Origin of the sequence: Pseudomonas sp. SZ57, from assembly GCF_009495975.1 — a bacterium.
Lineage (GTDB): Bacteria > Pseudomonadota > Gammaproteobacteria > Pseudomonadales > Pseudomonadaceae > Aquipseudomonas > Aquipseudomonas syringae.
In genome coordinates, this window is record NZ_WIBD01000014.1 from 1 (window position 1) to 57,170 (window position 57,170).

52 protein-coding genes and 4 pseudogenes (1 of these 56 running past the window's edge) are annotated in these 57,170 nt (G+C 57.3%); 21 read left to right on the forward strand and 35 right to left on the reverse strand.

Annotation, left to right across the window (positions count from 1 at the left end):
* Both GE543_RS13900 and GE543_RS13905 read right to left on the reverse strand, forming a co-directional pair.
* Nucleotides 1-131: transposase (locus GE543_RS13900; protein ID WP_153221667.1), on the reverse strand; the 131-nt coding region annotated here is incomplete at its 3' end.
* A gap of 115 nt (nucleotides 132-246) precedes the next feature.
* Complete coding sequence (locus tag GE543_RS13905; RefSeq protein WP_153221668.1) at nucleotides 247-1,023, reverse strand: ferredoxin--NADP reductase; 777 nt, start codon at nucleotides 1,021-1,023, stop codon at nucleotides 247-249.
* 336 nt (nucleotides 1,024-1,359) lie between these two features.
* Here GE543_RS13905 and GE543_RS13910 point away from each other — a divergent pair, with 336 nt between their 5' ends.
* Both GE543_RS13910 and GE543_RS13915 read left to right on the forward strand, forming a co-directional pair.
* A complete protein-coding gene (locus GE543_RS13910) occupies nucleotides 1,360-1,593 on the forward strand; it encodes a helix-turn-helix transcriptional regulator (RefSeq protein WP_003419096.1) in 234 nt (77 codons plus the stop codon).
* Nucleotides 1,594-1,723: 130 nt separating this feature from the next.
* Complete coding sequence (locus GE543_RS13915; protein WP_024649106.1) at nucleotides 1,724-2,848, forward strand: methyltransferase; 1,125 nt, start codon at nucleotides 1,724-1,726, stop codon at nucleotides 2,846-2,848.
* A 92-nt stretch (nucleotides 2,849-2,940) separates the two neighbouring features.
* On the opposite strand, the gene GE543_RS13920 is transcribed toward GE543_RS13915, so the two are convergent.
* The 6 genes from GE543_RS13920 to GE543_RS13945 form a co-directional block, all read right to left on the reverse strand.
* Nucleotides 2,941-3,108 (reverse strand): DUF2474 domain-containing protein, encoded by a 168-nt coding sequence (locus GE543_RS13920; protein WP_002555239.1) that lies wholly within the window; start codon nucleotides 3,106-3,108, stop codon nucleotides 2,941-2,943.
* Nucleotides 3,109-3,129: 21 nt separating this feature from the next.
* On the reverse strand, nucleotides 3,130-4,137 hold the full coding sequence (gene cydB, locus GE543_RS13925; RefSeq protein ID WP_003419100.1) for a cytochrome d ubiquinol oxidase subunit II: 1,008 nt from the start codon (nucleotides 4,135-4,137) through the stop codon (nucleotides 3,130-3,132).
* A gap of 3 nt (nucleotides 4,138-4,140) precedes the next feature.
* Entirely contained in the window at nucleotides 4,141-5,580 is a 1,440-nt protein-coding gene (locus GE543_RS13930) for a cytochrome ubiquinol oxidase subunit I (protein WP_003419102.1), read from the reverse strand.
* A gap of 406 nt (nucleotides 5,581-5,986) precedes the next feature.
* Complete coding sequence (locus tag GE543_RS13935) at nucleotides 5,987-8,188, reverse strand: xanthine dehydrogenase family protein molybdopterin-binding subunit (RefSeq protein ID WP_153221669.1); 2,202 nt, start codon at nucleotides 8,186-8,188, stop codon at nucleotides 5,987-5,989.
* Nucleotides 8,185-9,174, reverse strand: coding sequence for a xanthine dehydrogenase family protein subunit M (locus tag GE543_RS13940; RefSeq protein ID WP_153221670.1), 990 nt, complete (start codon nucleotides 9,172-9,174; stop codon nucleotides 8,185-8,187). The genes GE543_RS13935 and GE543_RS13940 overlap by 4 nt, the downstream gene beginning before the upstream one ends.
* Entirely contained in the window at nucleotides 9,171-9,701 is a 531-nt protein-coding gene (locus GE543_RS13945) for a (2Fe-2S)-binding protein (RefSeq protein ID WP_003368718.1), read from the reverse strand. The genes GE543_RS13940 and GE543_RS13945 overlap by 4 nt, the downstream gene beginning before the upstream one ends.
* A gap of 265 nt (nucleotides 9,702-9,966) precedes the next feature.
* On the opposite strand from GE543_RS13945, the gene GE543_RS13950 reads away from it, so the two are divergent.
* From GE543_RS13950 to GE543_RS13970, 5 genes are all read left to right on the forward strand, one after another.
* Nucleotides 9,967-11,262, forward strand: coding sequence for an NCS2 family permease (locus GE543_RS13950; RefSeq protein ID WP_003396212.1), 1,296 nt, complete (start codon nucleotides 9,967-9,969; stop codon nucleotides 11,260-11,262).
* Nucleotides 11,259-12,344, forward strand: a complete 1,086-nt coding sequence (trmA, locus tag GE543_RS13955; protein WP_003399943.1) for a tRNA (uridine(54)-C5)-methyltransferase TrmA — start codon at nucleotides 11,259-11,261, stop codon at nucleotides 12,342-12,344. The genes GE543_RS13950 and trmA overlap by 4 nt, the downstream gene beginning before the upstream one ends.
* Before the next feature lie 231 nt (nucleotides 12,345-12,575).
* Entirely contained in the window at nucleotides 12,576-13,862 is a 1,287-nt protein-coding gene (locus tag GE543_RS13960) for an MFS transporter (protein ID WP_024649113.1), read from the forward strand.
* A gap of 170 nt (nucleotides 13,863-14,032) precedes the next feature.
* A complete protein-coding gene (locus GE543_RS13965; RefSeq protein WP_003313827.1) occupies nucleotides 14,033-14,926 on the forward strand; it encodes a neutral zinc metallopeptidase in 894 nt (297 codons plus the stop codon).
* A gap of 4 nt (nucleotides 14,927-14,930) precedes the next feature.
* Complete coding sequence (locus tag GE543_RS13970) at nucleotides 14,931-15,920, forward strand: alpha/beta hydrolase (RefSeq protein ID WP_153221671.1); 990 nt, start codon at nucleotides 14,931-14,933, stop codon at nucleotides 15,918-15,920.
* A 122-nt stretch (nucleotides 15,921-16,042) separates the two neighbouring features.
* On the opposite strand, the gene GE543_RS13975 is transcribed toward GE543_RS13970, so the two are convergent.
* The 3 genes from GE543_RS13975 to GE543_RS13985 form a co-directional block, all read right to left on the reverse strand.
* The gene (locus GE543_RS13975; protein WP_046269600.1) at nucleotides 16,043-16,633 is read right to left on the reverse strand and encodes an HAD family hydrolase; all 591 of its coding nucleotides are present in this window, start codon (nucleotides 16,631-16,633) and stop codon (nucleotides 16,043-16,045) included.
* Nucleotides 16,630-17,499: an acyl-CoA thioesterase II gene (gene tesB / locus GE543_RS13980; RefSeq protein ID WP_003424653.1), complete on the reverse strand. Its 870-nt coding sequence runs from the start codon at nucleotides 17,497-17,499 to the stop codon at nucleotides 16,630-16,632. Before tesB ends, GE543_RS13975 begins: the two co-directional genes overlap by 4 nt.
* A 139-nt stretch (nucleotides 17,500-17,638) precedes the next feature.
* Nucleotides 17,639-18,208 carry a GNAT family N-acetyltransferase gene (locus GE543_RS13985; protein WP_003313831.1) on the reverse strand — a complete coding sequence of 190 codons (570 nt, stop codon included), beginning with the start codon at nucleotides 18,206-18,208 and terminating at the stop codon, nucleotides 17,639-17,641.
* 120 nt (nucleotides 18,209-18,328) lie between these two features.
* Between GE543_RS13985 and GE543_RS13990 the strand changes: the two genes are divergently transcribed.
* Nucleotides 18,329-19,246, forward strand: coding sequence for a histone deacetylase (locus GE543_RS13990; protein ID WP_153221672.1), 918 nt, complete (start codon nucleotides 18,329-18,331; stop codon nucleotides 19,244-19,246).
* A gap of 105 nt (nucleotides 19,247-19,351) precedes the next feature.
* Nucleotides 19,352-20,590 (forward strand): TIGR03862 family flavoprotein, encoded by a 1,239-nt coding sequence (locus GE543_RS13995; protein ID WP_153221673.1) that lies wholly within the window; start codon nucleotides 19,352-19,354, stop codon nucleotides 20,588-20,590.
* Between the two features lie 248 nt (nucleotides 20,591-20,838).
* On the opposite strand, the gene GE543_RS14000 is transcribed toward GE543_RS13995, so the two are convergent.
* Together GE543_RS14000 and yedA are read right to left on the reverse strand one after the other, a co-directional pair.
* Nucleotides 20,839-22,167, reverse strand: a complete 1,329-nt coding sequence (locus GE543_RS14000) for a DEAD/DEAH box helicase (protein WP_153221674.1) — start codon at nucleotides 22,165-22,167, stop codon at nucleotides 20,839-20,841.
* Between the two features lie 62 nt (nucleotides 22,168-22,229).
* Entirely contained in the window at nucleotides 22,230-23,144 is a 915-nt protein-coding gene (gene yedA / locus GE543_RS14005) for a drug/metabolite exporter YedA (RefSeq protein ID WP_003313834.1), read from the reverse strand.
* A gap of 167 nt (nucleotides 23,145-23,311) precedes the next feature.
* On the opposite strand from yedA, the gene GE543_RS14010 reads away from it, so the two are divergent.
* Entirely contained in the window at nucleotides 23,312-23,779 is a 468-nt protein-coding gene (locus tag GE543_RS14010; protein WP_004411882.1) for an Lrp/AsnC family transcriptional regulator, read from the forward strand.
* A 10-nt stretch (nucleotides 23,780-23,789) separates the two neighbouring features.
* On the opposite strand, the gene GE543_RS14015 is transcribed toward GE543_RS14010, so the two are convergent.
* The 3 genes from GE543_RS14015 to GE543_RS14025 form a co-directional block, all read right to left on the reverse strand.
* Complete coding sequence (locus tag GE543_RS14015; protein ID WP_153221717.1) at nucleotides 23,790-24,401, reverse strand: PolC-type DNA polymerase III; 612 nt, start codon at nucleotides 24,399-24,401, stop codon at nucleotides 23,790-23,792.
* A gap of 21 nt (nucleotides 24,402-24,422) precedes the next feature.
* Nucleotides 24,423-24,899: an NYN domain-containing protein gene (locus GE543_RS14020; RefSeq protein ID WP_002555259.1), complete on the reverse strand. Its 477-nt coding sequence runs from the start codon at nucleotides 24,897-24,899 to the stop codon at nucleotides 24,423-24,425.
* A 397-nt stretch (nucleotides 24,900-25,296) separates the two neighbouring features.
* Nucleotides 25,297-26,001: a DUF2076 domain-containing protein gene (locus tag GE543_RS14025; RefSeq protein ID WP_046271017.1), complete on the reverse strand. Its 705-nt coding sequence runs from the start codon at nucleotides 25,999-26,001 to the stop codon at nucleotides 25,297-25,299.
* A gap of 197 nt (nucleotides 26,002-26,198) precedes the next feature.
* On the opposite strand from GE543_RS14025, the gene GE543_RS14030 reads away from it, so the two are divergent.
* Both GE543_RS14030 and GE543_RS14035 read left to right on the forward strand, forming a co-directional pair.
* A complete protein-coding gene (locus GE543_RS14030) occupies nucleotides 26,199-26,861 on the forward strand; it encodes a YciC family protein (RefSeq protein WP_003368738.1) in 663 nt (220 codons plus the stop codon).
* Between the two features lie 33 nt (nucleotides 26,862-26,894).
* A complete protein-coding gene (locus GE543_RS14035) occupies nucleotides 26,895-28,037 on the forward strand; it encodes an endonuclease/exonuclease/phosphatase family protein (RefSeq protein ID WP_153221675.1) in 1,143 nt (380 codons plus the stop codon).
* A gap of 65 nt (nucleotides 28,038-28,102) precedes the next feature.
* Here GE543_RS14035 and GE543_RS14040 read toward each other — a convergent pair.
* Nucleotides 28,103-28,540: pseudogene (locus GE543_RS14040) on the reverse strand (hypothetical protein); the annotation flags it as partial.
* Between the two features lie 306 nt (nucleotides 28,541-28,846).
* Between GE543_RS14040 and GE543_RS14045 the strand changes: the two are divergent.
* A complete protein-coding gene (locus GE543_RS14045; RefSeq protein ID WP_032699752.1) occupies nucleotides 28,847-29,095 on the forward strand; it encodes a hypothetical protein in 249 nt (82 codons plus the stop codon).
* A 170-nt stretch (nucleotides 29,096-29,265) separates the two neighbouring features.
* Here GE543_RS14045 and GE543_RS14050 read toward each other — a convergent pair whose 3' ends face one another.
* Together GE543_RS14050 and GE543_RS14055 are read right to left on the reverse strand one after the other, a co-directional pair.
* The gene (locus GE543_RS14050) at nucleotides 29,266-29,493 is read right to left on the reverse strand and encodes a hypothetical protein (protein ID WP_050554485.1); all 228 of its coding nucleotides are present in this window, start codon (nucleotides 29,491-29,493) and stop codon (nucleotides 29,266-29,268) included.
* A 60-nt stretch (nucleotides 29,494-29,553) separates the two neighbouring features.
* A complete protein-coding gene (locus GE543_RS14055; RefSeq protein WP_004411893.1) occupies nucleotides 29,554-30,009 on the reverse strand; it encodes a helix-turn-helix domain-containing protein in 456 nt (151 codons plus the stop codon).
* 185 nt (nucleotides 30,010-30,194) lie between these two features.
* Between GE543_RS14055 and GE543_RS14060 the strand changes: the two genes are divergently transcribed.
* Both GE543_RS14060 and GE543_RS14065 read left to right on the forward strand, forming a co-directional pair.
* A complete protein-coding gene (locus GE543_RS14060) occupies nucleotides 30,195-31,436 on the forward strand; it encodes an MFS transporter (RefSeq protein WP_371927168.1) in 1,242 nt (413 codons plus the stop codon).
* A complete protein-coding gene (locus GE543_RS14065; RefSeq protein WP_153221677.1) occupies nucleotides 31,433-32,329 on the forward strand; it encodes an EamA family transporter in 897 nt (298 codons plus the stop codon). Before GE543_RS14060 ends, GE543_RS14065 begins: the two co-directional genes overlap by 4 nt.
* Nucleotides 32,330-32,526: 197 nt before the next feature.
* Here GE543_RS14065 and hrpB read toward each other — a convergent pair whose 3' ends face one another.
* The 5 genes from hrpB to GE543_RS14090 all read right to left on the reverse strand — a co-directional run bounded on the left by hrpB (nucleotide 32,527) and on the right by GE543_RS14090 (nucleotide 40,909).
* A complete protein-coding gene (hrpB, locus tag GE543_RS14070; RefSeq protein ID WP_153221678.1) occupies nucleotides 32,527-35,064 on the reverse strand; it encodes an ATP-dependent helicase HrpB in 2,538 nt (845 codons plus the stop codon).
* Between the two features lie 297 nt (nucleotides 35,065-35,361).
* Complete coding sequence (locus GE543_RS14075; RefSeq protein WP_153221679.1) at nucleotides 35,362-36,372, reverse strand: hypothetical protein; 1,011 nt, start codon at nucleotides 36,370-36,372, stop codon at nucleotides 35,362-35,364.
* Nucleotides 36,373-36,433: 61 nt separating this feature from the next.
* Nucleotides 36,434-37,633 carry a PIN domain-containing protein gene (locus GE543_RS14080; RefSeq protein WP_153221680.1) on the reverse strand — a complete coding sequence of 400 codons (1,200 nt, stop codon included), beginning with the start codon at nucleotides 37,631-37,633 and terminating at the stop codon, nucleotides 36,434-36,436.
* Nucleotides 37,634-37,815: 182 nt separating this feature from the next.
* Entirely contained in the window at nucleotides 37,816-39,036 is a 1,221-nt protein-coding gene (locus GE543_RS14085) for a UvrD-helicase domain-containing protein (RefSeq protein WP_371927169.1), read from the reverse strand.
* Nucleotides 39,037-39,190: 154 nt separating this feature from the next.
* Nucleotides 39,191-40,909, reverse strand: coding sequence for an ATP-dependent endonuclease (locus tag GE543_RS14090; RefSeq protein ID WP_153221682.1), 1,719 nt, complete (start codon nucleotides 40,907-40,909; stop codon nucleotides 39,191-39,193).
* Between the two features lie 859 nt (nucleotides 40,910-41,768).
* Here GE543_RS14090 and GE543_RS14100 point away from each other — a divergent pair.
* The gene (locus GE543_RS14100) at nucleotides 41,769-42,209 is read left to right on the forward strand and encodes a hypothetical protein (RefSeq protein WP_153221684.1); all 441 of its coding nucleotides are present in this window, start codon (nucleotides 41,769-41,771) and stop codon (nucleotides 42,207-42,209) included.
* Nucleotides 42,200-42,913: a hypothetical protein gene (locus tag GE543_RS14105; protein WP_153221685.1), complete on the forward strand. Its 714-nt coding sequence runs from the start codon at nucleotides 42,200-42,202 to the stop codon at nucleotides 42,911-42,913. The genes GE543_RS14100 and GE543_RS14105 overlap by 10 nt, the downstream gene beginning before the upstream one ends.
* A gap of 40 nt (nucleotides 42,914-42,953) precedes the next feature.
* On the opposite strand, the gene GE543_RS14110 is transcribed toward GE543_RS14105, so the two are convergent.
* The 5 genes and pseudogenes from GE543_RS14110 to GE543_RS27880 form a co-directional block, all read right to left on the reverse strand.
* Complete coding sequence (locus GE543_RS14110; RefSeq protein WP_153221686.1) at nucleotides 42,954-43,586, reverse strand: HAD family hydrolase; 633 nt, start codon at nucleotides 43,584-43,586, stop codon at nucleotides 42,954-42,956.
* 41 nt (nucleotides 43,587-43,627) lie between these two features.
* Complete coding sequence (locus GE543_RS14115) at nucleotides 43,628-43,984, reverse strand: hypothetical protein (protein ID WP_153221687.1); 357 nt, start codon at nucleotides 43,982-43,984, stop codon at nucleotides 43,628-43,630.
* Complete coding sequence (locus tag GE543_RS14120) at nucleotides 43,965-44,462, reverse strand: hypothetical protein (protein WP_153221688.1); 498 nt, start codon at nucleotides 44,460-44,462, stop codon at nucleotides 43,965-43,967. The genes GE543_RS14115 and GE543_RS14120 overlap by 20 nt, the downstream gene beginning before the upstream one ends.
* Nucleotides 44,463-44,549: 87 nt before the next feature.
* Nucleotides 44,550-44,858 carry a hypothetical protein gene (locus GE543_RS14125; RefSeq protein WP_153221689.1) on the reverse strand — a complete coding sequence of 103 codons (309 nt, stop codon included), beginning with the start codon at nucleotides 44,856-44,858 and terminating at the stop codon, nucleotides 44,550-44,552.
* A gap of 14 nt (nucleotides 44,859-44,872) precedes the next feature.
* A pseudogene (locus tag GE543_RS27880) lies at nucleotides 44,873-45,621 on the reverse strand (metallophosphoesterase).
* A 290-nt stretch (nucleotides 45,622-45,911) separates the two neighbouring features.
* On the opposite strand from GE543_RS27880, the gene GE543_RS14135 reads away from it, so the two are divergent.
* On the forward strand, nucleotides 45,912-46,316 hold the full coding sequence (locus GE543_RS14135) for a helix-turn-helix transcriptional regulator (RefSeq protein WP_256664763.1): 405 nt from the start codon (nucleotides 45,912-45,914) through the stop codon (nucleotides 46,314-46,316).
* Between the two features lie 332 nt (nucleotides 46,317-46,648).
* On the opposite strand, the gene GE543_RS14140 is transcribed toward GE543_RS14135, so the two are convergent.
* The 5 genes from GE543_RS14140 to GE543_RS14160 form a co-directional block, all read right to left on the reverse strand.
* Entirely contained in the window at nucleotides 46,649-47,701 is a 1,053-nt protein-coding gene (locus tag GE543_RS14140; protein ID WP_153221691.1) for a hypothetical protein, read from the reverse strand.
* A 179-nt stretch (nucleotides 47,702-47,880) separates the two neighbouring features.
* Nucleotides 47,881-48,456 (reverse strand): DUF6037 family protein, encoded by a 576-nt coding sequence (locus GE543_RS14145; protein ID WP_153221692.1) that lies wholly within the window; start codon nucleotides 48,454-48,456, stop codon nucleotides 47,881-47,883.
* Nucleotides 48,457-48,629: 173 nt separating this feature from the next.
* On the reverse strand, nucleotides 48,630-50,852 hold the full coding sequence (locus tag GE543_RS14150; RefSeq protein ID WP_153221693.1) for a DEAD/DEAH box helicase: 2,223 nt from the start codon (nucleotides 50,850-50,852) through the stop codon (nucleotides 48,630-48,632).
* A complete protein-coding gene (locus tag GE543_RS14155; RefSeq protein ID WP_153221694.1) occupies nucleotides 50,849-52,465 on the reverse strand; it encodes a dsDNA nuclease domain-containing protein in 1,617 nt (538 codons plus the stop codon). Before GE543_RS14155 ends, GE543_RS14150 begins: the two co-directional genes overlap by 4 nt.
* A 226-nt stretch (nucleotides 52,466-52,691) precedes the next feature.
* Nucleotides 52,692-52,907, reverse strand: a complete 216-nt coding sequence (locus GE543_RS14160; RefSeq protein ID WP_256664764.1) for a hypothetical protein — start codon at nucleotides 52,905-52,907, stop codon at nucleotides 52,692-52,694.
* A gap of 64 nt (nucleotides 52,908-52,971) precedes the next feature.
* Between GE543_RS14160 and GE543_RS14165 the strand changes: the two are divergent.
* Nucleotides 52,972-53,277 (forward strand): annotated as a pseudogene (locus GE543_RS14165) (cupin domain-containing protein); the annotation flags it as partial.
* Between the two features lie 245 nt (nucleotides 53,278-53,522).
* Nucleotides 53,523-53,891 carry a hypothetical protein gene (locus GE543_RS14170; protein ID WP_032703316.1) on the forward strand — a complete coding sequence of 123 codons (369 nt, stop codon included), beginning with the start codon at nucleotides 53,523-53,525 and terminating at the stop codon, nucleotides 53,889-53,891.
* Nucleotides 53,892-54,461: 570 nt separating this feature from the next.
* Here GE543_RS14170 and GE543_RS14175 read toward each other — a convergent pair.
* Nucleotides 54,462-55,639, reverse strand: a pseudogene (locus GE543_RS14175) (MFS transporter).
* A gap of 192 nt (nucleotides 55,640-55,831) precedes the next feature.
* On the opposite strand from GE543_RS14175, the gene GE543_RS14180 reads away from it, so the two are divergent.
* Nucleotides 55,832-57,170, forward strand: partial view of a PLP-dependent aminotransferase family protein gene (locus GE543_RS14180; protein ID WP_153221695.1) — the 5' portion only. 2 nt of this gene lie beyond the right edge of the window; the window shows 1,339 of its 1,341 coding nt (coding positions 1-1,339); the start codon lies at nucleotides 55,832-55,834; the stop codon is cut by the window's right edge — 1 of its three bases falls inside, at nucleotide 57,170.

A 57,170-nucleotide genomic window follows, 5' to 3' on the forward strand; every position in this document is an offset into this window, starting at 1 on the left:
TAAGCCGCGACCCACTGACGAAGGCAGGAAAAGTCCACATCGTGGCGACTCGCAACATCCCTCAAACCTGCCTTGCCGGCACAATACTCTTTCACGGCTGCGAGTTTTGCCTGCTCTGTATATTTACCCATGACGCCTCCAAAGGTTGCATCCAACCTTCGGGGGTCACACCAGAGCGTGAGGAACGATAGTTATGTGACTGTCGTGCCAATGCTTGGCACGACAACCATCGTTAGCCGCCAACCCTCACCAATACGTCTCCACCGCCACCTGCCCCGGCTTGCGCGACAGGCTCAAGCGCATCTCGCGCTGTTTGAGAATCGCCCGAGTGTCATCGATCATCTGCGGATTGCCGCACAACATCACCCGCGAATGCTCCGGCGTGAGAGCAATGCTCGCCGCGCGCTCCAGCTCCCCGTTTTCGATCAACTGCGTGATACGCCCATTCAATGCGCCCGGATGCTGCTCGCGGGTCACCGTAGGCAGAAACAGAAACTTGTCCGCGTATTCAGCCAGGTACTCACGCTGCATCAATTCGGCAATCAACTGCTGATAAGCCAGCTCACGCGACTCACGAACGCTGTACACCAGAATCACCCGCTCGAACTTCTCCCAGACCTCGAAATCCTGAAGGATCGACAGAAACGGCGCGACACCCGTGCCTGTGGATAACAGCCAGAGATCGCGCCCATCGACAAAGCGATCCAGGGTCAGATAACCAAACGCCTGCTTTTCCACCAACAGACTGTCGCCCTCACGCAGGCGGCTCAACTCGCTGGTGAACTCGCCATCCGGCACCACGATGGAAAAGAACTCCAGAAACTCATCGTGCGGAGAAGAAACCATCGAATAGGCACGCCATACCACCGAGCCGTCGGCCTTCGTCACCCCGAGACGCGCAAACTGTCCGGCACGAAAGCGAAAACCGGGATCACGCGTGGTGCGCAGGGTAAACAGGTTCGCGGTCAGCGGCGTGACACGCTGCAGTGTCTGTCGGGTGAATTTGTCGTCACTGACGGTCATGGTGCGCTTTGAACTCCTGAATATGGAAAGCAGCGCCCAGTGTCCCGCAAAGCTGGCTCGATAAACACCGGCTGTTTGTGATGGATTACCCGGCAACGGGCTCTGCCGCTTAGAGTATTTGGTTCTTGGATCAGCCCTTGCCGGGTCGAACATCCACAGAGCCGATTACCCCGACCCTTCTCGCGCGGGCGTTTCAGCCGACAGCCCGAGAACGTACTGCCAAGTGCCATCAGCCCATCCGTCCGGCCAATCCGCAGCCCGACAGATTGCGGTCTATTTGTTCCTAGACTGGATAAACACACAGCAAGGTCTGTACACGTACTGCAAGGAGGCTACATGAACACAATGGACATAAATTTCTCACAGTCCTCGCCAGCAAAAAACCTGACTCAGAGAGAAATCGAAGTCCTCAAATGGTCCGCTGAAGGCAAAACAGCTGGCGACATCGCAATGATCCTCTGCCTGAAGGAGCGCACCATTCACTTCCACATTGCCAGCGCCATTCAAAAAATGGGCGTTTGCAACAAGACGGCTGCCGCCGTACAAGCCGCACTCAGCGGGATGTTCTGACAAAACGGGCAATCACCGCGTAATCAGATAGGTATCGAAACGAAAAAATACGTAAAATCGTCTGCCTCAGCGAGCCCACCTGTCATCGGGCTCGCTGACATACCTTCGATTGCACAGAGTTCTCCCGCCAATGCCCCTGCTCATCAGTCCCTTCGCTGAACTTGATCTCATTCGCCAACCCGAGCAACAGGATGAGCCCCTGCAGGCCTTCGATGCCGCTGACGAGTACCTGCTCAATCATGTTGCACAAACAGGGCTGAGCCTGCCAAGCCGGGTTCTGGTGCTCAATGACAGTTTCGGCGCGCTGGCGGCAAGTCTCGCGCCGCATGCCACGGTGATCAGCAGTACCGACTCGTTTCTGGCGGCGCAGGCGCTGGAAAAGAATCTGGCGCGCAACGGCATGAGCTACGACGCAGTACCGCACATTCCGGCCAGCGAAGCGTTGCAGGGGCCCTTCGACTGGGTGCTGATCCGGGTGCCCAAGACCCTGGCGCTGCTCGAGGAGCAACTGATACGCCTGCAAGGCCAGCTGGCCCCCGGCGCACGGGTTATCGCTGCAGCAATGGTCAAGCATTTGCCGCGTTCGGCTGGCGACTTGCTGGAGGAATATGTCGGACCGGTGCAGGCCTCGCTGGCAGTGAAAAAAGCCAGGCTGTTGTTTGCCACGCCACAGCCCATGGAAGTGCGGACCTCGCCCTACCCGACGCGCTACCGACTGGATGAGCCGGCCATCGAACTGCTCAACCACGCCAATGTGTTCTGCCGCGACGGGCTGGACATCGGCACCCGCGCTTTCCTGCCGCATCTGCCAAAAAATCTTGGCACGGCAAGGGTCGCAGACCTGGGCTGCGGCAATGGCGTGCTGGCCATTGCCAGTGCGCTGGACAACCCGCAGGCGCACTACACACTGGTCGACGAGTCGTTCATGGCCGTGCAATCGGCAGCCGAGAACTGGCAAGCGACGCTGGGTGATCGCGACGTACGGATTCAAGCAGGCGACGGTCTGGAGATGCAGGAGCCTGATTCGCTGGATGTGGTGCTGTGCAACCCACCCTTCCATCAGCAACAAGTGGTCGGCGACTTTCTTGCCTGGCGGATGTTTCTTCAAGCGCGCGCAGCGTTGGTGACCGGCGGGGCGCTGTACATCGTCGGCAATCGCCATCTGGGTTATCACACCAAGCTGTCGCGCCTGTTCCGCGGCGTCGAACAGGTCGCCGCTACGCCGAAATTCGTGATTCTGAAAGCCCGCAAATAACCCACGCCCACGGCACAAAAAAAGACCCTCTTGCCACGCGAGTGGCAAGAGGGTCGCAAAACGTGTCCGCAGACACGAACGGGAATTCAGTATCAGTGTGTCGTCAGGCCCGCTGCGCTCATGAACATGCGCATCAGGCTGGCCACGATGAACAGCGCGAATACGCTGCCCGCCCAGATTCCGACCAGCCAGGCCAGTCGTTGCCAGAGTGGCTTGCTCAGCGCCGGATCAGGATCGTGCATGGAATTTTTACCAGACATCGTCATTCTCCTCGGTTCGGACTAGTGATAACCGTCTGCAGCCGTCACCTTGCCGCGGAACACGTAGTAGCTCCAGAAGGTGTAGCCCAGGATGAACGGAATGATGAACAGCGTGCCCACCAGCATGAAGCCCTGGCTCTGCGGCGGCGCGGCGGCTGCCCAGATCGATACCGAAGGCGGAATGATGTTTGGCCACAGGCTGATGCCCAGACCGCTGTAACCCAGGAAGATCAGCAACAGGGTCAGCAGAAACGGCGTGTAGTGCGCATTGCGGGCCACCGCCTTGAACAGACCGTACATGGTCACCAGCACCAGAATCGGTACCGGCATGAACCAGAACAGGTTCGGCATGCTGAACCAGCGATGCGCGATATCAGCGTGGGCCAGCGGCGTCCACAGGCTGACCACGCCCATGACCGCGAGCACCGCAAGGGCCAGCGGACGTGCCAGATCATGCATCGCCTTCTGCAGCGAGCCTTCGGTTTTCATGATCAGCCAGGTGCAGCCCAGCAGCGCATAGGCGACGATCAAGGCCAGCCCGCAGAACATCGGGAACGGCGAGAGCCAGTCCAGCGACCCCCCGGCAAACTGGCGATCGACCACCGGGATGCCTTCAATGTAGGCACCCAGCGCCACGCCCTGGAAGAAGGTCGCAGCCAGCGAGCCGCCAATGAACGCCTTGTCCCACCAGTGACGCTTCAGCTCGGTCGCCTTGAAGCGGAACTCGAACGCCACGCCACGGAAGATCAGGCCCATGAGCATGAACATCAGCGGCAGGTACAGCGCAGACAGGACCACCGAGTAGGCCAGCGGGAATGCACCGAACAGTGCCGCACCGCCCAGCACCAGCCAGGTTTCGTTGCCGTCCCAGACCGGCGCGACGGTATTCATCATCACGTCGCGGTCGGAACTGTCCTTCATGAACGGGAAGAGAATCCCGATACCCAGATCGAAGCCGTCCATCACCACGTACATCATGATGCCGAAGACGATGATGATGGCCCAGATCAGCGGAAGATCGATACCCATGGCTTAAATCCCCTTGCCGTGACGGTCAAGATTGTCGCCATCTTCTTCGCCTTCAACAGCGGCGGAGAGCGGACGGGCCGGTGTGCGTTGCTGGCCGGGACCACCGTGAGGCACATGTTCGACGTAGGCTTTCGGCCCCTTGCGAACCAGACGCATCATGTAGCCAAGGCCTGTGCCGAAGAGCACGAAGTAGACGACCACGAACAGCACCAGGGTGATGCTCATCTGCGCCACGCTGTGCCCGGACGAAGCATCCGCAGTACGCATCAGGCCGTACACGACCCACGGCTGACGGCCGATTTCGGTGGTGAACCAGCCGGCGAGAATCGCGATCAGGCCGGACGGCCCCATCCACAACGCCAGGTACAGGAACGGACGCGAGTTATACAGCGTGCCGCGCTTGCGCAGCCACAGGCTCCACAGACCGGTGAAGATCATCAGCATGCCGAGGGCGACCATGACCCGGAACGACCAGAACACGATCGTCGAATTAGGGCGATCCTCGGGCTTGAATTCCTTGAGCGCAGGCACTTGCTTATCGAGACTGTGGGTCAGGATCAGGCTGCCCAGGTACGGAATTTCCACCGCGTACTTGGTTCGTTCTTCCTTCATGTCGGGAATGCCGAACAGGATCAGCGGGGTCGGTTCGTCACCGACGTTCTCCCAGTGACCTTCGATGGCCGCAATCTTCGCAGGCTGATGCTTGAGCGTGTTCAGACCATGGAAGTCACCAACGACAGCCTGGACAGGCGCCACCAGCAGGGCCATCCACATGGCCATCGAGAGCATCTTGCGCACCGCAGGTGTGTCGCGGCCCCGCAACAAGTGCCAGGCGGCCGACGAACCGACGAAGAACGCCGTCGCCACGAACGCGGCAATGGCCATGTGCGTCAGGCGATAAGGGAACGACGGGTTGAAGATCACGGCGAACCAGTCAGTGGGAATGATCCGACCGTCGATGATCTCGAACCCTTGCGGTGTCTGCATCCAGCTGTTGGACGACAGAATCCAGAAAGTGGAGATCAGCGTGCCGATGGCAACCATTACCGTGGAGAAGAAGTGCAGTCTACGGCCGACACGATTCCAGCCGAACAGCATGACCCCGAGGAAGCCCGCTTCGAGGAAGAACGCGGTCAGCACCTCGTAGGTCAGCAGCGGCCCGGTCACAGCACCTGCGAAGTCGGAGAAGCGGCTCCAGTTGGTGCCGAACTGGTAGGCCATGACAAGCCCGGAAACCACGCCCATGCCGAAGTTGACTGCAAAAATCTTCGACCAGAAGTGGTACAGGTCACGGTAGACGTCATCGCGGGTCTTCAGCCACAGACCTTCGAGCACAGCCAGGTAACTTGCCAGACCGATGGTGATGGCAGGAAACAGGATGTGGAACGAAATCGTGAATGCGAACTGAATCCGGGCGAGATCTATAGCCTCTAAACCGAACATAAGATGTTCCTCTCTCAGATGAAACGTGCTGCCGGCCACAAGCCCACAGCGATTGCCCCCACGGTAATGAGTGCTAATGTTTCTTTATTCTGGCGTTTCCAATGGCGAAAACGCTGGTCGATGCACTGATCATTGCCTGAATGCAATGACGCAGATCAATCGACCATCAAAGAGTAGTCCTGTTCAGCCAGTATAGTCGTGTGGTCTATTGTCGCGTGGCGGGTTGTCTCACCTGCAGAGCGAGTGCAGAAGCGGAGTCCTTGCGAGTACCTATCGTTCCTCACGCTCCGCGTGGGAATGCCGTTCGTGACGCTCCGCGTCACATCTGCGCCGCACCTCCCATGCTCACTAGCCGTGTGCCAATGCAAAGCATTGGCACGATAGGCCGTTGGATTTACGCTCGCTGTTACAACAGTTTATCCAGCGTGATCGGAAACTCGCGGATCCGTTTGCCGGTGGCGTGATAGATAGCGTTGGCAATCGCTGCCGGCACACCGACGATGCCGATTTCGCCGACGCCCTTGGAACCCAGCGCGTTGACGATGTCGTCGTGTTCTTCGACAAACAGCACGTCGATGTCGCCGATGTCAGCGTTCACCGGGATGTGGTACTCGGCCAGGCTGTGGTTCATCGGACGGCCCAGGTCGTGGTCAAGCATCGCCTCTTCCTGAAGCGCCATGCCCATGCCCCAGACAACGCCCCCCAGAATCTGGCTGCGTGCCATCTTCGGGTTCACGACCCTGCCCGCTGCGACGGCACTGACCACACGATTGACCTTGATAGTGCCCAGATCCTCGTCGACCAGCACTTCGACGAATACCGCCGAGTGCGTGGCTGCCGCATAGGCTTCGCGCTTCTTGTCCGGCTCGGCGTCGACTTGCACCTCGATGACACCGTGGGCCTGAGACGCGGCCAGTTCAGCCATCGATAGCGCCTGATAGCCGACGTACAGCTTGCCCGCTTCGAAGCGCACCTCATCCGGCGTCACAGAAGCGAATTGCGGATGCAGCCCTTTGGCAACTTCCAGTACCTGACGCTGCAACGCCTGACAGGCCTGTTGCACCGCAGTACCGACTGAAGACACCGTAAACGAGCCACCCTGCAACGGCGCAGTCGGCAACGAAGAGTCGCCCAGCAGGAAGCTGACGTTATCCACCTCGATACCCGACGACTCTGCAGCGATCTGCGTCATCACGGTGTAAGTGCCGGTACCGATGTCCGTGGTAGCACTGCTGACCACCAGCTTGCCGTCCGCTTGCAAGCGCGCCTTGGCGCTGGCCTTCATCTGCATGGCCTCCCAGACACCACCCGCCATGCCCCAGCCGACCAGCTGACGGCCCTGACGCATGCTGCGGGGCTCAGGGTTGCGGCTGGACCAGCCAAAGCGTTCGGCACCCTGTGCGTAGCATTCGCGCAATTCCTTGCTCGAATACGGCTTGTCTTCGTTGCCGTTGCGCTCGGCATAGTTGGTCAGACGCAGGCGCACCGGGTCGATGGCCAAGGCGTAAGCCAGTTCGTCCATGGCGCATTCCAGGCCGATCATGCCCAGGGCAGCACCCGGCGCACGCATGTCGAGCGGCGTAAAGACGTCCAGCGGGACCAATTTGTAGGTCAACTGCACGTTGTCGCATTGGTAGAGCATGCCGCTCCACTCCACGACGTGCTCGCTGAAGTCCTCGAAACGCGAAGTCTGCCCAATCGCCTCATGACCGACCGCCAGCAAACGGCCGTTGGCAGCCGCGCCCAGACGCAGGCGCTGAACAGTGCGCGGGCGATAACCGAAGGTGAACATCTGCTGCCGGGTCAGAGTCAAGCGCACGGAGCGCTTGAGGTGCAGTGCAGCCATCACCGCCAGCGGCAGTTGATATTGCGGGCGCAGGCCAGAACCGAAGGCACCACCGACAAAGGCGGCCAGCACACGGATCTTGTCCTTTTCCAGACCGAAGACCTTGTGCAGGTAGTCCTGACAGTTTTGCGTGCCCTGGGTCTTGTCGTGAATCTGCAAGCTGCCGTCGGCCTGATACAGGACGGTCGACGCATGCGGTTCCATCGGGTTGTGGTATTCGCTGGGCGTGCTGTAGGTCACGTCCACGCTCAACGCCGAGCTGGCCAGTTCACCTTCGAAGTTGCCACGCGGCGGCGGCAATTCGGCAGGCGCGTCATAGGCGGTGTCGAGCATGGCTTGCAGATCGGTGTGGTGCTCCTGCTGCCCGTATTCGATGCGCACCAGCGAGCCTGCATGCCGCGCCAGTTCCAGTGTATCGGCGACGACCAGCGCGAGCGGCTGGCCGCTGTACATCACGTTTTCATTGTAAAAAGGACGAAACGGCGAACCGTCGGCCGAATCGGCATCCTCATAGTTTTCGTCATAACTGGCCAGCCACGGACGATTGGTGTGGTCGATGACAGCGACCACACCCGGCACCTTCATTGCCTCGCTTGTATCGATGCTGGCGACGCGGCCGTTGGCGATGGTGCTGGAGACCACGCTTGCATACAGCAACCCTTCTTCAGGGTATTCGCCGGCGTAACGTGCGCCACCGGTCACTTTCAATCGGCCGTCGACGCGGTCCACAGGCTTGCCCATTGGCGAAAATGGCTGGTTCATTGGGCGCTCCCTCCTGTTGCGGCATCGCTCAAGGCACGGATGATCGCGCGGCGGGCCAGTCTGACTTTGAAACCGTTGTGCTCCAGAGGCTGGGCATCTTCCAGCATGGCGTCTGCGGCAGCGGCGAAGTTCTCGCGGGTGACCGGCTTGCCGACCAACAGTGCCTCGACGGCCTTGTCGCGCCACGGTTTATGCGCGACGCCGCCCAATGCCAGACGCACGTCGCGAATCACTTCGCCGTCCAGATCGATGGCGGCAGCCACCGATATCAGGGCAAACGCGTAGGACGCACGGTCACGGATCTTCAGATAAGCGTTGTGGCTGACAAAGCCATTTGCAGGCAGCTCGACGGCGACGATCAACTCATCGTCGGCCAACTGATTGTCCCGTTGCGGCGCATCACCCGGCAGGCGATGGAAATCCGCGAACTCGATGGTGCGGCGACCGGCACGTCCCTGGACGTGCACCACAGCCTCCAGCGCAGCCAGGGCCACGCACATGTCGGACGGGTGAGTCGCGACGCAGTCCTCGCTGGCACCAAGGATCGCGTGAATGCGATTAAGGCCCGTGCGCGCCGGGCAGCCACTGCCCGGCTCGCGCTTGTTGCACGGCACGCCGGTGTCATAGAAGTAGTAGCAGCGGGTGCGTTGCAGCAGGTTGCCGCCGGTACTGGCCATGTTGCGCAGCTGCGGCGAAGCACCGGCCAGCACGGCTTTACTCAGCAGCGGGTAACGCGCTTCGATCAGCGGGTGATAGGCCAGGTCGGCGTTGCTGACCAACGCACCGATCATCAGACCGCCCGAGGCGGTTTCACTGACATCCCTTAAAGGCAGGCCGGTGATGTCGATCAGATGCTCGGGCGTGGCGACGTTTTCTTTCATCAGGTCGAGCAGATTGGTGCCGCCCGCTATGAAACGCGTGGCAGGTCCGCTCAGGTTGACCGCCGCAGTGATGTCGGTCGGCTTACTGTAGGTAAACGGATTCATGCGTTCACCTCCGGCTTCGGCGCTGCGTTGTGGAACTGCGGCAGCGCCTCTTCGACGGCGGCGAGGATATTGCTGTAGGCACCGCAGCGGCACAGGTTACCGCTCATCAGTTCCTGAATCTCGGCACGCGTGCTCGCGCGCCCCTCATTGGCAAGCCCGACTGCCGAGCAGATCTGCCCGGGCGTGCAGTAGCCGCACTGGAACGCATCGTTCTTGATGAACGCCTGCTGCATGGGGTGCAACTGGTCGCCATCGGCCAAGCCTTCAATGGTGGTCAGCTCGGCGCCATCACACATGATCGCCAGCGTCAGGCAGGCATTGATGCGCGTGCCGTCGCGCAGTACGGTACATGCACCGCACTGGCCGTGGTCGCAACCTTTCTTGGTGCCAACCAGATCGAGCTGATCACGCAGCAGGTCAAGCAAAGTGGTCCAGGGCAGCACATCCAGTTGGCGGAGCTGTCCGTTCAGGGTCAGGGAAATCGCGTGGGTGGCGAAGTCCTGGGGGTTCGGGGTCGTTGCACTCATGGAAACCTCACGGTAGGCGGTCACTTAGCGCACTTTTTATGCGTCTTAAGGGGTGGGACTTCGCGAGGTTTGCAACGTTCAGGCTTTCTTGATGAGCGTACTTGTCATCGAAAGGCCGTCATCCACAGGCAGCCATCCCGCCAAGCTGCTGGTATGATGCGCGGCTTTTTCCGACCCGCAAAAATCAAACGGGCTGCCCTGCAGTCTGTGCATTGCTGTTGGAGTCGATCATTCACGACGCGCGCCGCGTCACGGAGAGCCAGACATGCTGGAAAGGCTGTTTCAACTCAAGGCACACAACACCAACGTGCGAACCGAGATTCTTGCGGGCGTCACGACTTTCCTGGCGATGGCTTACATCCTGTTCGTCAACCCGAGCATCCTCGGCGAAACCGGCATGGACAAGGGCGCGGTATTCGTTGCCACCTGTCTGGCAGCGGCCATCGGCTCGACGGTGATGGGCCTGATCGCCAACTACCCGATCGCTCTGGCACCGGGCATGGGCCTGAACGCCTTCTTTACCTACACCGTGGTCCTGCACATGGGCCATAGCTGGCAGGTAGCGCTGGGCGCGGTGTTCATTTCAGCGGTGATGTTCTTCATCCTGTCGATCTTCCGCATCCGCGAATGGATCATCAACAGCATTCCCCTGCCCCTGCGTTCGGCAATTGCGGCCGGTATCGGCCTGTTTCTGGCGCTGATCGCCCTGCATAACGCCGGTATCGTGGTCAGCAACCCGGCGACTATGGTCGGCATGGGCGATCTCAAGCAGCCCGCCCCGGTTCTGGCGACGCTGGGCTTCTTTCTGATCGTGGCCCTGGATTATCTCAAGGTTCGCGGCGCCGTGCTGATCGGCATCCTCGCGGTGACCCTGGTGTCCATCGCCCTGGGCTTCTCGCCGTTTGGCGGTGTGGTGTCGATGCCTCCTTCGCTGGCCCCCACGTTCATGCAACTGGACATCATGGGTGCGCTGGACGTCGGTCTGGTCAGCATCATCTTCGCCTTCCTGTTCGTCGACATCTTCGACAACTCCGGCACCCTGATCGGCGTGGCCAAACGCGCCGGGCTGATGGGCAAGGACGGGCACATGCCGAAGATGGGCCGTGCGCTGATCGCCGACAGTACTGCCGCGATGGCCGGCTCCCTGCTGGGCACCTCGACCACTACCAGCTACATCGAGTCGGCGGCAGGCGTGAGTGCCGGTGGCCGCACAGGTCTGACTGCCGTGGTGGTCGCCGTGCTGTTTCTGCTGGCGCTGTTCTTCGCTCCACTGGCCGGCAGCGTGCCCGCCTTCGCGACCGCACCCGCGCTGCTGTTCGTCGCTGTGTTGATGGCGTCCGGCATGGCGGAAATCGACTGGGATGACATCACGGTCGCAGCGCCAGTAGTCATCACTGCCCTGGCCATGCCATTCACCTACTCCATCGCCAACGGCATTGCCTTTGGCTTCATTTCCTGGACCGCGATCAAGCTGCTGTCGGGACGCTGGCGCGAGCTGAATTCGGCGCTGGTGATCCTGTCGATCCTGTTCGTGATCAAGCTGGGCTGGTTCAACGCATGAGTGTTCCCTTCGACCCTGCGAGCTACGACCGTCAGCTCGAAGAAAAAACCGTCCGCCTGCGCGAGTTGCTGGCGCCGTTCGATGCACCCGAGCCGCAGGTGTTCGACTCGCCACGCGAACACTATCGGTTGCGCGCCGAGTTCCGCCTGTGGCGCGAAGACCAGAAGCGCTACTACGCGATGTTCGCGCCGGGCGACAACAGGACGCCGATCCTGCTCGAAGGCCTGCCGATCGCCAGCGAGCGCATCAACGCGCTGATGCCTGTGCTGCGCGAGCGCTGGGAAGCCAGCCCGACGTTGAACCACAAGCTGTTTCAGGTGGACTTCCTGACCACGCTGGCAGGCGACGCGATGATCACCCTGTGCTATCACCGCCCGCTGGACGCCGAATGGCAGGCCGCAGCCGAGCAACTGGCCGCCGAACTGGACGTCAGCCTGATTGGCCGTTCCAAGGGTCAGAAGCTGGTCATCGGCCATGATTACGTGACCGAGAAGCTCGACGTGGCTGGCCGCACCTTCAGCTACCGGCAACCGGAAGGCGCTTTCACCCAGCCCAACGGCACGGTGAACGGCAAGATGCTCAACTGGGCCTTCGACGCCCTGGGCGAGCGGCAAGACGACCTGCTGGAGCTGTATTGCGGCAATGGCAACTTCACCCTGCCGCTGGCCACCCGCGTGCGCAAGGTGCTGGCGACCGAAATCAGCAAGACCTCGGTCAATGCGGCGCTAAGCAACCTGGATGACAACGGCGTGGACAACGTCACGCTGGTGCGCCTGTCCGCCGAAGAACTGACCGAAGCCCTGAATGAAGTGCGCCCGTTCCGCCGTCTGCACGGTGTGGACTTGAAGAGCTACGATTTCGGCAGCGTGTTCGTCGACCCGCCCCGCGCCGGCATGGACCCGGACACCTGCGAACTGACCCGGCGCTTCGAGCGCATTCTGTACATTTCCTGCAACCCGGAAACCCTGGCCGCCAACATCGCCCAACTGCACGACACCCACCGGGTCGAGCGCTGCGCACTGTTCGATCAGTTTCCGTACACCCACCACATGGAATCGGGTGTGCTGCTGGTTAGGCGCTGAGCCTCCTCTGACGGACTATCGTGCGGCGCTCTGCGTCGCATGCCGTTCCGGACGCTCCGCGTCCTCTTGCGACGCAGAGCGTCGTGAACTGCATTCGCACTGGAGCGTGAGGAACGAGAGGTTCTTTCATGCCCGTCACTGCGAAACTGTCAGAATATTTATTAGCTTCCTATCGATACGCTGGGGTATAAACCAAAACCTGAATCAGCTGCTTCGATGGGATCCTTTTTCTTGAGCTCCGAGTCTTCCGCGCCTTCTGTGCCGGTCAAGTTGTCCAGCCAGCCCGGTTTCGTCAGTTTTATCCTCTCGCGCCTGATGGCCGTGTTTGCCATGCAGATTCAGGCGGTGGTCGTTGCCTGGCAGGTCTATGACATGACCCGCGAGCCGATGGCGCTGGCCTATGTGGGTCTTGCTCAGTTCATTCCCATGTTGCTGCTGTTGATGCCTGCCGGGGATCTGATCGACCGCTACAACCGCAAGGTCATCCTGATGCTCAGCTGGGGTGTGCAGGCGATCTGTGGCGTCATTCTGTTGGTGTTCTCGGCGCTGAAGCTGCAAGACCTGCGGCTGATCTACGGCGCGCTGATGCTGTATGGCTGCGCCCGCGCCTTTACCGGTCCGGCGCTGCAAAGTCTGTTGCCGCAGATTGTCCCGCGCGACCAGCTGGCCTCGGCCATCGCCACCAACAGCGTGATCATGCGCTGTTCGACCGTCGGTGGCCCGCTGATCGGTGGCTATCTTTACTGGCTGGGCGGCGCAGAGTTGACGTATTCGGTCTGCGTCGCAGCATTCATAGCCGGCATCCTGTTTCTGGCCCCCGTGGCAACGCCCTTTGCCGGCAAGCCGGTGGAACTGGGCTCCAGCGCCTGGGGCCGGTTCACCGCGGGCATTGCCTTCATTCGCTCGCGGCCGATCATCCTTGGCACCATTTCGCTGGACCTGTTCGCCGTGCTGCTCGGCGGCGTGGTGGCGCTGCTGCCGATCTACGCCCATGAAGTGCTGCACCTCGGGCCGCAAGGGCTGGGCATGCTGCGGGCGTCGATGAGCCTGGGAGAACTGGGCGTGGGCATTTACCTGAGCATGCGCCCGTTGCAGCGCAACGTTGGCATGACCATGTTTCTCGCCGTCGGCCTGTTCGGCGTAGCGAATCTGGTGTTTGCACTGTCGACACTGTTCTGGCTGTCGTGCCTGGCCCTGCTGATTGCGGGCGCGGCGGACATGGTCAGCGTGTTCATCCGTTCGGCGCTGGTGCAGTTCTCGACGCCGGACAACATGCGCGGCCGGGTCAATGCGGTGAACATGCTGTTCATTGGCTCCTCCAACGAGCTGGGCGAGTTCCGCGCAGGCACCAGCGCCTCGCTGGTCGGCGCAATCCCTGCCGCAATCATGGGGGGTGTCTGCACGCTGGGCGTGGTCGGCGCCTGGATGACGGGCTTCAAATCGTTGCGTCAGGTCGACCGTTTTGCCGACGCCTCGCCGCCGGACGTGCTCAACGCGCAGCCCGTGAAACAGGCCTGACAGCGGCAGGTTTCAGCAAAACACAGCCACGGCACAGCTTGGGCGAACCAATCAGCCCCGTTACACCTCTATACCCTCGCATTCTGCACACGACGCTGGCCGGAACGCCGGACTGGCGTATTCGCGTATCAGCAGCGACACTCATTGCACGAAAAGAAGAGGGATCCGACATGCTCTGGAAAAAAGGCCGACGCAGCGACAACGTAGTCGATGCGCGCGATGGCGGCAGCAGTGGTGGCGGCGGCGGTGGCATGCGCATCGGCGGCAAAGGGCTGGGTATCGGCGGCATCGTGATCATCGTCGCCATCGGCCTGCTGACCGGCCAGGACCCGATGCAGATTCTCGGGCAACTGACCGGTCAAGTGACCGAGCAGAGCGCCCCGCCCAGCGCGCAAACGCGTGAAGCGCCGCCGGCCAACGACCAGCAGGCCGAATTCGTGCGCAGCATCCTTGGCGATACCGAAGACACCTGGCGCGCCGTATTCGCCCAGAATGGTCGCGAATACAAGGACCCTACGCTGGTGCTGTTCAGCGGCCAGGTCAACTCCGCCTGCGGTCGCGCCACGTCGGCAACTGGTCCGTTCTATTGCCCGGCTGACCAGCAGGTCTATCTGGACATGGAGTTCTTCCGTGAAATGGCTCAGCGCTTTTCCGCCGCTGGCGACTTCGCTCAGGCTTACGTGATCGCTCACGAAGTCGGGCACCATGTGCAGACCCTGCTGGGCATTTCCGCCAAGGTCGACAAGGCTCGCCAGGCCGGACAGAAAATGGAAGGTGCCAACGGTTTACTGGTCCGCCAGGAGCTGCAAGCGGACTGCTTTGCCGGTGTTTGGGCCTACAACGCACAAAATCGTTTGAACTGGCTCGAGCCGGGTGATATTGAAGAAGCATTGAACGCGGCCAACGCTATCGGCGATGATCGCTTGCAACAGCAAAGCAGTGGTCGAGTCGCTCCGGACTCCTTCACTCACGGCACGTCTGCACAGCGTGTACGCTGGTTCAAGGCAGGCTTTGCCCAAGGTCAAATCAATCAATGCGATACATTCGCCGCCAAGAGTCTCTGAGCACATGATTAAACCGCTTCTGGTCCTGTTGTTGAGCACTGCCTTCGTGAGCCTCGGGGCGCATGCCGAGGATCAAGCGGTCAATTCCATCAGCCCGGATCGCCTCGCCATCAATGGCGCAGAGGCGACCCTCGGGCTGAGCCAGGAGTGGGTACATCCCAAGCCGAAGATCGAACGCGTAGTGATCGTCCTGCACGGTCACCTGCGCAATGCGCAAACCTACCTGCGCAGCATCGAACGGGCGGCCAACCAGTCCCGAGAGCGCGGCAAGACCTTGCTGATCGCCCCGCAATTTCTGGATGAAAGGGATATCGTTGCGCACCACTTGCCTGACTCGATCCTGCGTTGGCGCCAGAACAGCTGGATGGAAGGCGCGACCTCCACCGATCCCAAGCCGGTCAGCTCGTTTCTGGTGCTGGACCACATCCTCAAGCGCCTGAGCGACAGCAAGCTGTTTCCCAACCTGAAGGAAATCGTCATTGCCGGGCACTCCGGTGGTGCCCAGGTGGTGCAGCGCTACGCGATGATCGGCGGCAAGGAAGACGCCCTGCTGCAACGTGAAGGGGTGAAGCTGCGCTACGTGATCGCCAATCCGTCGTCCTACGCTTACTTCGATGCGGAACGGCCTGAACCGGTAACCGCGCAAAGCTGCCCGAACTTCAACGACTGGAAATACGGCCTCAACAAGATGCCCTTCTACTCGGGCAAGGAAAAGCCGGCTGACATCGAGAAGAATTACGTGAAGCGCGACATCACTTACCTGATGGGCGAGCTGGACACCGACCGCAACCACCCGGCACTGGACAAGACCTGTGCCGCCGAAGCGCAAGGCGCCTACCGCCTGATTCGCGGGCAGAACTACTTCAACTATCTGCAGAAGCGTCACCCGGAAGGGCTGAACCAGCGCCTGGTGATCGTGCCTAAAGTCGGCCACAACGGCGACGGGATCTTCACCTCACCGCAAGGCCAGGCGGTACTGTTCAAGCCGTTTTGAGTGATATTGATATCGAGTGGTATTGATATAGCTATCGTCCCCACGCTCCGCGTGGGGACGCATTTCTGGACGCTCTGCGTCCTCATGCCGACGCGAATCATTGGCACTATCGGCAGCTCAGATCACCCCAGCATCCCGCGCAGCACTGTGCAATCCTGCGCATGCCAGTCCGTCAGCTCTGGCCATGGGTTGTCCTTCAGGTTGACCAGAACGGTCTTGGCGCCCGCCGCACGGCCGCAGTTCAGGTCATGCATGTAGTCGCCGATCATGACCATCTGCTCCGGCTCGACACTCCAGCGAGTGGCCAGCTGCAGCAAACCTGCCGGGTCCGGTTTTGGCGTCGCCTCGTCGCGGCCCAGCACATCCTCGACGGCAAAGCAGTCATCCAGGCCGATAGCCTTCAAGGTGATATACGCCAGCTCCTGAGCGTTACGGGTGAGTATGCCCAGCTGATAGCCGCGCGCCGACAACTCGCGAACCAGCTCGACCGCGCCTTCGGCAGGCTGCGAAGCCAGTGCCAGCTCGCGTTCATGCTCCAGCAGCCAGGCGTGCTTGGCCGCCGATTCCTCAGCGGGCAACGCAGCAAGATGCCCAAGAATGTCGTCGTCCTGGGGGATGCCCAATTCACGTTTGATGGCCGGGAAGTCGTGGATAGGGACGGTCAAGGTACCGTCCATGTCGAACACCCAGTGCCGTATACCTTCGAGTGTCATGCCCAATCCTTACGATGGCGGATCAGCCCTTCCTGACTGACGGATGCGACCAGTTGCCCGGCACGGTTGAAGATACTGCCGCGCGAGAAGCCGCGCGAGTTGCCTGCCCAGGGGCTGTCCATCGCGTAGAGCAGCCAGTCATCGGTGCGCAGGTCGTTGTGGAACCACAGCGAATGGTCAAGGCTGGCAACCTGCATGTCGCGCTGCCAGACGGTTTTGCCGTGTGGCAGCAATGAGGTGGTCAGCAAGTTGAAGTCAGAGGCGTAGGCGAGCATGTAACGATGCAGCGCCTGCACGTCCGAGAGGCTGCCATCGGCGCGGAACCACACGTATTTCACGGGCTCGCCGGGCTTGGGATCGTAGGGATCCTCGGAGGTCACCGGGCGGAACTGGATCGGCTTGGGGCGCAGAAACTTGTCGTGCATCGCTTCGGGAATCAGGTGCGCGCGGCGGGTCAGCAACTCCAGCTCGGACGGCAGGTCTTCCGGGCCGACAATCTGCGGCATCGTCGCCTGGTGCTCGAAGCCCTCTTCGTCGTACTGGAACGAAGCGCTGCAGGTAAAAATCGGCTTGCCCTTCTGAATGGCAGTGACGTGGCGCGTGCTGAAACTGCCGCCGTCACGTACGCGGTCCACCTGATAGACCACCGGCAAACCGGCATCGCCGGGACGCAGGAAGTAGCCGTGCAGCGAGTGAACATGACGGTCCTCTTCGACCGTCTGACTGGCGGCGGACAGCGACTGACCCAGCACCTGACCACCAAACAATTGGCGAAAGCCCAAATCCTGGCTATGCCCGCGGAACAGGTTTTCTTCAATGGCTTCCAGCGTCAGCAACTCAACCAGATCATCCAGCACTTGGCTCATTCTCATTCCTCTCGTACATCGACTTTGCACTGGTACGGCAACAGCAGTCGCTGCATTTTCCGACAGGCCTCGGGCCCATCCCACTGGAACGGAATGATACAGACTTAAGATGGTTGGCTTAATTCAATCTGCACCCTGATCAAGGCTTCAGCGTCTTGAGCCACTGCTCATGGCTGATCCGGTACAGCACGTGCGGCTTGAGCGGGTGGCCGTCCTCAAGGTTCGGGTGATCGAAACTGCCGGACTCATCCTGCTGCATACCGATTGCCTGCATCACCTTTTGTGACGGCTGATTATTGACCGCCGTGAACGACACGATCTCCTTCAGCTCCAGGCGCTCGAAACCACAGCCCAGCGCGGTCCATGCCGCCTCGCTGGCAAAGCCCAGGCCCCAGTGGTCATAAGCCAAGCGCCAGCCGATCTCCACGGCCGGTGTAAAAGGCGCCTTGAAACCCACCACATGCAGCCCGGTAAAACCGATGAACTCGCCGGTGTCCTTGCGCTCCAGCGCCCAGAGCCCGAAACCCAGTTCGGCAAAATGACCGCGCAGCCGCCCGATCATGGCAGCACTTTCAAGGTGGCTCAGGGGCTTCGGAAAATAGCGCATGACGCGAGGGTCCGCACTCATCCGGGCGAACGCCGGCAAGTCATCGTCACGCCACTGCCGCATCCGCAGTCGGGCGCTATCAAGCTTGAGTATCGGTTCCATCGATTCCCCCGTGTCACGAGACATGAATGGGCGTCAGTGCAGCCGTCTGCTACGCCACACAACTGGGCGTACGGATGCTTTACTGGCACTATCGGGCTTCGGCCCTTCAACGGACGCAAAATGTCCCTACCGCTTATCTACCACGAAGACTACAGCCCGGACTTCCCGGCGGATCATCGCTTCCCGATGGACAAGTTTCGTTTGTTGCGCGATTACTTGATCGACAGCGGCCTGACCAGTGACGTTCAATTAATGCGTCCCGAGTTATGCCCGGCGGACATTCTGGCGCTGGCTCACGATCCTTCCTACATCAGCCGCTACCTTAGCGGTGATCTGTCGCGCGAAGACCAGCGGCGTCTCGGACTGCCGTGGAGCGAGGCCCTGGCACGCCGGACCATCCGTGCGGTAGGCGGCTCACTGCTGACGGCCGAACAGGCCCTCACGCATGGCCTGGCGTGTCATCTGGCGGGCGGCACCCACCATGCGCACTATGACTACCCGGCGGGTTTCTGCATTTTCAATGACCTGGCGGTGATCAGTCAGTACCTGCTGCAAAGCGGCCGCGTGGAGAAGGTCCTGATCTTTGACTGCGATGTGCATCAGGGTGACGGCACGGCGCGTATTCTGGCCGATACCGAGGACGCCATTACCGTCTCGCTGCACTGCGAAAAGAACTTCCCGGCACGCAAGGCGCAGAGCGACTGGGACATCCCGCTGCCGATGGGCATGGGCGACGCCGATTACCTCAACGTGGTCGACGACCTGCTCAACTACCTGCTGCCGTTCTACAAGCCGGACCTGGTGCTGTACGACGCAGGCGTGGATGTCCACAAGGATGATGCGCTGGGCTATCTGCAGCTCACCGACCAGGGGCTGGCCAATCGCGACGAAGCGGTGCTGCGTCATTGCCTGGGCCGCGACATTCCGGTCATGGGCGTGATCGGCGGTGGCTACAGCAAGGACCGCCAGGCACTGGCAAGGCGCCACGGGATCCTCCATCACAGTGCGCAACGGGTCTGGAACGACATGGGCTTGTGACCCTGCGCGGGACTTCGCCTCAGTCGCAGCGCATGACGTGCGCCACACCTTGAAAGAGCGCTCGGGTAGAATGCCCCACCCCTCTGCTATCGATCTTCGCTGACCATGACCGACCTCGCCCCCTCCACCGCCCGAACCGTCGCCATCATCGGAGGCGGCCCTGCGGGGTTGATGGCAGCAGAAGTGTTGAGCCAGGCCGGACTGAAGGTCGATCTGTACGACGGCATGCCATCGGTTGGGCGCAAGTTTCTGCTCGCCGGGGTGGGCGGTATGAACATCACCCACTCCGAGCCTTACCCGGCTTTTCTGGCGCGCTATGCCGAACGTTCGCCGATGATCGAACCACTGTTGCGCGGCTTTGACGCTGATGCCCTGTGCCAGTGGATTCATGCGCTGGGCATCGAGACCTTTGTCGGCAGCTCGGGGCGCGTGTTTCCCACAGACATGAAAGCCGCGCCCCTGCTACGCGCCTGGCTCAAGCGGCTGCGCGATGCCGGTGTCACGATTCATACGCGGCATCGCTGGTCGGGCTGGAACGCTGATGGCAGCCTGCGTATCACGAATGCTGACGGTGAACTGGCGATCAAACCTGCAGCCACGTTGCTGGCGCTGGGCGGCGCCAGCTGGGCGCGGCTGGGGTCTGACGGGGCCTGGCTGCCATGGCTGCAGGCAAGGCAGGTCGAGGTTGCGCCTTTGCAGGCCGCCAACTGTGGTTTCGAGGTAAGCGCCTGGAGCGACCTGCTGCGCGACAAGTTTGCCGGTGCGCCACTGAAAAATATCGCGATGGGCCTGCATGGCCATGCCCTGCGTCTGGGCGAATGTGTGCTGACCGCGACGGGTGTGGAAGGCAGCCTGGTGTATGCGCTGTCGGCGCAGATTCGTGAACAGATCAACCTTCACGGCTCAGCGGTTGTGGATATCGATCTGCTGCCCGGCAAAGCGCTGTCGGACGTTCAAAAAGCCCTGAGCAAACCACGCGGCTCACGTTCGATGTCCAAGCATCTGCACAGCCAATTGGGGCTGGACGGCGCAAAGGCCGCGCTGTTGCGCGAGCTGGCGCCTCTTGAAGCGTTTGCCGATCCGCTGTTGTTGAGCGAGGTGATCAAGGCGTTACCACTGCCCCTGATCAAACCACGCCCCATCGATGAGGCCATCAGCACCGCAGGGGGCGTTACCTTCGAGGCCATGGACGAGCGTCTGATGCTCAGGCAATTGCCCGGCGTATTCTGCGCCGGTGAAATGATCGACTGGGAAGCGCCGACCGGCGGCTACCTGCTGACCGCCTGCTTCGCCAGCGGCCGCGCTGCGGGTTTGGGGATGGTCGAGTGGCTGCAATCGCGCTGATCATGATCGTCGCCACGCTCCGCGCTTATTGTTATGTAAAAGTCCGCTTTTGATTCTGCCCGAAGGGCGTAGGAGCGAACCGGGCGACGCTTCGCTTGTTCGCGAAGAGGGTGTTTCAATCGATGCATTTTCGGCGATTATGCAGGCCCCTTCGCGAACAAGTTCGCTCCTACGGCCTCCGGCCAGAATCAAAAACGAACTTGTGTATAGCAATGAGCGCTCCGTCCGCGTTGAATGCGCACTGCGCTTCAAGGCTTCTTCTTGCGCGGACCCGTGTTGAAGACCGGCACTTTACGCACCGGCTTGACCACCGGCGCAGGCTCGGACTCGCCGCTGTCGACCCATTTGCCCAGGTTGCGCTTACTGCCCGACACCTTGGGTTTCTTCGGTTTCTTGGGCTTTTTCAGAATCTGGCCGCTGGCATCCGTGCTCGGCACGCGATGCTCCGGTTCGAAATCCTGCTCTTCCTTGCGCTCCAGGGTCTGGCGGGTCAGCACTTCGATGGCTGACAGCAACTCAACCTCATCGGCACACACCAGCGAAATCGCCTCCCCCGTCAGCCCCGCACGGCCGGTGCGGCCAATACGGTGGATGTAATCCTCGGCCACGATCGGCAGGTCCAGGTTGACCACGGTCGGCAGGTCATCGATATCCAGACCGCGCGCCGCCACGTCGGTGGCCACCAGAATCTTCACTTCATTGCTCTTGAAGCGGTCCAGCGCACGCTGGCGAGTGGCCTGCGGCTTGTCGCCGTGAATGCCGTCGGCGTTCATGCCCAACCCCTGCAAGCGATCCACCAGTTGATCGACACCAACCCGGGTCTTGGCGAACACCAGCACCTGGCCCCAGCGATGCTTCTTCATCAGATGGATGAACAGATCCGCCTTGCGTTTCTTGTCCACAGTCACGACCCATTGCTTGACCGACGATGCCGCGACATTGCGCGGGCTGACTTCGATGGTCAGCGGGTCATTGAGCATCTGCGCGGCCAGCAGACGAATCTCGTCGGAGAACGTCGCGGAGAACAGCAGGGTTTGGCGCGGCTTCGGCAACACCGCATAGATACCGCGCAATTCCTCGGCAAAGCCCAGGTCGAGCATGCGGTCAGCTTCATCGAGGATCAGCGTCTGTAACTGGGAGAACTTGACCGCGTTCTGGCGATGCAGATCGAGCAAGCGGCCTGGGGTCGCGACCAGCACGTCCACGCCCCTGCGCAGTTTCATCATCTGCGGGTTGATGCTCACGCCGCCGTAAGCCGCGTAGGTGGTCAGCGGCAGATGCTCGGCGTACTGACGAATGCTTTCGTGAACCTGATCGGCCAGCTCGCGGGTCGGCGCCAGCACCAGCGCGCGAATCGAGTTGGGCGCGACTTTCGGGCCTTCCATGGTCAGCCGTTGCAGCAGCGGCAGGGCAAAACCTGCGGTCTTGCCGGTGCCGGTCTGTGCAGCAGCCATCAGATCGCGGCCCGCCAGTACCGGAGGAATTGCCTGAGTCTGTACAGGCGTCGGAGTCTGGTAACCGAGCGCTTCGAGGGCGCGCAGCAAGGGTTCGATCAGGCCGAGAGAGGCGAATGTCATGGAAATACCGTAGGAAAGATTCAACGCAAGGCGCGCAGTTTAACCTGTCCGGCGCGCCTCGGTTAGCTTGTGCGTGTCGATACGGCCTCTCGCGGCGGCGACCGGCGCCATTGCGGCAGGCCAATCAGCACCACGGCACTGATGATCACCACCATGGCCATGCACTCTTCGACACCAATCGTTTCGCCAGCGAACACCACGCCAAGCATCACTGCCACCGCCGGATTGACGTAGGCGTAGCTGGTCGCCGCTGCCGGGCGCACGTTCTTGAGCAGGTACATATAGGCGCTGAACGCGACGATAGAGCCGAACACCACCAGATACAGCAGCGCGCCCCAGCCCGCCGCCGTCGGCATATGCGTTAGACGCTCGCCACTCAAGGCACTGCCAATCAGCAGCGTCGCTCCCGCCGTGATCATTTCCGCCGCACTGGCCATCGGACCCTTCGGCAACGGCAGGTGCTTGCTCAGCACCGAACCGAATGCCCAGGCGGCGGCGGCAAAGATCACCACGGCGGCGCCATAAGGGCTGGCCTGCAAATTGGAGCCGAGGTTCAACAGGCCGATGCCGATCAGGCCCAGCACGATGCCCGCCCATTCAAGGTTGGTGGTGCGGTTGCCCCAGAACAGCCCGAACAGCAGGGTAAACAGCGGCATGGTCGCCACCGCCAGCGCTGCCACACCTGACGCAACGCCTGCGTGTTCGGCCAGGGTCACACCGCCGTTACCGCAGGCCAGCAGCAGGAAGCCGATCACGAACGCGGCTTTCCACTCAGCCCAGGTCGGCGCCGGCACGCCGCGAAACCGTAGAAAGCCATACATCAAGCAGCCAGCAATTAGAAAGCGCACACCCGCCATCATTAACGGCGGCCATGATTCCACACCGATGCGGATCACCAGATAGGTAGACCCCCAGATCAGGTACAAGGCCAGAAAGGCACCGATGAGCAAGGGTGAAACACGAACGGATTGAGGCATGGCTAGGCTCTGGGATCATTGTTATGGTTGACCTATTGTATGAAGGCCGAAGTCGGATATTAAGCAGACAAACCTGTTTAAACCGCGCTGAAACTTACGATTCAATGCTTGTCAGGCCTGCTTTCCTTTTATTTTAAAACCGCCCATCGCTCGGTACGAGGCACGCCATGACCCTGGATAAATACGATCGGATTCTGCTTGATGAGCTGCTGAAAAATGGCCGTGCGTCTTTTGCGCAACTGGCGAAACTGGTCAACCTGTCCGCGCCCGCGGTGGCCGAGCGGGTCGCCAAGCTGGAAGCCAGTGGCGTGATTACCGGTTACGAGGCCAAGGTCGATCTGTCGAAAGTCGGCCTGCCGATTCAATGCATCATCGAACTGCGCATGGGCAGCCATGGCAATCAGCAGGCCTACAAGGACCTGTGGAAAGTCCCCGAACTGATCCAGTGTTACCGAGTGACGGGCGACCCGTGTGTGATCATGCGCGCGGCGGTCGATTCGATGCCGCACCTGGAAGACCTGATCAACCGAATCGCCAAGTTTGGCTTCAGCAAAACGTCAATCGTGCTGTCAACGGCAGTGGAACGCAGCCTGCCGGCCGATTACTTGATCAACAACGGCAAGCAGGAGCACTGACAAGAACAGGTCAGAGGCCGCGCTGGCGCTTCAGCGTTTCGCTGATCTTCGCGGCGGGGACTTTCTGCAGGGAGCACAGCATTTTGTGAGAAATGGCAGAGATGCCGTGGGTCTGGCGCAATTCGTTGGTCAGGTACGCCGTCAGGTTGGCCGCCATTTCCGCATCGGCCATCGCCCGGTGAGCCTTGCCGGTGTCGGGCAGGCGCGCATAACGGGTCAACGTGCCGAGCTTGTGGTTCGGTGCGCCGGGCATCAGCCGTCGGGCCAGCAGCAGCGAACAGGCAAAGCTCTGTTCGCGCGTGCGCTCGATACGCGACAACTCGTAATCCCAGAACTTCTGGTCGAACGAGGCGTTGTGCGCCACCAGCGGTGTTGAACCGACGAAATCCGCCACATCGCCCATCACCCTTTCGGCGCTGGGGGCGGTACGAATCATGTTGTTGCTGATGCCGGTCAACCCTTCGATGAACGCAGGAATACGCACGCCCGCATTCATCAGGCTCTGAAAGCGCTCGACGATACGCCCCTGCTCCATGATCACCACCGCAATCTCGGTCGCCCGGCAGCTATGGCCCGGGGAGATACCGGTGGTTTCAAAGTCGATGACTGCAATACGTTCCAACACTGGCCTGGCCCTGTAAATTCATTTCAACAACAACGCGCCTTCAATCGGGACGTAACGGCTGGCGGCGCGGATCAACGAGTTCGCGGTCAGCCCCGGTACGCCGTAGGCGACCGCCTCGACCCCATGCTTGCTGATCACGCGTTCGAGCAACATGTCGAAATCGCCATCACCGGACGCCAGCACGACTTCGTCCACTTGCGGCGCGAAATCCATGATATCGATGGTGATGCCGACATCCCAGTCCCCTTTGGCCGAACCATCGCTGCGCTGGATGTACGGCTTGAGCCTGACCGTGAACCCCAGATTGCGCAGGATCTGCTGGAACTGCTGTTGCTTGCTGTCGCCACGATCGATGGCGTACGCAAACGCGTGAACGATCTCGCCGCGCTTGCTGATATCCGCCCACAAGGCGGCGTAATTGAAATGACAGCCATGCGCCTGGCGCACGGTGTAATACAGGTTCTGCACGTCGGCGAACACCGCGATCTTCTTCACCGCAATTCCTCATGGCGGGCAACATGCCCACGGGTTACAGCGATCCGGAACGTGAATCGGCGCCCAGTATGCCAGTTTGAGGAAGGAATTGAGGGATGGATCGGTACCGGCCGCTGTGAAGCCCGTGCGTCATGGCACAGATTATCGTTCCCACGCTCCAGTGCTCATCGTTATACACAAGTCTGCTCTTGATTCTGGCCGCAGGCCGTGGGAGCGAGCTTGCTCGCGAAGAGGCCGGTAACCCCTGAAAATGGAGCATCTGTACCATCGTATTCGTGAGCAACGCGGATCGCCGCCCCCGACCTGCGGGCAGAAGCCCGAAAGTCACGCTTTTCGGGCTCTTGGAGATTTGTGCATAACGATGAGCGCTGGAACTTGAAGAACGACCGTCACATCCTCAAACGAACGAATCATCGTCCGAGAAACTGTCGCCGCCATCGTCGAAATTATCGTCAGCCGTGTACTGCTGATCCGGCTGTCCCCAACCCCCCTGATCATTGGACAAGCCGGTGTCCTGAGCCTGTGGCGCGTCATGAATGACCTCGACGATCTCCTGCGGCTGGCTGTGGTGGCTGAACATGCTACTGATACCTTCTGCCAGCAGCACACCGCCCGCTACACCGGCCGCGGTCTTCAGCGCGCCGCCAAGAAAGCCACTGCCGGCAGCCGGAGCCGGCGCGGCATAACCACCCTGCGGCGCTGCGGGCGCAGGTGCAGGATTGAAACCACCACCATCACGCCAGCCGCCACTGGAAGGCTGGCTGGGTTGCGGCTGCGATGCGCGCGGGGCGCTGCTGCCAAAGATACTCGACAAAAACCCGCCACTCGCTGGCGCGGATGAGGCTTGCCCCTTGGCCTGCTGGAGCTCGGCCTGCAACTGCTGAATCTGCTCGTCGCGCTGTTTTACCTGCTGATTGAGCTGATTGACGGCTGCTTCCTGCACCAGAATCGCCTGCGTCATGTAATACGGCGCAGCGGGTTGACGGGTCAGATGCTCCTTGATACGCGCCTCGGCCGCAGCATCTCGCGGGGCGGATGCCGTTTCAGCGTCTTTCAGTTTCGAGAAAAGACCGTCAATCAGGGTTTGCTCTTCGCTGTTCATGACCACCTCACTGAGTTGCCACTGGAATTCTTCCCTGCCGCAATGGCAGGACCATGTGCAGAAAATGGGGCCTCATCGACGCGCTTCAATGACATGAAGAAAAAGATAACAAGGCGTGCGCCGAAAACCACTGCGCTTGGTTCGACAGGGGGCATGGGCTAAAGTGTGCGCCTGCTTTTAGCCTGCGATCTATCTCCATGAACCCGTTGAACATCATCCAGGATTCGCTTTATTTCTTTCGGCGTAATCTGGGCAGCATCGCGCTGCTGTGCCTGCCTGTCGTGATCCTTGAGGTACTGGCCAAACAAGCGCTGGGCAGCGCCATGTCCGCCGACACGTCACCTGCCTACGCATTGGTGATCGGGCTGTTTTTCTACCCTGTCTATACGGCCGCGCTGATCCTGTTTCTCGACGCACGCAGCCGTGGCGAGGACGTACACACCCGCGATGTACTGGCCATGGCCGTGCGCCTGTGGCCGACCTTCGCCGTGCTGTCGGCCATGAGCACCCTGCTGATCATGTTCGGCCTTTCACTGTTCGTCGTACCCGGCATCTGGGTGATGATCAAACTGGCGTTCAGCGAGTACCTGCTGGTTCTGCGCAAACTCACGCCGTTCATGGCCATGCGCGAAAGCATGCAGATGACCACCGGACACTTCACGCGCATTCTGGTGTGCGTGCTGAGCGTCTACATTCCCCTGTGGCTGCTCGAGGGCGCCAGCCTGTACCTGTTTCCGGAACCGCAAAGCGCAGCGGTTTCCGTAATCACCGACAGCATCGGCAGCTTCCTGCAGCTGTTCACCACCATCGTGACGTTCCGCCTGTTCATGCTGATCAGCGAGCCCGCGCACCGCGCCTGAAGCAAAGGCTGACGTCAGGCGCGTCGATTCGGTATGCTCAATGCCGAATCCCTCACTGAGCGCCAGGCGCTCCAAGTCGAGCCGATGCCCCGTTTACTGCTACGTCTGACCCTGTACGGCTTGCTGCTGGTCGCCGTATTGCTGTTACTGGTTTTCCAACTGACCTGGCGTCCTCCAGCCCGTGAATTACTCACGGCCAGTTGCAACCCTGCGGTCGAGGCACCGAAACTGGTGCCGGGGCAAGCGCTGAAAGTCATGACCTGGAACATCCAGTACCTGGCGGGTAAACGCTACGTGTTCTGGTACGACATGGCCGACGGCAGCGGCCCGGACGAACGCCCGACCCATGAAGACCTTGCCTACAATCTGGATGAAGTGGCGCGGGTCATCCGTGACGAACAGCCCGACATCGTGCTGCTGCAAGGCGTCGACGATGGCGCCAAGAACTCCGACTATCAGGATCAGCTGGCGCTGATCAAGGAACGTGTCGCGGACCTCTACCCGTGCAGCACGCAGGCCTTCTACTGGAAGTCAGAGTTCGTACCCAACCCGCATATCTGGGGCAGCGTAGGCAGAAAACTGGCGACCCTCAGCCGCTTCCACATCGACAGCGCCGAACGTATTCAACTGCCGGTGCCCGACGCCAACATCATCAGCCGTCAGTTCCAGCCAAAGGATGCCTTGCTGGTCAGCTACCTGCCCTTACGTGACGGCGGCAAACTGGCCGTCATCAATACCAGCCTGACCACCGCCAGACACGCCGGCGACACCGCACAAAAACAGGTCGCGGCCACAGAAACACAGCTGGACAAGCTGGAAAGCGGCGGCACGCCCTGGCTGATCGGCGGCGACTTCAACCTGCTGCCGCTGGGCCAATACCAGCGCCTCCCCGAGCAGCAGCGCCTTGGCTACGCCGCCGACAGCGAACTGCACGAGCTGTGGGACAAATACCCGATGATCCCCGACAACGCCGAATCCAGCGGCATCGACCGCAGCAAATGGCTGACGCGCTTCCCCAACGACAGCCGCATCAACGGGCCGGACCGGACGGTGGATTATCTGTTCTACAGCCCAAGCCTGAAGCGGGTCAGTGCGCGGGTGCGCAGGGATGACACGTTGTTGATCTCTGATCACCTGCCGGTGATTGGGCGGTTTTTGTTGCCGGTGGTGCCTTGAAGGGGCAAAGCGCACTCAGGCTTCAAGGGTGCTCAACATCCATCCCCAGCATCGCGTCGAGTGTTTGCTGAAGCTTCGATGCGCTCTCCGTGCGTGATGTCGCCTTCATGCTCATTGCCCGCAAATATGGGCTCATAACCTTTTCCGGTGAACGTAAAGAATTTCGTTTTTCCATCAGCCGTCAACTGGGCCAGGGCTGCGTTCACTAGCGGGAGAGACCGATCGTCAGGCTCAAGCGCGCGGTCATACCCATCAAACTCGATGCCCATAAAGTTGGCCTCATCAGCATCATCCGTGTAACAGCGCGCGACGAGGGACAAGGTGCCTTCTGTGAAGTAGTACATATCGTACTCGTAGTAGTAGTCGTAGAGGCCGTCCTTATCCTGCTCGCTGGCGTCGATATGGTGATACCGCTCCATGAGGATTGAACCCGGGCCTTGGCATGTCCACTGGGGTTTGAACTCGCGTTTACGGTTGTCATCCCGTGAGAAGATGGTTTTCATCCAGCGCTTGATAAAGGATTTGAAAACAAATCTGGCAGTGTTCAATGTCTTTCCCTGGTTACCCGATTGCTCGGCGACGTTCCGCGATCGATTCCTGAGTATTCGCGTGGTTGAAAATACCGGAGCCAAGCGAAAATGGCAGCCCTGTAGCCGTCGATAAGCTGGCGAGTCACCGAGCATCTGAATGTCGTCCTTCAGCGTTCGACAGGGTCAAAACAGTTTGAACGGTTTCTGAGCGCGCTCGCCTAATGATTAGCCCATGGATACTTCCATGGGCGACGTGCCAATACCGGCATACACCAAAGGGTGATCAACATGGCTAAAGACGACAAGAAAAGTAAAGGCGAAGCCTCGAAAGCCAGCAAGGACTTGAAAGACAAGAAGGCATCACCTGCCAAGAAATCTGAAGCGGCCTCGACGCTTTCCAAGTCTTCTGAAAAGAAAGACAAGAAAAAAGACGCCGAGCCAAAGAAAGCGGCCAAAAAAGCGGATAGCAAGCCAGAAAAGGCCAAGAAATCAGAAAAGGCTGAAAAGCCGGCTAAAAAGAAAAAGTGACATCTGCTGCCTGCCAGGGCGTCGCGCCCTGGCGTTCTCTGGGTATCTGAATATCCAACATCTTATCGAGAACCTCCTCGAACTTCGATAACCCTACTTCTAGCCCAACTCCGTAAACAGCTGTGCCGCGCGCAGTCGATAGCGACGGTTATTCCGGTCCCGGTGAGCCCTCAGGGGTATTTACGTAGTTTCAGCTCGACTCTTGTCGCATCCAGCCAGTTTGCTCGGTCGGCTGTCCAGAGGCTGCTTTTAAAAGAAAAGACACAACAGTTTTGCTGTGTATCGATGATGACGGGCGGAAAAACCCAGTGTGAATTGCCCGCTTCCCACGATGTTGCCTCGACCCGATAGCGGCCGTCATCTGAAAGTGCAAGGATTTCGGTGTCTTCGACATACATAGGACCAACCTCATGAAGCGGCATGCTTGCTTGAGCAATTGACGAACAAACATGCAGTTTTCAGGACTCACGCTTGATCCGAAGCCGATGACAGTCTGCTGAAGTCAACGCCTTACCGGTTTTCGAGCGAACCATGAGAGTTTCCACAGGCTGCGACGATTCGTTGTCCAGCAATACCGAATGAGTATCGCCCTTGCTGAACAGAAAGCGTTCGCCCCACTGGCGCATGCTTACTACAACAGGAAATACGGCGTGCCCCATCTCGGTAAGCACGTACTCTTTGTAAGCACTGCCATCCGACGCTGGCTGCACATCAAACACTCCTAGCTCAACCAGCAGCTTGAGCCTTGCAGCAAGTATGTTCTTTGCCAGCCCAAGGTTTTTCTGAAACTCGCTGAAACGGCGAACGTCGTCAAAGGCCTCTCGGAGGATCATCAATACCCAGCGATCTCCAATAGCCTCAAGCGCTCGGGCCACAGGGCATTCGCTTTGTGCCATCAATTTCTGTCTGGCCATGTATCTCCGACGTCAGGCGCCAACCAAATAGTGTGCAGAAGACATTCTGTCGGGTAGACGAAAAACCCACAACTGTAGTTGCAAATTAAAACCAGCACTGCTAAAAATCAAAACCTGGTTTTAATTAGAAACCACATCAGGGACGAATTATGACACTGAATACTCGATCTTCCTTGAAGGCAGGCATGGAAACTGATCGTGAATCCGGCAATACGGCAGCATTGCTTTCGCACACACCGCGCACTATCAGCAGACGCCTGATGTTCTTGTTTGCCACCACCTGCGCCTTGTCCGTTGCCAACGTCTATTTCGCTCAACCACTGCTGGATTCAATGTCAGCCAGCCTTTCGGTAGGTACAGGAGTCATTGGCATAGTCGTCACTGCGACACAGATCGGATACGCCCTGGGCTTGCTGTTCGTGGTGCCGCTGGGCGATATGTTGAACCGCAGGACACTAATCCTGACGCAGATGCTGATCTCAGCCGTGGCTTTGTGCGCGGTGGGCCTGTCGCAGAATTGGGGCATGCTGCTCGGCGCAATGATGCTGGTCGGGCTGACGGCCGTTGTGGTTCAAGTGGTCGTGGCCTACACCGCATCGCTGACGAGCACCGAACAACGTGGTCAGGCCGTAGGAACGGTGACAAGCGGCGTTATTCTGGGCATCTTGCTAGCGCGCTTCGTTTCCGGCGCAATGGCTGATCTGGCGGGCTGGCGAGGTGTCTACTTCGTTTCAGCCGTCTTGATGGTCTGCATGTCACTGCTACTGTATCGCGCCATGCCGACGTCTCAAGCGTCGCAAGAAAAAGGTAACTACTGGCAGCTTCTGGGCTCTGTTTTCACGCTTTACAGAACCGAACGCACATTACGCGTCAGAGGCACCTTTGCCCTGCTTATATTCGCGGCATTCAGCGTGCTGTGGACCGCCATGGTTCTTCCGCTCAGCGCAGCACCTCACTCGCTCTCACACACGCAGATCGGCCTGTTTGGCCTGGCCGGGATAGCTGGTGCACTTGCGGCAATGCAAGCGGGACGTCTCGCAGATAAAGGGCTAGGTAACCGCACAACAGGCATTGCGCTGGCACTGCTGACCTTGTCGTGGCTGCCAAGCGCATTTATTGACAGCTCATTGCTGGCGTTGGCCGTCGGAGTAATTCTGCTGGATTTTGCCGTGCAAGCAGTGCATGTGACCAACCAGAGCCTGATCTTCGCTGCAAAGCCCGATGCGCAAAGCCGGCTGCTAGGCGCCTATATGTGTTTCTACTCGTTGGGCAGCGGCGTCGGCGCCCTGGCGGCCACTTACACTTATGCGAATTCTGGCTGGGTCGCTGTATGTCTACTGGGGGCAGCCATCAGCGGTATTGCGCTGCTGTACTGGGCGTACCTGCAAATTCCGTCCGTGATTCATGACAAGGCAAATCATCAATGAAACCACTGCACATAGCGCTGGCTGTGCTGGTCATGGCCATCTGGGGAATCAACTTCTCAGTGATCAAACTGGGGCTGACAAACGTCGATCCACTCATTCTGGCAGGGCTGCGCTTTAGTCTTTGCGCCCTGCCAGCGATCTTTTTCGTCCGTAGACCCAATGTGCCTTGGCGATATCTCATCGGTTATGGGCTGGTCTTCGGCATCGGGCTCTGGGGAATAGTCAATCTGGGCATCAAAGCCGGGCTTTCGGCCGGGATCGCCTCGCTGGTACTGCAGTTCAGCGCGTTCTTCAGCATCCTCCTAGGCAGTTGGGTATTCAGGGAAGCACTGAACCGGTTCCAGATATTGGGCATGCTCATTGCGCTCAGCGGTCTGCTCAGCGTCATATTGATCAGCGACGGCTCGGTCAGCCTTCTCGGCATGCTACTGGTGCTGGTGGGAGCGTTGTCCATGAGTGTGGCCAACATCATTAACAAAAAAGCCAATACCAGGGATGTCTTTGCTTTTCTGGTATGGTCCAGCGCCTTCTCGCCTATCCCCCTGTTCGCCCTTGATTACGCCATTAACGGCAGCGTCGGCTACATCATGTTTGTGAACCATATCGGCACCACCGCAGTACTGTCGATTCTGTTTCAGGTCTATCCCAACACCCTGTTCGCCTACTGGATATGGAACTCGTTGCTCAAGACCTATCCCATTTCAACTGTGGCTCCGCTGTCGCTGTTGGTGCCGATTTTCGGGATGCTGGGCTCGGTTGTGATATTCAACGAGCATATGTCGACGGGCAAGGTACTGGCGGTGCTTTTGATTGTTACGGGACTGAGCGTTGGGTTGTATGGAAGACGGATTTTTGATGGGTTGATTGGGCGGGACGGCAGAGTTTTGAGGTGACAGGTTGAGCCGGTTATCCACGCAGGGGCCTGAGCTTGAACGGGTAGATAGCCCCCTGCGATTTTCCTGCTCGCGCTTCGTCGGGCGGTTTGAAAAGGCATTTCCTCAAACTATCGCTGTTGCCCTTACGCCTGATGCGTCAAGGAAGACTCCAGAGAACGTCCGGCCTACTAAGGCGTAGCCAGTGTTTGGCCCTACTACGTTCCCCTAGGCTTGACCCGCGCCGTCGCCTCCGCCACCAACGGATCATCCGGCCAATAATGCTTGGGATAGCGCCCCTTCAAGTCTTTCTTCACATCGATGTAGGTCGACCGCCAGAAGTTAGCCAGATCCTGCGTCACCTGCACCGGGCGACGTGCCGGGGACAGCAAGTGCAGTTTCAGCACCTGCCGCCCGTTGGCGATACGCGGCGTATCGGACAAACCAAACAGCTCTTGCAGCCGCACCGACAGAATCGGCGGATGTTCGCTGTAGTCGATACGGATATTCGACCCAGAGGGCACTTGCAGAGTCTGGGGTGCCTGCACCTCCAACTGTTGCGGCAATGGCCATGGCAGGAGGTTGCGCAGGATGGAGGACAGGTCGAGCTGGCTGAAATGGCTGAGCCGGGTGACTTTGCCCAGGTAGGGCATCAGCCAGTTTTCGAGTGTCGCCAGCAGTTGTGCGTCACTCAGATCAGGCCACTCGCTCGCTGAGCTTTTCTCGATATCCAGGCCGCGCAACAGTGCAACACGCGCCTGCCACTGACGCAGTTCCGTCGTCCAGGGCAGCAGTTCCAGGCCTTTGCGGCGCACCAGCGCCAGCAGCGCGTGGCTGCGGGTTGTCTCGTCGAGGCCGGTCAGTGGTTCGCGACTGATGATCAGTTCACCGACTTTGCGCTGTCGCTCGGCGCGGAATACACCTTCGCGTTCGTCCCAGTCGATCTGGTCCACGCTGATGACTTGCTCGGCCAACACCGAATCGAACAGTGCCGGATCGAACTCGGCGGCGAGGTAGATGCGTTCTTCGCGCTGGCCCTGACGACTGCCCAAATCCGCGATGACTAGCCATGGCTGTTTCATCAGCGCATCCGCCTCGGCGAACAGTGCCGCGCGGCCGTTGGCCAGTCGGTATTCGGCTCCGCCCGCTCGGCGTTGCTGTGCGACGCGATCCGGGTAGGCCAGCGCCAGCAAGGCGCCCAGCCAGCGTGAGTGGTCCGGATCGCTGACCGGGCTGCTCGCTGCGTCGCGCAGATACCCGCGATATTGCCGCGACAGTTGTCTGGCCCGTTGTACCCCGCCTTGTGCGCCGCGCGCCGCGCGTTCTGTGCCTGCCAGCAGAGTCAGGCGACTGTGCAAGTCAGCGCCAGCACCCCGCAAGATATCGCGCTCGCCCAGCAAGGCTGCGAGGTCACAGGCTTGCGGAGATAGGCCAAGGTCATGCCCACGAATGAGAAGATGGGCAATACGAGGATGAGCAGGCAACTGCGCCATTGCTTGCCCATGGGGTGTGAGGACACCGTTAGCATCCAGAGCACCCAGCCGACAGAGCAGATCACAGGCTTGAGAGAACGCTGCAGTCGGTGGGGCATCCAACCAATGGAGCTGATCAGGTGTAACACCCCAGCGAGCTAAGTTCAGAGCCAATGCCGCGAGATCGGCCTGCTGGATTTCTGGGGCGCTAAAGCTGGAGAGTTGCTCATGTTGGGCTTCTGACCACAACCGATAGCAGACTCCGGGTTCGAGCCGCCCTGCCCGGCCAGCCCGCTGAGCGGCGCTGGCCTTGGAAATTCGCTGAGTCGCGAGGCGGGTCATTGAACTGCGCGGATCGAAACGTGGCACCCGCTCCAAGCCGGCGTCAATGACGATGCGTACGCCCTCGATAGTGATGCTGGTCTCCGCGAGGTTGGTGGCCAGTACAACTTTGCGCTTTCCGGACGGCGCGGGCTCGATAGCTGTCCGCTGTTCGCTCAGCGAAAGCTCGCCGTACAGCGGACAGAGCAGGATCTGTGAAGCGTGACCAGGTGACTGCTTGCTGAGCCATTCCTCCAGATCGCGATGTACACGTCGAATTTCAGCTTGGCCTGGGAGAAACACCAGCACACTGCCCACCTGCTCTTCAAGCACATCGATGCAGGTGGAGACGACGCGAGGCTCTACATACTCTCCTGGCAGCGGGGATTTGCCCCAGACAACGTCCACAGGATACATCCTGCCTTCACTGCTCACGATCGGCGCACCGTTAAGCAGTGCGGATATCCTCTCGCCGTCCAGCGTGGCGGACATCACCAACACCTTCAGCGGCAAGTCTTCTCGGAAGAGTTCACGACCATTCAAGGCGAGCGCCAGAGCCAAGTCTGCGTCCAGGTTCCGCAAATGGAACTCGTCGAAGATAATCAGGCCGACACCATCCAACGACGGATCATCCTGCAGCCGGCGTGCAAGAATACCTTCAGTCACGACTTCGATGCGGGTCTTGGGGCCAACCCGGCTTTCGAGACGGATTCTATAGCCGACAGTTTCGCCCACCTGCTCCCCGATTTCCTTTGCCATCCTTTCTGCTGCGGCACGAGCTGCCAATCGACGGGGTTCGAGCATGACGATTGTCTGGCCGGCCAGCCATGACTGATCAAGGAGCGCAAGAGGGACGCGTGTAGTTTTACCTGCGCCTGGCGGAGCTTGGAGCACTACCTCATTGCGATCGTGAAGAGCTTTGAGAAGGGCCGGCAGGGCGGCATCGATCGGCAACGGGTTCATGGTGTCTCCGGCAGTATTGCCGAATTATACAGGCTGTAGAGGGCGTGAGGTCGTCCCCACCCGGGGACGCCGCTTAATGCAGGCGTTTCGCGTCTTTTCTCACAGCTTGCTTGAGAGTCGAAAGACTATCCGATAATTTAAGGTTATTACCAACTGGATGGCGAACTCAGGAGACTCGGGCAACAGTGACATGGGGGGGATGGCTCTGGGGACTCTCCATTAGCATTGCAGCCTAAACGTCCACCCCATTCATCAAAGAGGCCTAGTCACAACGCATAGTGTGATGAACATCCCAAGCTAATCTAATGATGCAATATTCTCTCGGATACCCTTGAGTGTTTCGACTTCACGCAACTGAAAAGCGCGAACTAAGCTAGCGAGACGAAGGTTGATCTTGTCCTCTCGACCGTAAAAAAGCCGTCGATTTTTATAGCGCTCAAATTGGCCGTTCGTACGATCTGGCATCAATATAAATCGCTCGATCGCTACCCCATTCTGAATAACCTCGTAGGCCTTTGGCATATCGTCAAGCAGCCCATCATGAATGAGCAGATTACGAACCGACTCGACCTCCTGCACCTCTTCACAGGACTCGAAAAGAGATCCCCTGCGATCATTGAGCACTAGTCGATTCCGTTGTCCAAACAGGAATTTTGACGAGGCTAGCTTTGGATAATTCGAAAAATCCGCTCGAAGGTTTTCGGTCTCCATGGCAAGCTTAGCAAGGTAATCGAGCAGGCTGTGCATTCGGATAAATAGGAAACCGAGTATCGCGTTGAGATTCGTAACGCTGGGCGATGTGCTCCACCGGAGCCCGTCGTCAAGACGAATTCCAGGTGTGAATAAGGGCTCTAGGTTTAGTATGCGATAAAACTCACCAGTGAGCTGACTCACCTCTTTTGTACACTCCTGAATAGCCGACACCAGTATGCGACAGTCATACAGATATAAAAATCGGTTGAGTTCGGGGAGTTTCGCAAACGCCAGCAATAGCTTTTCGAACTCATTGCGTCCTATTGGCGACTCCGAGTTGAGCCCAGCTTCAGCTACAAAAGTTGGAGCCATGGGCAGAATGCTGTAATAGTAGCTGATGCTGCCGAAAATTTTGGCGGCAAGCTCATCGTGTATAACTACACACTGGCTTTCGACCTCAAATAGCCCATCGCCGGACAACGACCGCCAACTACCCATTGGATCAAGGAAGAAACCCTCTCCAGCCATTCCTTCTTCGATGGCAGTTGGAACTCCATCTAGGCGAAGGATAACGGAGTTACGATTAAGTAGAGCTGACTGGTCAATTATCGTCACATCAATACCGTCAATTTAGAAAGTGGGTAAGGGTGCTTGCTAAAGACCTTGAAGTCTTCACTCAATACTTCGAGTCTTCTGTACGTCGCCTATCTTTTTCCTGATCCCATTCATACTCCCATCGCTGTTGCTCCTCATGTTCTTGAGAGTAATCTGGCCCAACGTCTCCGAACTCCACGTGCTCCAACTCACCTTGGATCTCTATCTCACCCAGTAGTAGATGGTTCGGGACGTCTGTCCAGTCACCCTCAAAATGAAGCAGCACGTCTGCTTCATAACTAGCCGTCCTTTGCTCTAGAGCGCCTCCAAGCGGAACATAGTCTTTGTCGATCGAATCATATTGGGTAAACGCGAACTGGGCAGTTACCTTGATGGTTACAAGGGTGTTGAGGCTCAGAACGACCCTATCCTCCTCAATGAGAACAATCGCTATCCTGAGCTTTTCGTCGGCAGTGTGGGAGGCAAATTTATGCCCCACATACTCAACCTGAACGTCGTCATATTCAAAATTGAAGAAAGAGCCTGCGTCGATCGTCGGCTCTTGGCTAACCGCACGCTCCTTAATCTCATCGGATATTGATTTGAACAATGCACTGTTGATCTCAAGAAGGCCTTCGGATTGCAGCAGGGCAATCAGCTCCTTTACCTTGGTATGAGGCTGAAACAGGGATAGCGCATCTGAGACTTCCTCGACGACGTGCAGTAATGGAGAATTATTTGCAAAAGCGCGCCAGCCTTTGTCTTTGCTGACCAGCACCATCTTCTTCTGGTTAGTAATCGCCCAGTTTTCCAGCGCCAATAGCGCCACGGCGTCAGGGAACTCGTGCTTTTTGTCTTTGACCGTATCGAAGGGAGGTTGAGAGTTGAAGTACATTTTCATCAACGTGCCAACGTCCGCTTCCGAGCTTGGTATCACACGTCCATTTATGCGTTTATAGAACTGATTAAGCTTATGCTCAGCTAGCTCCCTGGGGCTCACATCAGGGCCCAAATGTGAGCTCGTGAAACCGTCAACCTCTACGTACCTGCCCAAAGCCTTTAAATTGCTCCTGGCCCCCTTCAAGGCTTCACTGATCTCATAGGTCAGGTGAGTGACGCCTTCGAAATGTATGACGTCAGGCTGAATTATCTCAACCGGACTCCCGCTGAATTGCTCCAGTTGCTTGAGAATGCCGCCGTCGAAGTTGTAACGCTGACCCCGAAGTATGTTGCTGTCGAGAGTGAGGGCGGCGAAGTCAAGATAAGGTTCATCAGGGTGCATATTCAGTCCTTGGCGTACAGCTAGGCCTCAAGCAAAATTTGATCGGTACCGTACTTCGGCAGGGAGCGGCTGGGCGTGAATCTTCAAGGAGGCTGGAACCATAGGGAGGTCTTCCAGACTATCGTAGATGGTTCCGCCATCGTTGCTCCATTAATGCCTGACATTTAGTAATCGTAAGCCGCTTATAGGTTGGGCAGAGGAAACTCCAGAATCGGCGTTTTGCTTGAGATTGTCAGAGTGTGTCTGGCCCTTGAAATCGCCACATAGAAAGACTTCGCCGCAGCAGTCTTCTGCTTCACATAATGCGCTGCGTCTGGAATCAGTACGTGATCGAACTCCAGGCCTTTGAGGAGCAACGGCGTGGAAATTGTCCTGGCGACAGTCGCCCGACCGGTCATGCTTAGTCGCTGCCTAACAGCTTCAGACGCAGCGACAAGGCTCTGATGTCGGCCATCCGCAAGCTCCGTCAAAGCTCGCCTGGTGTCTCCAATGAGCTCACCTCGGTACGTCCTTGTATGCGGATGACTCCTTTCCAGTCTCATCACATCCAAAGCGTTCTCGGGGGATCCGCCAATCGAGAGCTTTGCCCACGCGGCGTAGATTTCCATGTCGAGCACGACATCAGTTGCGCCCCCTGAATCAGCCAAAACGCGAGTCACAGCATCATCCATCAGAGACCTCAATGCGTCGGATCGAGCCTGGGGAGTAGATTCCGGCATATCCCACACTTCGGCAAAGTCCATCAGGCGCTTTGCTCCTATCTCCTCGATTGACTGGAAAGCGCCTTTGGTACTTTTTGCAAGTTGATTGCAGGTGTTCCTCCAGCAGTTGATCGCCGCAGTTGAGCCCGTCCTTGAATCGAATCCATCAAAGAACAACGACATATCGAACGCATCATTGCTTTGGATATAGGTGATCGGCCCATCCCTGAGGTCTATCGGCTGCCCGGTCATAAGCTTCTGCCGGGTAGCTGCAATCCATCTGCCCAGCTCCACATTCGCCGCTGTCCAACGGTGGGGGATTTCGAGCTCGTAAGCTTGAGTGAAATAGCTTGCGACAGACTCGCTCCAGCCGATCTTAGTTTCGACGAATTCAAAAATGCCCTGCATCGGATCGCCAAAAATGACAGTCGGGACAATGCTTGATAACCAAGCAGCAATGGAATGCTGATGCTGCTCACAATCCTGATACTCGTCTATCAGCACACGGTCATAGGAGGCTTTGATAACCTCTTGAACAACCGGGCTATTCAGGATGGATACCGCACCAAGATACACATCGTCCCAGTCGGGCTTGTTGAGGTTTAGCTCCGGCCTTCCCGAGCGGCTTGGGAAGGCTTGAACATACCGTCGAGCCCATGATGCAATCGTATCGACCACCACGGTATCTGCGGGCACGTGCATTCGTCTCAGGCGCGCCTTGATGGCATGAACACCTGCGTGGGTGTGAGTGAGTACTAACGTTCTTCGGCCTAGCGCCGCAACCTTAGCGATAAGCTCTGTTTTCCCATGGCCGGCAGGGGCCACTATGGCCCTGCGGCTGAGTGAGAGGATGGACTCAGGCGTTACCATATAGCCAGTTCTCGACGGTGTTGAAACATAAGCCTATCGCCGATGCAGGCGAGCCATTCAAGATCTCCACGACAATAGGAGATATGACCCGACCGCGTTCAGCAGTCTTGAACCAGCTTTTTTCAGCAGCCAAATCGCTCATGCGAAATCGAAGGTTTGCGTCGTCGCCCACCAAATCCCACTGGTCGAAGCTCTCTGTCACATCCATGTCTGGGAATCCTTTTCCAAGATGATCCATCAGCGTAGGCTCGCTTATGAAGCCGGTCACCAAGTCGAGGAGGCTCTCGATTTGGGTGTTATTGGCTGATTGGAAGACCGCTCGCTCAGTATTGAGCTTTCCTCCATATTCGATGACCCGGACACCTTGAGCTTGGAGTTTGGTAGCAAAATGAGCATCTAGCTTTCGATCCGAGTCTCTGAATAGAGCGACGTGGTATCCGAGAGCCCGCAAAGCAAGCGCCAAGGGTGGCCCCGCTGATCCACCGCCATCGATGATGGCAGAGCCCAGTTGCTCTATAGGGACGCCACCATGCCGATCTGAGTAGTGCTCTCTGACTCCGAGCATTAACCCCAACTCCGTTGCCCCCTCACAGAGCAGGATCCGCCTGGCAAACAATGCTCGTGGCGCACCTTTCAAAACTCGGGAAATGTCTCCACTGGCTGAAGCATGCTTGATGTCGGAAACCGCCCCTGAAGAGCGAGAAACGATAAAAAGTGAGGGGGCGGGTAACTCTGCCAAAACAACATCCGAGTGAGTCGTCATTAGGATCTGACCTTTAGCGAGATGTGCGTTCTCTGCTTCCTTTTGCCATTTTTTCAACTGGGCCATCGCCCCAAGAACACGATGGGGCTCAAGCCCTTGCTCTATCTCATCAACCAGCACAATTGCCCCTTCGCTGATTGCTGAGCGCTGCACTGCCAGAGTGGCTAACCGCCTGGTGCCAAGCCCCGCTAACCGCAGCGGCACGGAACCGTCGTGTAGTGCAATCGAGCCCGAGCTAAACCCGCCGCGACCCAGTTCGAGATCAGGGTTATAACTCTCATTGATATAGGCGCCGAGTGATCGAGCCGCAGTCTCGGCAGATGTCGCTGCCCGAGCCAGCTCCGGGATGGAGCTAAGATTTGCGCTTTGACGAGCTGAGCGATAGGCATTAGCCAGCATTTGAGCAGTCTCATCGTTCGATTCTGTCATCTTCGACAGCACCGAGCCCTGCGCCCATGTCAAATGCCGTGCTTCGTCACCAGCAAGGCGAACCAGACAGAACATCGCTTTGTCTCTGTTCGATAGAGTCCTGGGAACGGGATAGCGATCGCAGACCAACGACCAAACTGGCTCCATGGTTGCATCGACCGACAGCCTTATTGTGAGAACAGGGTCGTCGGTGTCCCCAGGCTCGTCGTTGAGCTGTCCTTCGACAGAAAGACCACGAAGGTAGAGGCCGAAGCGCCCGTCGGAAAGCAATGCACGCGACAACTCTCCGATGGTGACCTCAACCTCGATATCTTCCGCTGTATTGGCGTGGTGGAAGTCGGCTTCATTGAAGGTCATCCAACGTGGGGACAATGCTGCCTCTACAGCATCCAAAACAGTGGTTTTAGCGCTATCCCCAACTCCGATCAGGCAACAGATCGACTGCGCCATGAGGTTCCATTCGAGATGTCTAATGCCCCTGAAATTCTTGACCTTCAACTGTTCAACGCGCATCAATCACCCGAAAGAAATGGCCGAATGCAATCAAGGGTAGCTGTAGCTGAAAATAACTCAATAAATCACTGTAATTGCAAGCTCATGCAATTTCGACGTAAAGGGCTTTCCGCTCCCTAGTGTCCCGCTCGGGTAGTTCGTTAACCTAAAGGCCCCGGAATCATTGGGCGGAACAGATTAAGTAGGTAAACGAATCAACCTTTCGGAACACTAGGCTCCCCGGACTATTGCGAGTTACTCCTCCTCGGCCAGTCAAACGGGATCAGCGCATACTCTGAAAGCCTATGCCAACGCTCACCCGTGGCAGCGACATACCGGTGATCATCTCCGAAAAATGCGTGCTCAATCAGCAATTCCTGCAATCCCTCCTGAGCAGCGCTCTCCTTGAACAGGAAGCCAGGTGTCGGCGCATGGCCAAGACCTTTTCGTTCTCACCAATGGTCGACTCGTCCTCGCCACGCTGCGGATAGTAGGGTCGAGGCATCGCTCGTACTCTTCATGCCAGCTCTTCAGAATGTTCTTCGTCGGATAACCCAACTGACGAATAGTTACCCCGATGCGCTTCCCCAATTTGATGTAGAGTTTGGCCGCTCGGATGAAGGGGTTGGCTGAGGCGAAATATGGGACTGTCGGATTTTCTGTGTGCGGGCCGTTAATGGCCTGCCGTGAGGCAGGCCATGCTGTTACCAGGTCAGCCTGATAAATCGATCCCCGTCACACCATTGCAAATGGTTTAAAGTCACACTTCGTTTACCCAGAACTGGATCACCGTATGGACACACAGATCACCTTGCGCGACCACTGCGTAGAATTCCTCCCGTTCAGGTTTCAGGGGTTCTGGGAGGAAGGCAATTGCTTTTTGCGCATCATCAGCCGCAATGGCAACATTGTGTTTCTATGCTGCCAATTACCCGACTATTACGGCACCTCGGTGACCAATGCCGTTGAAAGCATCAAGGCAAAGGCCATTGAAGCGTTGCTCCGTGCGTACACGGATGAAGGCACGGCGGTCATGGAGATTGTCATCAAGCCCGGGTATCTCGCACGGCTGCTGCACCGTCGGGATTATTTCGACCAGCATGCAAAGCAGGCGGCAATCGCCTATATCTGCAAACATTCGATGTGGATCGAGCACTACCCTGCGGGTGTCGGCCTCGCGCACTCGGGCTCGTATGCAATCGTGCACTTTTCTGAAAACGGCGAGCCCAGCTGGAACTATGTATCGCCCGAGTATCTGCAAAGCCAAGTGCCCGGCATTGATCTGCAGGTTGCCATAGAGAAACTGCGCCAATGGCCATAACAGATATCAGCGCTGCTAATTTTGTCGCGCACGCGCATGCCTTGCATTGGGATGGTGGCATGTCGTCCTACGTTGATGTCGCCCGCCTGCTGTTGGAGCTCAATACCATTGTGAAAACAATGGCCAAGGGCAATATGCAACACTTCCATACGCAAGAGCGCTCGCTCTACGTGCCGCTCAAGGACGTGCTCGACGCACAGCTGCCGGCCCCCGACTTCGTCAACGTCGAAAACGTGTTGCACAAGACTACAGCCTCCAGCCAAAAAACCGATCTGTCGCTGCGCAATATCTCGCAGTTGCGCAAGGCCCGGTTAGCCAAGGACATGGAGTGCACACACTTTGTCGAGATTAAGTCGGTGTTCCACGGCGAGGCGCTGACCCGCGCGGCCATCGAAGACGATCTTGTCAAATTGCTGGCCTGTGAAGCGGCTTATCAATCCGTCGGTTTTTTTGCGCTGGTAGGTTTGCACAACGATCTGCAGCGAAACAAGACCGCCCTGCAGATACTCGGCGCCCTTGGCCAGAACAACGATCCCTTCACGGTGAAGACACACCAAGGCACGACGGTATGGCTGCGCCCCGCCGGCTCCTACTTGGCCGACGAGCCCTTCGTGTATGTGTGGGAAGTCTCGGCCAGCAACATATTCACCAAGGAGAGGCGCTCGGGGTGCAGTTTTTCGTTGTTTCAAAAGCGCATTACGTGAGGGTGTGACGTTGGCTCGCCACAGAGTGCGAGTGCCGGGCTCAGCTAGGTTGGGTGAGTATCAGTGAGGCAAAATCCATCAAATTTGTAATCCGTCCAGCCCCAGATCGATCAAGGTGCAGTCCGTTGATTCCCACCGCTCTGGGGCGATGGCAATCACAGCGTAACGAGTCTCCGACCATTGCTATACGCTCATCACCAAATCGGTCGCCAATGCCTACTCCGAGCAGTTTGCAGGCGCTGCGGTACATCACTGGATCCGGCTTGAGAACTCCGATCTCATAGCTCAGTGCATAAGCGTCAAGTGTTGGAAAAAGACGCTTTAAAGCAGCGCCATAAGGCGCTGCAAGATTGCTGCAGACGCCTAACCGCACCTGCTGTGCCTGTAAGGACTGAATGGCTTCAAGGGCATCAGGGAAAGCCTCAATACTGTGAACCTCACGATCAAGGGCATCTTGAATTTGATCAAGCCGCTCTGGCCGAACCGTGATCTTGAGAAGCTCGGCAGCCTGAGCAAGGTCGCCATCGAACATCAGGAGCGTTCGAATGTCACTTGGCTTGGGATACCTACCTCCCCGCAGCCCCTCTTTCAGTAGACTGCGATAGGGATGCGTGACAGATCGAATTCGAACGATTGTCCCGAACGCATCAACTAGCACTGCTCGATAGTTCATCGATTGCTCCCGCTACGCGATCATCTTTCGAACAGAGGATCTCAGCACTTCGCACGGCGTGCACGTTCGTCACCCTCGGGCAGCCTCAACAATTCAGAATCGGGGCATATCAGAACGTAGACACTTTGGGTCAGAGTGAAGGCCAGCAGGAAGCCGTAGCGTTCTACGAACTCGGACACGTCCGATGTCCTGATCAGCCGCCCATTGAGGAATCGATCTTTGTGGTCGAAGTAGATTCTTGCCACCAGCGAAAAACCCATTATTTCGAGCTGATTCAAATACGCAGTGACCGCGACCCCGAAATCAATCCGGGATGCTTCGATCACTTCTTGGGGTGCTTTCTCAGCATCAGGTGAACACAATGAATTAGCCACTACGTTATTTGACGAGAATTCCATGGTGAGAAAAGTCTGCCAGCAATCGCTTGTGACTTAGCATGGCCGGAACCTTGAAGATATTTTGATAGCCATACCATACCCCCCAAGGAATCAGCACGAGACCGAGACCAAAGGTGGCTGTAGCCGCAATGAAGCCCCCAGGAATTGAGCCAATAGAATACAACACCCCTTTAATGACAGTAGATCTGACAATAAGGCTCATATCACCAAGCTCATACTCAACCTTGCCGTACATGTTCTCGAATGCAACTACAATGATCGATTTCTTTCCAAGATGCTTAAAATACCAAGTGCGAGGCGTATCGGTGCGCAGCGCTCCTTTATCTGATAGATACTTTGGCACCACCACCTCTTTAAAATAAAAAGTGCTGCCCTCTTCATCCTCAAGCCTCACGCGACTGTAGAGCGCATCAATATCACCGGAGGCCCGCAAATTGAAATTTTTCACAACCACTGTCAACTTCTTAAGATCAGACATGCATTTTCCTTAAGCATTGCTGGACTAATATCTGGCGAGTTCGTGATAGCTTATCTCTCGACTAGCTGAGCTATCGGCAGTCCTACATCAACTGGCTCGAAGGATCATAATCTGCGGCACACCACCTACAACATCATCAACAAACATCAGATGACTAACGATCACGTAGCAGGATCCGTTTTCCGTTAACAGCAGCGTGTATCCAGCTTCCTGGAACGTTCCAACAACCCGGCTTGTAGTAAACGGCTCACCATCTTCAAAGCGATTCAGACGGTCGTTAAATATCGCCGCTCGACCCCCTTCACCTTTTGACCGTGCGTCTAGTAAAAATCCGGTCACGATTCGTTTGAAATCTTGCTGCCCAGCTTCATCTAGCAGCTCAAGGTAATTACGCATATCAATCCAGTCAGCTATTTAATATCAATCATAAAACCGTCAATAAAACCACACTGCTCACCTGGATAACCTCTCGGATTGCTAATGAGTCGGCAGCCTTCCACCATCACATCAACATGGCTATGGGTGTGCCCAAACACCCATACGTCAGCCTTACGAATGAGCTCTGGCCAGTCATTTGAATAGGCCGGCATTAGCAGTGAGCCACGCTCTGGCCCGCAATAATTGACCAGAGGACAATGATGAGTGATGACAACAGTCTGGCCATCGAACTCCTTGGCTAGCTCTTCATTGAGCCACTCGTGGGTTCGATGATTCGACTGATGACGTCGCTGATACTCAACGCCCTATACCCCTCACCCGCACGAATCAGGCGGAAGTCATTCATGCCTCGCCTAGCTTCCTGGGATGCCTGATACTCGCTTTCGCCCGTCGCGAAGTCTGTCCAGGCTGTAGCCCCCAAGATGCGCACCTCACCTATCACGAGGGACTCATTTTCAAGAACATGCACATTGCTGCCTGCCGCCAACTGCTTCATCGACTGAAGGGTGCGGTCAATGTGGCCTTTGTAGAATTCGTGGTTCCCGCATATATAGGCGACTGGCACATCAAACTTTTCCTGTGCCCAGGTCACGCCTCGCCCTTTGGTATGAATGTCGCCAGCAAGGATCACGAGATCAGCGTCATCGCCCGCATAACCTGCGGGGAAGCCATACGGCGCTTCGATCTCTAAGTGAAGGTCGGAGTAGATCCGGACGTTCAACAGCAAGCCTCCGATTTTTTGGTAAAACGGGAAGGTCTATGAAGCTTTCCCAATATATTGATGCTGCCGGCTGAGGCATTTCGTAGACCGAACCAAGCACGCAAGGCTTTACCAAAATATTGAGCCAAGCATTTCCAAGTGCGGGCAGTCACACAGTCGCATACCCACAAAAACACTCTCTCATATGAACATACGGGTTTGAGTCGAACCATGCAAACGCGGCATACAGTCGGATTTACTCGTATCGGTCGCCCATGCTCCGGATAGCGTTCGCCTCAACACTGCGGTTCATGCGCCGCCATAGCTCCGTTCTCCAGATCGACTTTGAGGGCGGTGTTTCACAATCTCACATCAGCCGATTGGAAAGGGCTGAATCCAGCGTAACGCTGGAGAGAGTGGAAGAGATCGCCGCGCAGTTGAAAATTCATCCCCTGTCTTTGGCCGCGCTCACATGGGCGGCGAGCGAACAGGTTGCGCCGGCGCAATTGCTGGAGCGCGTTCGTCAGGAGCTAGAGCCAGTCGATGGGCTCCTCCAGCCAATCGTTATTGACAGCAAACCCGCTATACATCCCCGGATCCTGGAAGCGGAAAAAGTGCGTGAAGAAGTCCAGCGCTTAAAAGCGCTCGGCCATAGCAAGGCAGAGATCTCACGGATCATGGGGATAGCCAAGTCTACAGCTGCTCGCCACTGGTAAAAGTCTCGCCAGCGCAGCTAAGCATCGTAACGGTCTTCTTAGATTCGTCGGCGCCTGTGTCCCGGAAGAGCTTGGCTCGGATCTATTATTTCTGGCGGCTGAACTGCCTTTGGGACGTGGCTTACCTTGCCACCTTCGCTTTTGTTCATCTTCGCGGGTGGCCACTGAAGTGAACTGGTCAAGTAATCCCGGACACCGACTAGGGCTTTTACGCCGCTTTTCGCTCCAGGCCTACTGGCGACAGGTGGTCTTTGTAGCTATGGAGCAGGCGTCCGGCCAAGTCATCTTCCGAACCGCCACGTCGCCCTAGCATTCAAGCAAAGCGCATGCTCTCACCTATGTGGAGAATCCCTAAAAGGTGCTCCTGATGCGTAGGTAAATCTGAATTGCAGGCAGTCATCATAACCTTCGCGAATCCAAACCCCTTGAGATAGATAGTGCTGCACTACCCCCTTTCGACGAAAGACTCGCAGGTCAACTGGATTGGAAGCGTATGGATTGTGGAATATCTGAAGTCCGTCATGAATCTCTTCACTAGGGATGCCGACCCGACTCTCTCTTGACTCGGACTTGCCGGATTCATCAGTGCCCCAATTCGCCATGATGAATCCATCACGACGGTCATTTGACATCGCGACGGCTTTCCCCCACGTAGCTACGCAAGAAAAAATAACTGCACTAACCTCCGCCCAATCATCATTCTCGAAAATGCCTAATTCGAAAGTCGAGCCATTGTCCTTTGTGATTTCATCAAGCCTAACGCTAGGTGGGCCATCCGGGAATCGAGCAGGATCTTCGAAATACGCCTTCTCGTCTACGTAATCGTTGTAAAGCAAGGCCCGCATGGCACGATCATACTGGTGCTGGAAATCGGGCTGTTCAAACGGAGCTACAGCTATTACGAATGGCTTGCCCGGCACATGAGATAATTTCTTGTAACTTTTTTCGTATTTCCTCACTTTTGCGCTCAAGGCATTCGAAAGGCGGATGATTGCCTCGCGATTGAGAGGCCAAAAATCCTTTTTCCTTACTGCGTCACTCATCAGGCTTTTCTTGTCCCATTCAGGCTCCTTACCTTCGGCAGCATTAGCAGTAACAGCCTCAACAATAATTTCTCCGTATGCTGTCGTGAGCCAAAAGTCAGGACTCGCCTGAGACCAATTTAGGCTGAAAGAATACGATTTAAATAAACCATATAAGTAAACCTCCCAGAAGGACGAGTTGAATGTCGTCTGAAACTCATGTAAAAATTTATTATCTCGATCCGGAAACCCTTCAGCCCAACCTGACACAACCGCCCTTTCGGAGACTCGTCCAGGTACTAGGACACGTCTGAAGTTTTCATGTTGCCGTTCTACTGGCACAACTGGAGTAAATAGATCCATTTGACTTCCTTGATATCATAGATAGCTCAATGCAAAAGGCACCACCACGACCGAGACAAATATCGCAGCACAACCATCGCCTCTATCCTGACACTAAAAATAGAATATCTAAAAAAATAGGTGCGGAACCACAACCCTGCAAGCTTCCCATTCTAGCAATACAGAGCCGCCCCATATATTCAGGATCGCTCCCAACTTCCACCAGTATCGGTAGAACTCCATCGCGACGAAGCATTTCGCTCCCGGCTGTGACGCGCGGCTTCGGGCCCGAGCAGCAACAGTGTCTTGTGCTGGTTTTCCTCGCTCGGACGTTTACCGCTGTCTGCCTTCCAGTAAATCCAGGCATTGAAATACGGCTTCTCGCGCTCCTCAATGATGTCAGGGCGCAGACGGACAATTTCAGAAGGTTTGGGGTTGGCAGGCACAGAAGCTTGGGTTGGAATGGCCTGGTTCAGTTGCTCTAGGAAGTCCTTGGGCTTCAATGGCTCACCGCTTGTCCCGTCTGACCGAAGCACAGCAAGCAGGTCGCCATACATATCGCCCAGATAGTCCCGAATTCTGTACCCATTGAGCACTTCAAAGCGGAAGAAACCTCTGACTTCGCCACGGGCGGTGAGTGTCAGTATGAAGGGCGTTTCGCGAGTGGAGAAGAGGCAATCAAAGCTTGCGGCGCCCGTCGTCACCAAGAACTGCTGCATGTCGCTGCCAATTGAAATCATGCTGCGATGAAGCAGCCTGAGAGACGTCATTTCCATATAGCTCGAACCTCACAAAAGCTTGAGCTAGAGATAATGCCGAGATCAAACAGGGTGAGCAAGCCAAGTGCCACCCTACCCCTGTTAGACCTTCGTCGCAGACAGAGCACGGATCCGTGCCAGCAAGCCAACCATATGGGTAGCCACGCCTTCCATTCAAGTGCCTGCCTCTCTCACACAGACCCGAGCGCCCGCCTCACGAAGCTCTGGTCGACGTACCCCATAAAACCCCAGGCCGGCTCGTTGTGGCGAAGATAGTCAGCCAGTTCATCCACCCCGGCCCCTTCGGGAAACTCCAGTAGCTCACACATGCGGTGCAGCGTCTGGATGGGGATCCCAATCTCCTCAAGGGCATTCACCCCTGGCGGTAAATGAAGGTTCTCGAATTTGATTCTGACATAGCTGTAGTCAATCGTGCTCCGGATGCCCTTTTTGATAGCGTGCAAGCGAACCACGTCTTCCAGCAGCGCCAGCACCTTGGGAATGGTGTAGCCGAAGGTGTTGCTCACCAGCTTCAAGTCGTTGTTGAGCCCAGTGGAAAGGGTCAACTTCTCATCAGCTTTGATCCGTTGTTGACCAGCCCTGATCCGTTTTTCATCATCCTTGATCCGCTGCTTGGTGTATTCGATCTGGCCCTTCAAATAAGCAGAGTAGCTCTCAGCTCTCTGAAAGCTCGTCAGCTTGGCCAGGATGGCATCGGGCGTTTTGGTCTGCAGCCCATTCGTGGAAAACGCCTTGGGCACTAGCCTGCTGCTGATCATGGCCAAAGTGGTAAGGAAACCAGGCGCTGGCGACCAGTGGAACAGAAGCGACTCGAATTCGCTCTCGCTGAGCATCTCGACCATGCTGTAGAGCTGCTCGAACTGCTCCATCCTGAAGTAGGAGTGCTTCTTGAGTAGATCGATGGAAAATCGATCTTGGGCAAAGGCGGCCTCAAACCTCTCCTGAGAATATTCTGACAAGTGATCCGGCTGTGCACTGGCGAGCAGATTCAGTGGTGTATCCGCATCCTGAATTCCCAGAGGCACATCAACCTCTTGGTTCAGATTGTCCTCCGGAACGTCTTCCAGGCAGAACACTTTGCCCACAAAATGGATACCCATCCGGCCCGCACGTCCCTTGATGTTCCCATGGGTGAATTTGTCAATCCCGCGAGTGCCATTACGGTTGTCGTAGATGACCACGTTCTTCGCAACCGTGTTCACCCCCTCAATGATGGTGGCCGTGCACAGCAGAAAACGAAGGTCGCCGGCATTGAACCGGTCGGCGGTGTACTGTTGGAGCGCCCTGGGGAGGCCACCGAAATGCAGGCCAATGCCGTTCCTGAGGGCATAGGTATAGTCCCACTCTGGGTCGAATTCCTCAGCAACCCAATCAATGTGCTCACTCTGGAACGGACGGCCATACCCAAGCCGGACGAGTTCGCGTGCAACCTTGCCTGCAACGCCAGAGGACTTGCAGTAGATGATCGTGGCGCCTTCGCACTGGGGCGCAATAGTCGCCAACATTGCAAGCTTTCCTTCGTCGTCATTGGCATCCACACCGAACGTCTGCACATCGACAGCCACCGTGTTGAAGTCGGCGGAAATGAAGGTGTGGTCGTACCCAAGTTCAGTCAGGCCTCGAATGCTGTTGACGAAAGGCCCGGTGAGGTAGAACTGCTTGGACACCTTTAGCAGCTTGCTAAGGGCGATATTCAGTTCGATGACCCGCTCATCATTGAAGTCTGTGGTGCCACTTTTGAGCTGCTGGAAGGCCAGTTTGTAAAATTCGTCGATAACGAAGAGGTCGATGGCCTTGATGTCATCACGCTCGTTGACCCGCTCCTGGGTCAGGACGTACACGACCCGTTCGCTGCGGCATTCTTGCGAGCTGTGATGGATGATCTGATAGACCTCTCCGAAGCGCTCCTGAAGGCGTCTGCGCGTCTCATCAGCTAGCGCGACCGTGGGTACCACCAAGACGACCCGATTGAAGCGACCGAGCCCCAGTAGCGAGTCGACAATGGCACTCTTGCCCATGCTGGTGGGCGCACTGAGCACAACGTTGCGACCGTCCTTGAGCAGGTCGAAGATCCGGAACTGCATAGAGTGGAAAACAAAATCCTCTGAGAATGGCGTGCGGTAAACGTCGAGCGCAATCAGGTCACCCTGGGACAGCTCAGAAAACTCTTTCTTTAAGTAGGGGAACAGCCCAGCCTTCCTGACCATGTTGCGCAGAATGCCAACGTGGTCGGTGAATTTCTCACGGGCATCGAGCGCTCGGATTGTCAGATCTCGGCCCAGAGGGGTGGAGACAGGGTTGGACAGGAGGGTGTTGACCGCTGACAGGTAGCGGAATGCGGAGAATCCATCACCGCTCAAGCTCAACTTGGCTGCATCATAAACTTCGGTCATATGGCCTCCCTGACCTTTTTGTCCACCAACTGGGTCAACGTCTCCAAGCTCGGTGCGGGGTAGATGAACACGTCGATCGCAAGCTCGGCGAACGTTGGGTCGCGTTTCAGGTCGTCGGCAAACATTTCGAAGAGAGCTGTCGTTTCCCGTTCTAAATGATCTTCATGCCCGGGTGTCTCAGGGTCGGTGAGCAACGAGGAGTCGTACCCAACGAACAGCACAAATTTGAATCGATCCAGGTGTGCATCGAACGGGTTGCTCTCGTCCAGGATCATGTCGATGTCATGCCGCAGTAGGTACTCATCATCCTTGATGTCGAGAATCTTGCCCCGGGCGTTGCTGAAACTCTCCACGATCTCTTCGTAAAGCTGTTGGCGAATCTCCGGAAGACGCGTAGTGATGTTGGCTGCTGTGACCAGCTCACTGAAGCCGACCCACAGCTGATCGCCCTCCGGATCTCGCCTGACGATATGGACGTTTTCGAGGATCTTTTCTTCGCCCTTACCTTCGAGGTAAAGCAGACACGGGATAGGCTGGCTCGCATGCATCTGCCGTATCGTGGCATGGAGTAGCACTCGCCCCAGTAGTGAGCGGATGTCTGCCAAGGAAGCAAACACCGTGTTTTTCAGGCGCTGAGATTGCTCGACTAGGGACAACTTGTGAATGTCTGCGAGCTCATTGGGGCGAAGGAACACTTCATCCAGCCATTTGCACACATTGTCCACAATGTGTTTGTAGCGATAGCGCTTGAAGCTGTATTGCTGGTGCAGGACGTGACCATTGCGCTTAGCACATGGGGTGGCCAGCGAGTTGCGAAACGGAACCAGGATATGGGGCAGTTGCCGTTTGACGTAAACCTTGCGACCCGCCCGCTTCTGATCCTCCTCGACCAGCCCCTGGAACCACGCGTTTAGATCCGCGCGCAGGTACGATTTGCTGTCGACGGAGTGAATTTTGCGTGACAGGGCACCTTTACGGGTAATCGTATCCAGAATCCCCTGCCAGATGTTCTCCGCCGAGGCTTCGGTGCTCAATAAGACTCCGTGAAGATCATACGAGGCTAGTCGAATGTTCCTGATGCCCAGGAGCTCAATCTCGCGCATCGTGCGGAAGACTTCCCAACACGCGGCGTCAACCCAGGTCGCCACGTCCACCCCACTGGGTGCGACATAGTCGGAGGTTTTGGAATTGAGGTAATCGACCAGCTCATCGCGCCCCGCTTTTCCATTCCGCTCTTCACGGTTGATGAGCAGGTATTCGAGGGTGACATTGGTCGGATGCTCCGTGACGATCCTGAACTTCCTGGGCACGGTGAGCGTGGGCTCGCATTGCATGGACTTATGCATGATCGAGCTGTATTTGATCTTTTTGTTGCCGGCACCTGAACTGAGGACGACAAGATCGCTTCTCGCCCAAAGTGTCTTCGTGGTGGTTTTCACCTGCACGAATTCGACGAAATCATCGCAAACAACATCAATGTCATCGGTGACTTCACATCGAACACGTTGAATAGTTTTGTCCCGCAACATCTGGGTGACGTAGTAGGCTGCGACGCAATCTTGGAAGATGAAGCCGTGCTTGGCAGCGACTCCGCCAGCATCATTAGGTTCCATCTCGACATCCATGGCAATTTTAGCCATCGAATTTATGACAATATCTCTCACCCGTCCAGATTATTGATAGCACATTGATACGTCGCACATACGCTGCAACCCTAACGCCCCCCCGTTGGGTACGCATCAGCCGCCAAATGCTCAGACCTCAGCCCAACCACGAGCTGGGCCAAGCCGTGATTGCTAGCAAGTAAACCACCGCTACAACGGGTTCAACAAATATTGATCACAGCGGCGGCTCGTACTCAGGATCAAGCAAGTAAAGAGTCTCGGGCACGTGCTGCGACAACATCGCGATCAGGCTGGCACGCAGGCGGCTGTCGACATCCTTATGCAGGCGGATTTTGCCGATCGCCAACGCCATCACGAATTCCATGGCGGCTTCCCCGCGCTCTTGCCCACACCCTGCAGCAACGCGCTGAATGATGTCCGCCATCGACAAGCTGTGGGTTTCCTGAGCTCGATAATCAAGCTCCGTCGGGAGCGCGGTGCGCAAGAAAGCCCCCAAGCCGGGCGCCAGCCTGTCGCTGCAGATGCACCACCGCCGCGCTGAGCACTGGATCGTTGTATCGGGTACCGCTCAGGTCACCTGTGACGACAACGTGTTCCTGCTGACCGAAAACCAGTCGACCTACATCCCGATTGCTTCGGTTCACCGTCTGCGCAACCCGGGAAAAATCCCGTTGGAAATCATCGAAGTTCAATCGGGTAGCTACCTGGGCGAAGACTACATCGAGCGTTTCGAAGACGTCTACGGCCGCTCCACCCCAGGTATCGAAGCCGGCGTGAAGACCCAGACCATCGCCCGTTAATACCGCTTCACCCAGTAGAACTAGCCCCCGTCAATCCTCTGCGTATTCCCCATCCGCAGAGGGTTTTCGGGGGCTTTTTATTGTGCGGGGAATACCGTTTTGTTGTGGGCTATCAAAGCCTCTGCATTCATCGCGAAACTGACTAAGCACTGTCATTAGTGACAGTACTCATCGCCTCCTGAATTTCTTATCTTGGTGTTGCTGTGACAAAGCCTTTTTACCGCACTCACGTCTGGAGAAAAAAAATGGATCAAGAATCGACTCGCCCCATTCCAATGTTTAAAAATGCTGATAAGTTAGAAATTAAACGAAATCAGCCAGCAACGATCATTTTGCCCGATTATCTATCTGATGGAGTTCGTCCTGCCTACGTAGCTATAGGAATCCACCGCGAGAATGACGATGGAACTCCAGCAAATACGGTGGAAACCGCACCTTTCGTGCAGCCTGTTGCAGGCAGAGAGACGCAATTTGAACTGACACTGGAAGAGATGAACTATATAGCCGGGCCAAAAATCAAGTCACTGATACTGGGGGAACGTTACTCGCCCCAGTCAGGAGAAAGCGCAGTTTCCGCTCCTATAAAGTCAGAACGGTACACCGTTGTCGATTAATCGGCCCCTGGCCCACCAAACACCTCATCTACGTGCCTGGTTGACCTGTTGGAACTGCCAAACCCAAGTGAAGGCTGCGATCCGAGTTAATGACCCATCGCATCGCAGCCTTCGCACGCGCTCGGCAGCGCTTACAGGGATTCAGCTTTCGCCGGCACGCGCGCGAACGCAGCGATATCAAAATCAGCGATTTGGTCTCTCCCTCCCCTTTCGGTACGATGCCCTCATATGCAATCGCGAGATCGACACGATGATTTTCGGCGCCGTACTCCTGTTTACCTGACTGGTCCTGCTTCTGCGCTATCCCTCCAAAGCGTTGCCCGTTTTGCGTTGGAGCGGATGAAGGGCTTTCTTGTTTTGCTGATAGCCAGAATCGCAAGCTCTCCCCTGCCGAGGTGCCGACATCGAATCTCGTCGCCCGCCTGCATACCCCTTCGAGAGCTCTGCTATCAGGTCATCACGAGAGGTGTGACTCATACACCGCAGTCGGTGCTTTACCGCCCCCTCGCCTGGACGGCCACGCGGGCTCCCGGAGAAATGCGGGGAGTATACCGGGGTGGTGTTGGGGAATCAGGGTGAGTCTTTTAGTCGAACAGCCGTCAACAGCAGTAATGCGATGCACAGCGCCATGCAAATAGCGTTGGTGCCAGCCCAACCTACCGTGCTGAGCAATAGCGAAGGAGTGAACGCGCCAATCGTTGCAAGGATTGCGATAGCCAGATCGTTTTTGCCTTGCATCTGCATGGCTACCGAGTTGCTCTGCTGAGCATTGGCCAACAGTGCGCCGCCTCCAACATAGGTCAGGTTCCAGCCTAGCCCTAGAACGATCAGCGAAAGAATCATGACCTCATGACTGCTCGATCCCATGTTTATGGCCGCGCAACCAATCAACATGATCAAGCCTGCACAGACGGTGGTTTTGATTCCGATTTTCTGGATGATCACCCCGGTGAAAAAAGAGGGCGCAAACATGGCTATCACATGCCACTGAATCGCAACGCGAACATCCGAGAAGTCCTGATGCATATGCTTCATGTGCATCGAAGCCTGAATCATCAGCAAGTTCATGACTCCGTAACCCAAGGCTGCGACTGCCATGGCAATCATGATCGTCGGCGTGATCGAGTTACGGGGCTCATTCGTGGGCGCTCCATTTCCGCTGAGAGTTACAGGCATTACCGGATCGTCAGGCAGACAAACGGCTATCAACAACGATAACGCTGCCAGGCCAATGAACGACGCATAGCACAACGAAAACAGGGGATAGCCGCCCAAGTCTCTGAGCACCTCAGTAAGTGTGGGCCCAACAATGGCGGCAATGACCCCGCCGGCCACAACCAGCGAGATAGCCTTGGGCTTTAACGTTTGATGCAGATTATCGGTCGCCGCGAACCGGTTGAAGTTGGCAAATGCGATATACACGCCAAGCGCAGCATGGCTGAAAACCAGCAGTGGGGAATGCTGATGCTCAACGGCCCAAAAGCCGCTCAGGCCAGAGATCACCAGCGGGATAGCGCCCAGCATGAAAGCTTTTTTTCGGCCGATGCGACTCATCAATCTGGAAACGGGGTATGTCGCCAGCATCAGCAATAAGAATTGAAAGCCATACGGTACGGTCGAGAATCTGATATCGGGTGCAAGTGCCGAGCCGACAATGGCTGCCATGGTACAGACATGACGGCAGTGGTCAGATTAATGGACTGCGCGGTGAAATACAGATAGGTGCGTCGAGGCAGCGTGTTCGTCATGGACAGTGCTCATGGTGGAAAGGAGCTGCCGTCTTTTTCACAAAAAGCTCAGACATCAATGGATGCGTCGCCTTGTACTCAGCCCCAGCAGCAGATGCATGCTCGCATCTGTACGGCGTCCGCAGGCACACAGTCGACGAGCTTTCTGATTAACTGTTAGGCTATTTTTTCTATCAGTTTGACGAAGCCGCCATGCCCAACAACGCCCTTTATGACTCGCTTAAGCAGCGCCTTGAATCAGGCGAGTGGCTGGCTGGACAACGTATGCCGTCGATAAGGAAGCTGGCCTTGACTGCCGACGCGAGTTACCACGATGCGGTCTCGGCCTATGCGCGTCTGGTGAGTGAAGGCGTGCTGTCGGCTTCTCCCGGACGCGGTTACTTTGTGAGCAGTCATGCCACCCATGTAGATAACGTGCGGGAAATAGAGTGCATGAGCGCCGACCCACTGTTCAGGCTGCTACAGGCAGGACCGCACTACACCAAGCTGGGATGTGGCTGGCTGCCACCGGCATGGCGAGATACCGAATTGCTGGCCAAGGCCATTCGGCGCACGGCGCGGCTTGAGCAAAGTTCGCTAGCCGAATACGGCGACATTTCCGGCTATCTCCCGATGCGTAAACAGCTTTGCGTTCACATGAAGCGTCTCACCCGTATCGACATCAGACCCAGTCAGATCCTCACCACTCTGGGAGCGACGCAGGGCCTGGACCTGGTTGCCCGCCTATTGATCAAGCCCGGTGACCATGTATTCGTGGACGAGCCGGGCAATGGCAACCTGATCAGGTTGATTCAGTTGGCGGGCGGTCATGTTGTGGGTATAAGGCGGACTCAGGACGGGCCGGATATCGCCGAGATGGAGAGTTATCTGGCGAAGCACACGGTCAAAGCGTTTTTCTGCAATAGCACCTTCCACAATCCGACCGGCAGCAACATCAGCCCGCACAACGCCTTCAAGGTTTTGCGTCTTGCTGTAGAGCATGAGTTCTTTGTGGTCGAAGATGATGTCTACGGCGACTTCAGCCCCACTGTGCGCCAGACGTTTGCCGAGCTGGATAATCTGGATCGTGTGATCTACGTCGGCAGTTTTTCCAAATGCCTTTCCGCTTCGCTGCGCGTGGGTTATATCGCCTGCTCACAAGAGCTCATTGAGCCGCTGACACGCTTGAAACTACTGACGTGCGTTGCCGTTCCTGCGTTCTGCGAGCGGTTCGTCAACACCATTCTGGCGGATGGTACTTATGCCCGGCACATGCAGGATGTTCAACAGAGGCTTATCAGCCAGCAGGTCCAGACTCAACGCGCCCTGCGAGCAAGAGGCTGGCAATTCGATATAGCACCGCAGGGCGGCATGTTCATCTGGGCCTATCACCCGGACATCCCTAACCTGGAGCCCTTCATAAAGGGACTTGAACAACACAAGATCCTGCTGATGCCGGGCTCGGCGTTCTCGGTGTCGCGCGACTACCAGCGTTTTGCGCGAATAAACTGCACGCATTTTTCCGAGGCAATAGAAGAACGTTTTTCAGTGT

Bases quoted from the DNA above. Each gene is read 5' to 3' on its own strand.
- GE543_RS13905 (WP_153221668.1), bottom strand. From the start codon at position 1,023: ATGACCGTCAGTGACGACAAATTCACCCGACAGACACTGCAGCGTGTC.
- GE543_RS13910 (WP_003419096.1), top strand. From the start codon at position 1,360: ATGAACACAATGGACATAAATTTCTCACAGTCCTCGCCAGCAAAAAAC.
- GE543_RS13915 (WP_024649106.1), top strand. From the start codon at position 1,724: ATGCCCCTGCTCATCAGTCCCTTCGCTGAACTTGATCTCATTCGCCAA.
- GE543_RS13920 (WP_002555239.1), bottom strand. From the start codon at position 3,108: ATGTCTGGTAAAAATTCCATGCACGATCCTGATCCGGCGCTGAGCAAG.
- cydB (WP_003419100.1), bottom strand. From the start codon at position 4,137: ATGGGTATCGATCTTCCGCTGATCTGGGCCATCATCATCGTCTTCGGC.
- GE543_RS13930 (WP_003419102.1), bottom strand. From the start codon at position 5,580: ATGTTCGGTTTAGAGGCTATAGATCTCGCCCGGATTCAGTTCGCATTC.
- GE543_RS13935 (WP_153221669.1), bottom strand. From the start codon at position 8,188: ATGAACCAGCCATTTTCGCCAATGGGCAAGCCTGTGGACCGCGTCGAC.
- GE543_RS13940 (WP_153221670.1), bottom strand. From the start codon at position 9,174: ATGAATCCGTTTACCTACAGTAAGCCGACCGACATCACTGCGGCGGTC.
- GE543_RS13945 (WP_003368718.1), bottom strand. From the start codon at position 9,701: ATGAGTGCAACGACCCCGAACCCCCAGGACTTCGCCACCCACGCGATT.
- GE543_RS13950 (WP_003396212.1), top strand. From the start codon at position 9,967: ATGCTGGAAAGGCTGTTTCAACTCAAGGCACACAACACCAACGTGCGA.
- trmA (WP_003399943.1), top strand. From the start codon at position 11,259: ATGAGTGTTCCCTTCGACCCTGCGAGCTACGACCGTCAGCTCGAAGAA.
- GE543_RS13965 (WP_003313827.1), top strand. From the start codon at position 14,033: ATGCTCTGGAAAAAAGGCCGACGCAGCGACAACGTAGTCGATGCGCGC.
- GE543_RS13970 (WP_153221671.1), top strand. From the start codon at position 14,931: ATGATTAAACCGCTTCTGGTCCTGTTGTTGAGCACTGCCTTCGTGAGC.
- GE543_RS13975 (WP_046269600.1), bottom strand. From the start codon at position 16,633: ATGACACTCGAAGGTATACGGCACTGGGTGTTCGACATGGACGGTACC.
- tesB (WP_003424653.1), bottom strand. From the start codon at position 17,499: ATGAGCCAAGTGCTGGATGATCTGGTTGAGTTGCTGACGCTGGAAGCC.
- GE543_RS13985 (WP_003313831.1), bottom strand. From the start codon at position 18,208: ATGGAACCGATACTCAAGCTTGATAGCGCCCGACTGCGGATGCGGCAG.
- GE543_RS13990 (WP_153221672.1), top strand. From the start codon at position 18,329: ATGTCCCTACCGCTTATCTACCACGAAGACTACAGCCCGGACTTCCCG.
- GE543_RS13995 (WP_153221673.1), top strand. From the start codon at position 19,352: ATGACCGACCTCGCCCCCTCCACCGCCCGAACCGTCGCCATCATCGGA.
- GE543_RS14000 (WP_153221674.1), bottom strand. From the start codon at position 22,167: ATGACATTCGCCTCTCTCGGCCTGATCGAACCCTTGCTGCGCGCCCTC.
- yedA (WP_003313834.1), bottom strand. From the start codon at position 23,144: ATGCCTCAATCCGTTCGTGTTTCACCCTTGCTCATCGGTGCCTTTCTG.
- GE543_RS14010 (WP_004411882.1), top strand. From the start codon at position 23,312: ATGACCCTGGATAAATACGATCGGATTCTGCTTGATGAGCTGCTGAAA.
- GE543_RS14025 (WP_046271017.1), bottom strand. From the start codon at position 26,001: ATGAACAGCGAAGAGCAAACCCTGATTGACGGTCTTTTCTCGAAACTG.
- GE543_RS14030 (WP_003368738.1), top strand. From the start codon at position 26,199: ATGAACCCGTTGAACATCATCCAGGATTCGCTTTATTTCTTTCGGCGT.
- GE543_RS14035 (WP_153221675.1), top strand. From the start codon at position 26,895: ATGCTCAATGCCGAATCCCTCACTGAGCGCCAGGCGCTCCAAGTCGAG.
- GE543_RS14050 (WP_050554485.1), bottom strand. From the start codon at position 29,493: ATGTATGTCGAAGACACCGAAATCCTTGCACTTTCAGATGACGGCCGC.
- GE543_RS14055 (WP_004411893.1), bottom strand. From the start codon at position 30,009: ATGGCCAGACAGAAATTGATGGCACAAAGCGAATGCCCTGTGGCCCGA.
- GE543_RS14060 (WP_371927168.1), top strand. From the start codon at position 30,195: ATGGAAACTGATCGTGAATCCGGCAATACGGCAGCATTGCTTTCGCAC.
- GE543_RS14065 (WP_153221677.1), top strand. From the start codon at position 31,433: ATGAAACCACTGCACATAGCGCTGGCTGTGCTGGTCATGGCCATCTGG.
- hrpB (WP_153221678.1), bottom strand. From the start codon at position 35,064: ATGAACCCGTTGCCGATCGATGCCGCCCTGCCGGCCCTTCTCAAAGCT.
- GE543_RS14080 (WP_153221680.1), bottom strand. From the start codon at position 37,633: ATGCACCCTGATGAACCTTATCTTGACTTCGCCGCCCTCACTCTCGAC.
- GE543_RS14085 (WP_371927169.1), bottom strand. From the start codon at position 39,036: ATGCACGTGCCCGCAGATACCGTGGTGGTCGATACGATTGCATCATGG.
- GE543_RS14090 (WP_153221682.1), bottom strand. From the start codon at position 40,909: ATGCGCGTTGAACAGTTGAAGGTCAAGAATTTCAGGGGCATTAGACAT.
- GE543_RS14105 (WP_153221685.1), top strand. From the start codon at position 42,200: ATGGCCATAACAGATATCAGCGCTGCTAATTTTGTCGCGCACGCGCAT.
- GE543_RS14110 (WP_153221686.1), bottom strand. From the start codon at position 43,586: ATGAACTATCGAGCAGTGCTAGTTGATGCGTTCGGGACAATCGTTCGA.
- GE543_RS14115 (WP_153221687.1), bottom strand. From the start codon at position 43,984: ATGGAATTCTCGTCAAATAACGTAGTGGCTAATTCATTGTGTTCACCT.
- GE543_RS14120 (WP_153221688.1), bottom strand. From the start codon at position 44,462: ATGTCTGATCTTAAGAAGTTGACAGTGGTTGTGAAAAATTTCAATTTG.
- GE543_RS14125 (WP_153221689.1), bottom strand. From the start codon at position 44,858: ATGCGTAATTACCTTGAGCTGCTAGATGAAGCTGGGCAGCAAGATTTC.
- GE543_RS14135 (WP_256664763.1), top strand. From the start codon at position 45,912: ATGCGCCGCCATAGCTCCGTTCTCCAGATCGACTTTGAGGGCGGTGTT.
- GE543_RS14140 (WP_153221691.1), bottom strand. From the start codon at position 47,701: ATGGATCTATTTACTCCAGTTGTGCCAGTAGAACGGCAACATGAAAAC.
- GE543_RS14145 (WP_153221692.1), bottom strand. From the start codon at position 48,456: ATGGAAATGACGTCTCTCAGGCTGCTTCATCGCAGCATGATTTCAATT.
- GE543_RS14150 (WP_153221693.1), bottom strand. From the start codon at position 50,852: ATGACCGAAGTTTATGATGCAGCCAAGTTGAGCTTGAGCGGTGATGGA.
- GE543_RS14155 (WP_153221694.1), bottom strand. From the start codon at position 52,465: ATGGAACCTAATGATGCTGGCGGAGTCGCTGCCAAGCACGGCTTCATC.
- GE543_RS14170 (WP_032703316.1), top strand. From the start codon at position 53,523: ATGGATCAAGAATCGACTCGCCCCATTCCAATGTTTAAAAATGCTGAT.